This is a genomic window from Halobacillus trueperi (assembly GCF_003386945.1).
GTDB lineage: Bacteria > Bacillota > Bacilli > Bacillales > Halobacillaceae > Halobacillus > Halobacillus aidingensis.
Genome location: NZ_QUAE01000009.1, coordinates 57,672 through 115,342, shown reverse-complemented (window position 1 = coordinate 115,342; position 57,671 = coordinate 57,672). Strand labels below are relative to the sequence as shown.

Annotated in this window: 58 protein-coding genes and 1 pseudogene (2 of these 59 cut by a window edge); 38 read left to right on the top strand and 21 right to left on the bottom strand. The window is 45.1% G+C overall.

Features of this window, described 5'->3' with window-relative positions:
- The 5 genes from hutH to DYE48_RS12565 form a co-directional block, all read left to right on the top strand.
- Positions 1–957: the 3' portion of a histidine ammonia-lyase gene (gene hutH, locus DYE48_RS12585; RefSeq protein WP_115823992.1), read on the top strand. Its footprint begins 585 nt before the window's first position; the window shows 957 of its 1,542 coding nt (coding positions 586–1,542); the start codon falls outside the window, past its left edge; it ends in the stop codon at positions 955–957.
- On the top strand, positions 941–2,605 hold the full coding sequence (gene hutU / locus DYE48_RS12580; protein WP_244199423.1) for a urocanate hydratase: 1,665 nt from the start codon (positions 941–943) through the stop codon (positions 2,603–2,605). The genes hutH and hutU overlap by 17 nt, the downstream gene beginning before the upstream one ends.
- Entirely contained in the window at positions 2,605–3,885 is a 1,281-nt protein-coding gene (gene hutI / locus DYE48_RS12575) for an imidazolonepropionase (RefSeq protein ID WP_115823944.1), read from the top strand. Before hutU ends, hutI begins: the two co-directional genes overlap by 1 nt.
- Positions 3,848–4,786 (top strand): formimidoylglutamase, encoded by a 939-nt coding sequence (gene hutG, locus DYE48_RS12570; RefSeq protein WP_115823943.1) that lies wholly within the window; start codon positions 3,848–3,850, stop codon positions 4,784–4,786. Before hutI ends, hutG begins: the two co-directional genes overlap by 38 nt.
- A 157-nt stretch (positions 4,787–4,943) precedes the next feature.
- Positions 4,944–5,357 carry a hypothetical protein gene (locus tag DYE48_RS12565; RefSeq protein ID WP_115823942.1) on the top strand — a complete coding sequence of 138 codons (414 nt, stop codon included), beginning with the start codon at positions 4,944–4,946 and terminating at the stop codon, positions 5,355–5,357.
- A gap of 59 nt (positions 5,358–5,416) precedes the next feature.
- Here DYE48_RS12565 and DYE48_RS12560 read toward each other — a convergent pair whose 3' ends face one another.
- Positions 5,417–6,352: an LCP family glycopolymer transferase gene (locus DYE48_RS12560; protein ID WP_115823941.1), complete on the bottom strand. Its 936-nt coding sequence runs from the start codon at positions 6,350–6,352 to the stop codon at positions 5,417–5,419.
- A 233-nt stretch (positions 6,353–6,585) separates the two neighbouring features.
- Between DYE48_RS12560 and DYE48_RS12555 the strand changes: the two genes are divergently transcribed.
- Positions 6,586–6,957 (top strand): hypothetical protein, encoded by a 372-nt coding sequence (locus DYE48_RS12555; protein ID WP_115823940.1) that lies wholly within the window; start codon positions 6,586–6,588, stop codon positions 6,955–6,957.
- A 46-nt stretch (positions 6,958–7,003) separates the two neighbouring features.
- Here DYE48_RS12555 and DYE48_RS12550 read toward each other — a convergent pair whose 3' ends face one another.
- Complete coding sequence (locus tag DYE48_RS12550) at positions 7,004–8,215, bottom strand: ROK family transcriptional regulator (protein ID WP_115823939.1); 1,212 nt, start codon at positions 8,213–8,215, stop codon at positions 7,004–7,006.
- A 248-nt stretch (positions 8,216–8,463) separates the two neighbouring features.
- Here DYE48_RS12550 and DYE48_RS12545 point away from each other — a divergent pair, with 248 nt between their 5' ends.
- From DYE48_RS12545 to DYE48_RS12505, 9 genes are all read left to right on the top strand, one after another.
- Positions 8,464–9,777, top strand: coding sequence for an ABC transporter substrate-binding protein (locus tag DYE48_RS12545; RefSeq protein WP_115823938.1), 1,314 nt, complete (start codon positions 8,464–8,466; stop codon positions 9,775–9,777).
- Positions 9,778–10,596: 819 nt separating this feature from the next.
- Positions 10,597–11,562 (top strand): carbohydrate ABC transporter permease, encoded by a 966-nt coding sequence (locus DYE48_RS12540; RefSeq protein WP_244199422.1) that lies wholly within the window; start codon positions 10,597–10,599, stop codon positions 11,560–11,562.
- Complete coding sequence (locus DYE48_RS12535) at positions 11,559–12,389, top strand: carbohydrate ABC transporter permease (protein WP_115823937.1); 831 nt, start codon at positions 11,559–11,561, stop codon at positions 12,387–12,389. The genes DYE48_RS12540 and DYE48_RS12535 overlap by 4 nt, the downstream gene beginning before the upstream one ends.
- Before the next feature lie 15 nt (positions 12,390–12,404).
- A complete protein-coding gene (locus DYE48_RS12530; protein ID WP_244199421.1) occupies positions 12,405–14,621 on the top strand; it encodes an alpha-galactosidase in 2,217 nt (738 codons plus the stop codon).
- A gap of 17 nt (positions 14,622–14,638) precedes the next feature.
- Positions 14,639–15,811: a galactokinase gene (locus tag DYE48_RS12525; protein ID WP_115823936.1), complete on the top strand. Its 1,173-nt coding sequence runs from the start codon at positions 14,639–14,641 to the stop codon at positions 15,809–15,811.
- Positions 15,808–16,797, top strand: coding sequence for a UDP-glucose 4-epimerase GalE (gene galE / locus DYE48_RS12520; protein ID WP_115823935.1), 990 nt, complete (start codon positions 15,808–15,810; stop codon positions 16,795–16,797). The genes DYE48_RS12525 and galE overlap by 4 nt, the downstream gene beginning before the upstream one ends.
- 15 nt (positions 16,798–16,812) lie before the next feature.
- Positions 16,813–18,321 carry a UDP-glucose--hexose-1-phosphate uridylyltransferase gene (gene galT / locus DYE48_RS12515; RefSeq protein ID WP_115823934.1) on the top strand — a complete coding sequence of 503 codons (1,509 nt, stop codon included), beginning with the start codon at positions 16,813–16,815 and terminating at the stop codon, positions 18,319–18,321.
- 14 nt (positions 18,322–18,335) lie between these two features.
- Positions 18,336–19,286: an aldose epimerase family protein gene (locus DYE48_RS12510; protein ID WP_115823933.1), complete on the top strand. Its 951-nt coding sequence runs from the start codon at positions 18,336–18,338 to the stop codon at positions 19,284–19,286.
- The gene (locus tag DYE48_RS12505; RefSeq protein ID WP_115823932.1) at positions 19,287–21,239 is read left to right on the top strand and encodes a beta-galactosidase; all 1,953 of its coding nucleotides are present in this window, start codon (positions 19,287–19,289) and stop codon (positions 21,237–21,239) included. It begins immediately after the preceding gene.
- A gap of 193 nt (positions 21,240–21,432) precedes the next feature.
- Here the strand turns inward: DYE48_RS12505 and DYE48_RS12500 are convergent, their stop codons facing one another.
- Together DYE48_RS12500 and DYE48_RS12495 are read right to left on the bottom strand one after the other, a co-directional pair.
- Positions 21,433–22,803, bottom strand: coding sequence for an LVIVD repeat-containing protein (locus tag DYE48_RS12500; RefSeq protein ID WP_115823931.1), 1,371 nt, complete (start codon positions 22,801–22,803; stop codon positions 21,433–21,435).
- A gap of 247 nt (positions 22,804–23,050) precedes the next feature.
- Entirely contained in the window at positions 23,051–24,472 is a 1,422-nt protein-coding gene (locus tag DYE48_RS12495) for a hypothetical protein (protein WP_115823930.1), read from the bottom strand.
- A gap of 151 nt (positions 24,473–24,623) precedes the next feature.
- Here DYE48_RS12495 and DYE48_RS12490 point away from each other — a divergent pair, with 151 nt between their 5' ends.
- Positions 24,624–25,433: a DUF3100 domain-containing protein gene (locus DYE48_RS12490; protein WP_115823929.1), complete on the top strand. Its 810-nt coding sequence runs from the start codon at positions 24,624–24,626 to the stop codon at positions 25,431–25,433.
- 3 nt (positions 25,434–25,436) lie between these two features.
- The gene (locus tag DYE48_RS12485) at positions 25,437–25,889 is read left to right on the top strand and encodes a hypothetical protein (RefSeq protein WP_115823928.1); all 453 of its coding nucleotides are present in this window, start codon (positions 25,437–25,439) and stop codon (positions 25,887–25,889) included.
- Positions 25,890–26,025: 136 nt separating this feature from the next.
- On the opposite strand, the gene DYE48_RS12480 is transcribed toward DYE48_RS12485, so the two are convergent.
- A complete protein-coding gene (locus DYE48_RS12480) occupies positions 26,026–26,748 on the bottom strand; it encodes a DsbA family oxidoreductase (protein ID WP_115823927.1) in 723 nt (240 codons plus the stop codon).
- Positions 26,749–26,864: 116 nt separating this feature from the next.
- Here DYE48_RS12480 and DYE48_RS12475 point away from each other — a divergent pair, with 116 nt between their 5' ends.
- The 5 genes from DYE48_RS12475 to DYE48_RS12455 all read left to right on the top strand — a co-directional run bounded on the left by DYE48_RS12475 (position 26,865) and on the right by DYE48_RS12455 (position 30,610).
- Positions 26,865–27,236: a cytochrome-c oxidase gene (locus tag DYE48_RS12475; protein WP_115823926.1), complete on the top strand. Its 372-nt coding sequence runs from the start codon at positions 26,865–26,867 to the stop codon at positions 27,234–27,236.
- Positions 27,237–27,283: 47 nt separating this feature from the next.
- Positions 27,284–28,105: a peptidoglycan-binding protein gene (locus DYE48_RS12470; RefSeq protein WP_115823925.1), complete on the top strand. Its 822-nt coding sequence runs from the start codon at positions 27,284–27,286 to the stop codon at positions 28,103–28,105.
- Positions 28,106–28,429: 324 nt separating this feature from the next.
- Positions 28,430–28,615 (top strand): hypothetical protein, encoded by a 186-nt coding sequence (locus tag DYE48_RS12465; RefSeq protein ID WP_089651995.1) that lies wholly within the window; start codon positions 28,430–28,432, stop codon positions 28,613–28,615.
- A 21-nt stretch (positions 28,616–28,636) separates the two neighbouring features.
- Entirely contained in the window at positions 28,637–28,933 is a 297-nt protein-coding gene (locus DYE48_RS12460; RefSeq protein ID WP_115823924.1) for a DUF4212 domain-containing protein, read from the top strand.
- A 15-nt stretch (positions 28,934–28,948) separates the two neighbouring features.
- Positions 28,949–30,610, top strand: coding sequence for a sodium:solute symporter family protein (locus tag DYE48_RS12455; RefSeq protein WP_115823923.1), 1,662 nt, complete (start codon positions 28,949–28,951; stop codon positions 30,608–30,610).
- 69 nt (positions 30,611–30,679) lie between these two features.
- Here DYE48_RS12455 and DYE48_RS12450 read toward each other — a convergent pair.
- Together DYE48_RS12450 and DYE48_RS12445 are read right to left on the bottom strand one after the other, a co-directional pair.
- A pseudogene (locus tag DYE48_RS12450) lies at positions 30,680–32,161 on the bottom strand (gluconokinase).
- Positions 32,162–32,175: 14 nt separating this feature from the next.
- Entirely contained in the window at positions 32,176–33,033 is an 858-nt protein-coding gene (locus tag DYE48_RS12445; protein WP_115823922.1) for a MurR/RpiR family transcriptional regulator, read from the bottom strand.
- 346 nt (positions 33,034–33,379) lie between these two features.
- Between DYE48_RS12445 and DYE48_RS12440 the strand changes: the two genes are divergently transcribed.
- From DYE48_RS12440 to DYE48_RS12420, 5 genes are all read left to right on the top strand, one after another.
- Positions 33,380–34,429: a TRAP transporter substrate-binding protein gene (locus DYE48_RS12440; RefSeq protein ID WP_115823921.1), complete on the top strand. Its 1,050-nt coding sequence runs from the start codon at positions 33,380–33,382 to the stop codon at positions 34,427–34,429.
- A 75-nt stretch (positions 34,430–34,504) separates the two neighbouring features.
- The gene (locus tag DYE48_RS12435; RefSeq protein ID WP_115823920.1) at positions 34,505–35,044 is read left to right on the top strand and encodes a TRAP transporter small permease; all 540 of its coding nucleotides are present in this window, start codon (positions 34,505–34,507) and stop codon (positions 35,042–35,044) included.
- Positions 35,041–36,321 carry a TRAP transporter large permease gene (locus DYE48_RS12430; RefSeq protein WP_115823919.1) on the top strand — a complete coding sequence of 427 codons (1,281 nt, stop codon included), beginning with the start codon at positions 35,041–35,043 and terminating at the stop codon, positions 36,319–36,321. Before DYE48_RS12435 ends, DYE48_RS12430 begins: the two co-directional genes overlap by 4 nt.
- Positions 36,322–37,044: 723 nt before the next feature.
- Positions 37,045–37,941 (top strand): AEC family transporter, encoded by an 897-nt coding sequence (locus DYE48_RS12425; RefSeq protein ID WP_115823988.1) that lies wholly within the window; start codon positions 37,045–37,047, stop codon positions 37,939–37,941.
- Positions 37,942–37,956: 15 nt separating this feature from the next.
- A complete protein-coding gene (locus DYE48_RS12420) occupies positions 37,957–38,220 on the top strand; it encodes an HPr family phosphocarrier protein (RefSeq protein ID WP_115823918.1) in 264 nt (87 codons plus the stop codon).
- Positions 38,221–38,243: 23 nt separating this feature from the next.
- Here DYE48_RS12420 and DYE48_RS12415 read toward each other — a convergent pair whose 3' ends face one another.
- The 4 genes from DYE48_RS12415 to DYE48_RS12400 form a co-directional block, all read right to left on the bottom strand.
- Positions 38,244–38,804: a transposase gene (locus DYE48_RS12415; RefSeq protein ID WP_115823917.1), complete on the bottom strand. Its 561-nt coding sequence runs from the start codon at positions 38,802–38,804 to the stop codon at positions 38,244–38,246.
- 206 nt (positions 38,805–39,010) lie between these two features.
- Positions 39,011–39,208, bottom strand: coding sequence for a hypothetical protein (locus DYE48_RS12410; protein WP_115823916.1), 198 nt, complete (start codon positions 39,206–39,208; stop codon positions 39,011–39,013).
- A gap of 35 nt (positions 39,209–39,243) precedes the next feature.
- A complete protein-coding gene (locus DYE48_RS12405; RefSeq protein ID WP_089652072.1) occupies positions 39,244–39,528 on the bottom strand; it encodes a hypothetical protein in 285 nt (94 codons plus the stop codon).
- Positions 39,529–39,572: 44 nt separating this feature from the next.
- Positions 39,573–40,049 carry a sigma-70 family RNA polymerase sigma factor gene (locus tag DYE48_RS12400; protein WP_115823915.1) on the bottom strand — a complete coding sequence of 159 codons (477 nt, stop codon included), beginning with the start codon at positions 40,047–40,049 and terminating at the stop codon, positions 39,573–39,575.
- Between the two features lie 164 nt (positions 40,050–40,213).
- Between DYE48_RS12400 and DYE48_RS12395 the strand changes: the two genes are divergently transcribed.
- Entirely contained in the window at positions 40,214–40,708 is a 495-nt protein-coding gene (locus DYE48_RS12395) for a sigma-70 family RNA polymerase sigma factor (RefSeq protein ID WP_115823914.1), read from the top strand.
- Positions 40,709–40,740: 32 nt separating this feature from the next.
- Here the strand turns inward: DYE48_RS12395 and DYE48_RS12390 are convergent, their stop codons facing one another.
- Positions 40,741–41,121 carry a hypothetical protein gene (locus tag DYE48_RS12390; RefSeq protein WP_089651982.1) on the bottom strand — a complete coding sequence of 127 codons (381 nt, stop codon included), beginning with the start codon at positions 41,119–41,121 and terminating at the stop codon, positions 40,741–40,743.
- Between the two features lie 200 nt (positions 41,122–41,321).
- Between DYE48_RS12390 and DYE48_RS12385 the strand changes: the two genes are divergently transcribed.
- Positions 41,322–41,774, top strand: coding sequence for a VanZ family protein (locus DYE48_RS12385; RefSeq protein WP_115823913.1), 453 nt, complete (start codon positions 41,322–41,324; stop codon positions 41,772–41,774).
- A gap of 158 nt (positions 41,775–41,932) precedes the next feature.
- Here DYE48_RS12385 and thrB read toward each other — a convergent pair whose 3' ends face one another.
- From thrB to DYE48_RS12370, 3 genes are read right to left on the bottom strand one after another with little or no spacing between them, the layout of a single operon-like run.
- A complete protein-coding gene (thrB, locus tag DYE48_RS12380) occupies positions 41,933–42,844 on the bottom strand; it encodes a homoserine kinase (RefSeq protein WP_115823912.1) in 912 nt (303 codons plus the stop codon).
- A complete protein-coding gene (gene thrC / locus DYE48_RS12375; RefSeq protein WP_115823911.1) occupies positions 42,841–43,896 on the bottom strand; it encodes a threonine synthase in 1,056 nt (351 codons plus the stop codon). Before thrC ends, thrB begins: the two co-directional genes overlap by 4 nt.
- 1 nt (position 43,897) lies before the next feature.
- Positions 43,898–45,190, bottom strand: a complete 1,293-nt coding sequence (locus DYE48_RS12370) for a homoserine dehydrogenase (protein WP_115823910.1) — start codon at positions 45,188–45,190, stop codon at positions 43,898–43,900.
- Between the two features lie 447 nt (positions 45,191–45,637).
- Between DYE48_RS12370 and DYE48_RS12365 the strand changes: the two genes are divergently transcribed.
- From DYE48_RS12365 to DYE48_RS12330, 8 genes are all read left to right on the top strand, one after another.
- Positions 45,638–45,877, top strand: coding sequence for a hypothetical protein (locus tag DYE48_RS12365; protein ID WP_115823909.1), 240 nt, complete (start codon positions 45,638–45,640; stop codon positions 45,875–45,877).
- A gap of 469 nt (positions 45,878–46,346) precedes the next feature.
- Positions 46,347–48,053: a phospho-sugar mutase gene (locus tag DYE48_RS12360; protein WP_115823908.1), complete on the top strand. Its 1,707-nt coding sequence runs from the start codon at positions 46,347–46,349 to the stop codon at positions 48,051–48,053.
- Positions 48,054–48,370: 317 nt separating this feature from the next.
- Entirely contained in the window at positions 48,371–48,826 is a 456-nt protein-coding gene (locus tag DYE48_RS12355; RefSeq protein ID WP_089651975.1) for an IDEAL domain-containing protein, read from the top strand.
- A 270-nt stretch (positions 48,827–49,096) separates the two neighbouring features.
- Positions 49,097–49,234, top strand: coding sequence for an anti-repressor SinI family protein (locus DYE48_RS12350; RefSeq protein ID WP_115823907.1), 138 nt, complete (start codon positions 49,097–49,099; stop codon positions 49,232–49,234).
- Positions 49,235–49,311: 77 nt separating this feature from the next.
- Complete coding sequence (locus tag DYE48_RS12345; RefSeq protein WP_115823906.1) at positions 49,312–50,499, top strand: helix-turn-helix domain-containing protein; 1,188 nt, start codon at positions 49,312–49,314, stop codon at positions 50,497–50,499.
- A 209-nt stretch (positions 50,500–50,708) separates the two neighbouring features.
- Positions 50,709–50,942, top strand: coding sequence for a helix-turn-helix domain-containing protein (locus DYE48_RS12340; protein WP_089651971.1), 234 nt, complete (start codon positions 50,709–50,711; stop codon positions 50,940–50,942).
- Between the two features lie 24 nt (positions 50,943–50,966).
- On the top strand, positions 50,967–51,083 hold the full coding sequence (locus DYE48_RS12335) for an anti-repressor SinI family protein (protein ID WP_115823905.1): 117 nt from the start codon (positions 50,967–50,969) through the stop codon (positions 51,081–51,083).
- Positions 51,084–51,118: 35 nt separating this feature from the next.
- Positions 51,119–51,682, top strand: a complete 564-nt coding sequence (locus tag DYE48_RS12330; RefSeq protein ID WP_115823904.1) for a hypothetical protein — start codon at positions 51,119–51,121, stop codon at positions 51,680–51,682.
- Positions 51,683–52,160: 478 nt separating this feature from the next.
- Here the strand turns inward: DYE48_RS12330 and DYE48_RS12325 are convergent, their stop codons facing one another.
- The 4 genes from DYE48_RS12325 to DYE48_RS12310 are packed head-to-tail and all read right to left on the bottom strand — an operon-like array spanning position 52,161 to position 54,870.
- Positions 52,161–53,423, bottom strand: coding sequence for an ArnT family glycosyltransferase (locus DYE48_RS12325; RefSeq protein WP_115823903.1), 1,263 nt, complete (start codon positions 53,421–53,423; stop codon positions 52,161–52,163).
- Between the two features lie 13 nt (positions 53,424–53,436).
- Positions 53,437–53,808 (bottom strand): EamA family transporter, encoded by a 372-nt coding sequence (locus DYE48_RS12320; protein WP_089651967.1) that lies wholly within the window; start codon positions 53,806–53,808, stop codon positions 53,437–53,439.
- 9 nt (positions 53,809–53,817) lie between these two features.
- On the bottom strand, positions 53,818–54,177 hold the full coding sequence (locus tag DYE48_RS12315; RefSeq protein WP_115823902.1) for a DUF2304 domain-containing protein: 360 nt from the start codon (positions 54,175–54,177) through the stop codon (positions 53,818–53,820).
- A gap of 9 nt (positions 54,178–54,186) precedes the next feature.
- Positions 54,187–54,870, bottom strand: coding sequence for a glycosyltransferase family 2 protein (locus DYE48_RS12310; protein ID WP_089651965.1), 684 nt, complete (start codon positions 54,868–54,870; stop codon positions 54,187–54,189).
- A 217-nt stretch (positions 54,871–55,087) separates the two neighbouring features.
- Between DYE48_RS12310 and DYE48_RS12305 the strand changes: the two genes are divergently transcribed.
- Positions 55,088–56,170 carry a glycosyltransferase family 4 protein gene (locus DYE48_RS12305; RefSeq protein WP_115823901.1) on the top strand — a complete coding sequence of 361 codons (1,083 nt, stop codon included), beginning with the start codon at positions 55,088–55,090 and terminating at the stop codon, positions 56,168–56,170.
- Positions 56,171–56,215: 45 nt separating this feature from the next.
- On the opposite strand, the gene DYE48_RS12300 is transcribed toward DYE48_RS12305, so the two are convergent.
- Entirely contained in the window at positions 56,216–57,232 is a 1,017-nt protein-coding gene (locus DYE48_RS12300; RefSeq protein ID WP_115823900.1) for a GNAT family N-acetyltransferase, read from the bottom strand.
- A gap of 88 nt (positions 57,233–57,320) precedes the next feature.
- Positions 57,321–57,671, bottom strand: the 3' end of a protein-coding gene (locus tag DYE48_RS12295; RefSeq protein ID WP_167449509.1) for an O-antigen ligase family protein. Its footprint extends 1,101 nt past the window's final position; the window shows 351 of its 1,452 coding nt (coding positions 1,102–1,452); its start codon lies beyond the right edge, outside the window; it ends in the stop codon at positions 57,321–57,323.

The window sequence follows — 57,671 nt, the reverse complement described above, 5'->3', positions numbered from 1 at the left end:
ACCCAGGCGATGACGGCGGTCGGAGTCATCAGTTACATCGAAGCGGAAAGGCTGGCTTTGCAGTGTGACTGGGTGGCAAGTCTTACGTTGCAGGCACTGGAAGGCATACGGGATGCTTTTCATCCGAGCATTCATGAAGCGCGTGGCTACCCGGAACAAATGGCTGTTGCTGAAAGGATGCGTCATTTGATCAACGGCAGTCATCTTGTCACTTTTCAAGGAGAAAAAAGAGTGCAGGACGCTTATTCCTTACGATGTATTCCACAAGTGCACGGGGCGACATGGCAGACGCTGCATTACGTAAGGGAGAAATTGGCGATTGAAATGAATGCGGCAACGGACAATCCACTGCTGTTAGAAGGTGGGAAAGTCGTTGTATCAGGTGGTAACTTCCACGGGCAGCCGATCGCTTTTGCGATGGACTTTTTAAAAATAGCAATCAGTGAAATGGCCAATATTTCAGAGCGGAGGATTGAACGTCTCGTTAATCCACAGCTGAATGATTTTCCGCCGTTCCTCAGTGCGAATCCGGGGTTGGAGTCAGGGTTAATGATTGTTCAGTATGTGGCCGCATCGTTAGTTTCTGAAAATAAAACCCTCGCCCATCCCGCAAGTGTCGACTCGATTCCATCGTCTGCGAATCAGGAAGATCATGTGAGCATGGGCACAACGGCTGCCCGGCACGCGGCCATGGTCATTGGCAATGCGACAAAAGTTGTAGCGATCGAGTTAATATGCAGTTTGCAGGCGCTGGAACTGAAGGGGATTGAGCGCGCATCGGTACTTGCTCAGGACCTTTGGAAATCAGCAAGGACTGTCGTGCCAAAAGTGACGCAGGACCGGGTGTTTTCTAAGGATATTGAAAACATGGAGCAATGGTTGAAGGAGAGTGCTTTTGACTGGAAAAAGTGGAAATCCGTTCATGAAGGAGGAGAAACGTATGTCGACAACACGTAAAGTGAAAGCGAGAACAGGAACAACGTTGGAATGCAAAGGATGGGAACAGGAGGCTGTCTTAAGGATGCTCTGCAACAACCTTGATCCAGAGGTCGCAGAAATTCCAGAAGAACTCGTTGTTTACGGGGGCATCGGTAAAGCGGCAAGGAATTGGGAAGCTTTTGATGCGATTGTTGCAACCTTGAAGCGTCTGGAAAAAGATGAAACGATGCTCGTCCAGTCCGGGAAACCTGTGGGTGTTTTTAAAACACATGAGAGAGCTCCAAGGGTGTTGCTTTCAAATTCTGTACTGGTTCCGAAGTGGGCGAATTGGCAGCATTTCCATGAACTTGATCAGAAGGGCCTCATGATGTACGGCCAAATGACCGCAGGAAGCTGGATTTACATCGGATCGCAGGGAATTTTGCAAGGAACATATGAAACGTTCGCATCTCTTGCTGAAAAACATTTCGGAGGATCATTGAAAGGGACAATTACCCTGACGGCAGGCCTTGGCGGTATGGGAGGGGCCCAGCCGCTTGCAGTCACAATGAACGGCGGTGTCGTCATTGCTGTCGAAGTGGATCCTGACCGGATTTCCAAGCGTCTGCAGTCCGGCTACTGCGATGTGAGCACAGAGTCTCTGGAAGAGGCGGTTTTATGGGCGAAGGAAGCGAAGGCGAACGGGGAGGCTCTTTCAATTGCTCTATTAGGAAACGCGGCTGAAACGCATGAACGGCTTTTACAAAATGGGTTGGAAGTGGATATCGTCACAGACCAAACATCTGCCCATGACCCGTTGAATGGCTATGTACCTGTTGGATATACGCTGCAGGAAGCGGCCGTTTTGAGGAAAAAGGATCCGGGTGAGTATGTACGCCTTTCATCAAAATCCATGGCCAAACACGTTGAGCTCATGCTCCAGTTCCAAAGGAAAGGCAGCATCGTTTTCGATTATGGTAACAATATTCGTCAGGTCGCACTAGAAGAAGGCGTCGAGGATGCCTTCGACTTTCCAGGTTTCGTTCCAGCCTACATCCGGCCGTTGTTTTGTGAAGGGAATGGGCCGTTCCGCTGGGCAGCTTTGTCAGGTGATCCGAAAGATATCTACCGCACCGACCAGCTTATTAAAGAACTTTTCCCTGAGAATGAGAAGCTGTTGAGATGGATTGATATGGCACAGGAAAAAGTGCAGTTTCAAGGGCTTCCATCTAGGATATGCTGGCTCGGATATGGAGAGCGGAAGAAGATGGGCATGGCAATTAATGAGCTTGTGAAAAAAGGCGAGTTGAGTGCTCCTGTGGTGATCGGAAGGGATCACCTTGATTGTGGATCGGTCGCTTCACCAAATAGAGAGACAGAATCGATGCTGGATGGCAGTGATGCAGTAGGTGACTGGGCGGTGCTGAATGCGCTGATTAATACAGCGGCCGGTGGATCATGGATTTCGTTCCATCACGGTGGTGGTGTCGGTATGGGGTACTCACTTCATGCGGGAATGGTCGTCGTGGCTGACGGCACCGACCTCGCCGAAGAAAGACTGGAGCGTGTCCTCACGACAGACCCTGGCATGGGCATACTTCGTCATGCTGATGCGGGTTACGATAAAGCGATGAAAGAAGCGGATAAGCATGACATTGATATACCGATGAAGAGGAGGGGGCAGTAATGTACGATACGCTCATTGAAAATATCGGGCAGTTGATTTTACCTGCAGAAGGTCCGTTAAAAGGGAATGCGATGAAACAGTTGGAAGTAAAAGAAAACATGGCGATCGCTTTTGAAGATGGTAAGGTCGCCTGGATCGGCACAAATGAAGAAGGACGGAAACTAAAATCCAGCGAGCGGATTGATTCAATGGAAAAAACTGTAACACCTGGTCTCGTTGATCCGCATACTCACCTCGTTTTCGGAGGGTCGCGGGAAAATGAGCTGGCGCTGAAGCAGGCTGGGGTCCCTTATTTGGAAATTCTACAAAAAGGGGGCGGGATTTTATCAACGGTCGAAGCGACCCGGGCGGAAAGTGAAACCCAGCTTTACGAAAAAGCGAAACAGACGTTAGAGCAGATGGCTGCCCATGGAGTGACGACCCTTGAAGCGAAAAGCGGCTACGGACTTGAACGGGAGGCAGAACTGAAGCAGCTTCGTGTCGTCAAACGATTGAACGAAGAAAGCATACTCGATTTGGTTTCGACTTTTCTAGGTCCTCATGCGATCCCACCGGAGTATAAGGGGGAGGAGGAAGCGTTTCTTGATGAAATGATCCGCCTGCTTCCTGAAATCAGTGATGAAGGGTTGGCGGAGTTCACGGATATTTTTTGTGAGACGGGTGTCTTTACCATCGAACTGTCCCGGCGTTTTATGAAAGCTTCCCAGGAACTCGGCTTTCAAACGAAAATCCATGCCGATGAAATCGATCCGCTCGGAGGAACGGAACTCGCCGTTTCCATGGGAGCGGCATCGGCGGATCATCTTGTTGCGGCTTCTGACGCGGGGATCGACAGCCTTGTCGAGGGTGACACGGTGGCTGTGCTGCTTCCGGGAACGACCTTTTACTTAGGAAAAGACCATTATGCGAATGCTAGAAAAATGATTGATAATGGAGCGGCCGTCGCCCTGGCCACCGATTTCAACCCCGGCAGCTGTGTGACATACAACCTGCAGATGATTATGTCGCTTGCCGCGTTAAAAATGAAAATGACACCGGAGGAGATATGGAATAGTGTGACGGTGAATGCCGCACATGCGATTGGAAGAGGAGACGTTGCCGGGTGTTTGAGCATAGGGAGAAAAGCGGATGTCGTTTTGTGGGATGTCCCGAATTATAAGTACATTCCGTATCACTATGCAGCAAATCATGCGAAGGCTGTATGGAAGAATGGAATAAAGGTGTGGGAGAGGAGGGGCGCTCGTGTCTTTTCAGTACCTCAACCCGGGCAAGGATGCTAGATTCAAAGATCGTCATACGACAAAGGTGGATGAAACGCTCTCGTATTACGAGCTTGGTAAAATGGGAGATATAGGGCTCATCGGGCTTCCTTTATCTAAAACTTCGATTTCTTTGTCAGGGGCATCGGAAGCACCTGCCACAATAAGAAGGGCACTTGGATCCTACAGTACGTATTCAGGGGAGAAAGACAAAAGTTATGAGGATGTGCAGGTGTTGGATTTTGGGGACGTTCCGGTGCATCCGACGGATAACGAGGAAACACGGAAACGGTTGAAGATGAGTGTGAAAGAAATGATCGACACCGAAGCTTGTTCCAAGTATGTAATGCTTGGCGGGGATCATGGGGTTAGTTTTCCTAGTATTTCTGCCTTTCAGGAGAAATACGGGAGAGTCGGGGTCATTCAATGGGATGCTCACCATGATCTTCGAAACGTGGAAGATGGCGGACGGACAAACGGTACTCCCTTTCGAAGTTTAATCGAAGAAGGAGTCATCCATGGCGAAGATCTGGTCCAAATCGGCATCCGAGACTTCTCCAACGCCAAAGCCTACGCCGACTATGCTAGAAAACACAACATCCACACCTACACCATGGCCGACGTCGAAGAGAAAGGTATCCATATTCTAACAGACCAGGTCATACAGTTATTGGAAAATAAATGCGACTGCATTTACTTTTCTGTCGATATGGATGCGGTTGATCAGGCGTATGCACCTGGTTGTCCAGCCATTGGGCCAGGAGGTTTGACGGCAAGGGAGCTGTTAAGAAGTGTGTCCCTTGCGGCCGCGCATCCTCTTGTCAAAGGCATGGATATCGTAGAAGTTGATCCCACCAAAGATTTCAGGGATATGACGAGCAGGCTTGCCGCTCACGTTATGATGCGGTACATGTATGTTTGATATGGAAATAACTGTCAGACCTGGTCATCCATTTCATGGATGACCAGGTCTAACAGTATTTGTAAGAAAGCATATACAAGCGTTTCTCCTTATGGTATTTTTAGTGTAATCTTGTGATTTGTTTTAGCTTTTGAGATGGGAGAATGAGAGACTAGCAATGAGAGAAGTTATTTTATTGTTGGCTGATGTAGTCAATGTTTGGCATGACGTCATTTTGAAATTCACGCAGATGATGGGGTGGAATCTGACAGATAAGGACCTCCATTTCTGGGTCATTGGTATCCTTGGAATTATCGGTCTTATTTTCGTTGATATTCTTTTCCATGCCATAGCAAAATGGAGCATAACGGCCATTTCGTTTTTATTTACATTTGCCATGGTGCTTGTCTTTGTTTTTGCCGTGGAGATTCAGCAGAAAATAACCGGCAGTGGAAACATGGAGTTTGCAGATGCATTGGTCAGTGTGCTGGGCTTCTTTCTGTTTTCCGGCATTTATTTTGTTTTCATTGGGATTATCCGTGCCATAAAAAAATATACAGCAAATAAAAAGGAAGACCAGGATGCGGCTTAATTAGAGCGTTCTGTCTTCAAATGAAAAGCCCCCTTCTCAGGCGAGAAGGGGGCTTTGTATTATTCAGAACCAAAATTAACAATCATGTCATGTGTTTTTTGAATCTCTTCTTCAGGCATGTCGATCAAATACATGCCGTTCGCCCGGAAGTTTTCTCCCTCCATTTGATAGGTGGTCGAATTTTTACGAGCACTGCTGTAATTCGTGACGAGTCTGCGCATATCCGCAAACTGCATGTTTGTACTCACATTGTCACCGAGCACATCCATAACGTCACCGACTTTGTTCACAGCGTCAAGACGCGCTCCTTTATCGATGATGCCCTGGATGACCTGACGTTGCCGTTCATTACGGCCTAAGTCTCCGTTTGGATCATTCTTACGCATGCGGACGAAAGCAAGCGCTTCACGACCATCCAGTTTAATTTCGCCTTCTTTGAAATCAAATGGACCTGAGCTGAAGGCACGATCGTTATTGACTGTGATTCCATTCACAGCATCGACAACTTGAGATAATCCTTCCATATTGACCCGGATGTAATAATCCAACTCAATATCAAGGAAGTTTTCGACTGTATTCACGGCCATGTCACTACCCCCATAGGCGTAGGCATGGTTGATTCGTGTCTTACGTCCGTCGCCGGCAATTTCTGCATACGTATCCCGCGGGATACTGACCATCTGCATTTGGTCGTTATTCGGATCAAGAGTCATGACAATCATCGTATCGGAACGGCCGACATCATTCTCCCGTTCATCAACACCGAGAAGGAGGATGTTCAACGGTTCCTTGTTATCTACTTTTTCTTTAGTCTGATCTGTATCTATTGAAGTTACATCTTCGTGTAAATCCTGGTTCACCGTCGTACGAACTTCATTATAGATGGTATATAAATAAACGCCTCCGATTAAAAATATGAGTGCGACTACAAATAGGAGGACTTTCCAACGTCTGCGTTTACGCCTTTTCTTTTTCTTCAGTTCCCTGCGTTCCATTCACCCACCTCTTTCTATAAACTACTATCTTATTATACGATTTTTGTAGATACATGTAAAAACTCTCCCATAAAGAAAGGGAGATATGGAATATAATTGTTAAATATTGGTGTACCAGGTCATCCAGAATATGGATGACCTGGTACGTTATTTTCGTTATTTTATGGAAGGTGTGGTACGAGGGGAGGGTTCGGCATATAGTGGTATAAGCTATTCTTTTGGAGGAATGTAAATTGAGAAAGTGGTTGGGACTGGTGCTCGTTTTGGGTATTTTAGTGGGATGTGCACAGAATGCGACAGAGAGGTCGATCCAACAGTTTACATCCTCTACGGAGAATGAACTGCATTTTGTTTATTTTTATGATCAAGAGCCGCCCGATAAAAAAATCCGTTCGCAATTGAACGGAATGAAGGTGTATCTGGCTCGAAAAAATATCATCGCAACCATCAGCTATCAAAAAATCGTGTCCGAAAAAAATTATGAGGAACTCCTCAATGTGAAAGATAGCCAGATTCTTGTTTTTGATTACAAAGGGATCCGGTACAATGCAAGGAACATCCATGTGTTAGAAGGAATGGTCCTGCAAATGCAAATGAATCCATAAAAAAAGATCCTGCCGTATGCTTCAAATTGCCGGCAGGATCTTTTTCTTATCTCGAGAAAAATTCTTCTAATATCAATACGCATGCCCCGATCGCTGATGCGTGCTCTTCTAATTTGGATAAAACGATATGCGTTTCCTTCGCTTTACTTGTCAGTCCTCGGGAGTGGATCGTTTCTTTGATCCCATCCATTAGGAAGTCCCCGGCCTTCGAAACGCCTCCACCAATAATAATTCGTTTCGGGTTCAATGTATGAATTAAGTTGGTCAAGCCGATGCCGAGAAATCTTCCTGTCTGATTCAACAGTTCAATGCTGAACTCGTCCCCTTCGCAGGCTGCTTCATAAACTAGCTTCCCGTCCACTTTTTCAAAATCGTGATCTACAAGGTCACGAATCATGGAGGGCTTCCCTGTTTTCAATTCTTTGCGAGCTCTCTCTGCAATGGCTGGACCAGCAGCAAGCGTCTGCAGGCAGCCGTAATTGCCACACGTACATTTCGGTCCCGATAGATCAATCGTAATGTGACCGATCTCTCCTGCGATATTGTTTTCTCCGTGAAAAAGTTGTCCTTTGATCATCATCCCAGCGCCGATCCCGTTCCCGACGTTGACACCGACCATGTTATCCGCATCGTTTCCGTTGCCGAACCAATATTCGCCTAGCGTCATCGCTTTCGCGTCGTTCTCAACTTTGACAATCATATCAAACTCATTTTCAAGTTCCGCTTTTATGGGGATATCGTAAAGCTGGAATGATGGAGCGAAACGAGAGACTCCTTCAATCGGATCCACGATCCCGTGCATCCCGATGCCGATGCCGAGAAACTTTTCTGGATCGCATTTACCTGACGTGAAAAATTCACGAATACCGCTCTTCATCGTATCTAGAATATCCTCTTTTGACGGGTAAGAAGGAATGTTTTTTTTCGCGGTATCTTTCAGTTCTCCATATAAGTTCGTAACGACAAAGTTCATATGGAAGGTGCCTACATCGACGCCGATGATGTAAAAATGATCCGCGTTGATCTCTAGTAATGTCGGTTTACGTCCACCTTTGGACTGCCCCTGTGTCGTTTCAATAACAAATTGTGTTTGGATAAGTTCTTTCACGATATTGCTCACTGTGGGTGGAGTCAATCTCGATTGCTTCGCGATATCCGCGCGGGAAATAGGCCCATGCTCGCGAATCATATTCAAAATAATCGAGCGGTTCATCGATTTCATCAACTGAAAACTGCCTCTAGTATAGTGCGTGCTCATACGATTCCTCCAACTATGTTGTACTGCTTCCATTTTACCATAAAATGAAACTTATTAAATTTATTTTATTAAGTTACTGCCATGAATGCTGTCCCTATGGCATCTATTATAGAACAGCTCTCTCTTTAAAAGAGTTAATTTTGAAAAAACTCTTTTCATTTGCAAGGTTCTGTGCTACCTTATAACTAGTTAGTTAATTTATTTTATTAAGTTTTGAAAACGCTATCAAATATGGGGAGGAAGACAGAATGAAAAATTGGTTGAAAAGTTTTCTTTTGGTAGGCCTTGTGTCTGGTGGACTGGCTGCTTGTTCCGGTGAAACAGGGGGAGAATCCTCTGGCGAGAGTGGCGAAAGTGGAGAACCATCCGGCGAAATTACCGTTTGGGGCTGGAACGTAGCTGCTGAATCGATGGAACTTGCTGTTGACGGGTTCAAAGAACAATACCCAGATGTTGAAGTGAATGTGGAAGATATCGGACGTTTAGATGTTTATGAAAAGTTAACCGTAGGACTAGCTTCCGGCGGAAATGGACTTCCGGACGTAGTGATGGTCGAGTCTGATCGTCTAGCGAACTATCATGATCAATTCCCAGATGCAATCGCTAACCTCTCTGAGCTCGGTTACGATGAGCACGCAGATAAATTCGGAGAATATAAAAAGTCTGTCACACAAAATGAAGACGGTGAATTTTTCGCAGCTCCTTGGGATGTAGGACCTGCAGGTGTCTTCTATCGAACAGATATTTTTGAAGAAGCAGGCGTCAACCCGGATGATATCAAAACTTGGGATGACTATATTGAAGCAGGGAAAACGATTCAAGAAGCGACAGGAACAAAAATGGTTCCGATTGACATCGCAGCCGACGATGCACTTTACCGTATGATGATGAACCAACAAGGTGCTTTCTACTATGATGAGGAAGGCAACATTGATGTAGCTTCTGAAGAATCACAAAAAGCCTTTGATGTGATCCAGCGTTTGCATGAGGAAGACCTTGTCCTGAACAACAACGGTTGGGACGGCGTCGTTTCTGCAACGGTTAATGGCGAAGTCGCAACTGTTCCATTCGGTGTATGGTATTCAGGTACGATCATGGACCAGGCTCCTGACCAAAGCGGCAACTGGGATGTCTTCTACTTGCCGGCATTCGAGGAAGGCGGCAACCGCGCAGCCAACCTTGGTGGGTCTGACCTGGTGATTCCATCTTCTACGGACAACGAAAGTGCAGCTTATGCATTCGTTGAGTACTTCACAACAGAAGTAGATCCACAGATGAAGGCGCTTCAAGAAAAAGGCATTTTCCCATCTTTAGAAACAACGTATGAAGAAGATTACTTCAGCCAGGAATCCGAATACTTTAACAACCAACCTGTTTTCCAACTGTTTGCGGATGAAGTATCCGATATCCCTGTAGCGAATTACACGTCGGATTATGCACGTGCGTTCGATACGATGTCTGATACACAAGCATCCATCCTGCTTGACGGCACGCCGATTGAAGAAGCACTTCAAAACGCAGCGGACAAGCTTGAAAGTGAGACAGGACGCAGCGCCAACTAATCCGTTTCATTGATCTCCCTATATCAAATAGAATGAAAAAAAGGTCGATCTCCCAACATGGAGATCGACCTTTTTGTTTCAAGCCCTTATTAAAGTATATGGCAGGATTGTGTAAGACTCAGTTTCGAGACTTTTGTGGGAATTTAGGGGCTCCGGGAAAAGGTTCGCTTTCCGTGGGCGAGTGATGAGACTCCTCGAGCTCACGCTCTGCGGGGTCTCATCTACCACGCACTTCCCACAGGAGTCTCACCGTTTCCCTCCGCCCCTTTACCATATGAGTTTCTCGAAATCGCTCTAGTAGTAACCTGCCGTGTTCTGTAATGAAGACCTGCTCACCAACGCCGTTATAGAGTCGCTTTAACCATAGATCCTGCACGAATAAGGCGTGGGAACAGGGTCTGGGAAACGTCCGCATGAAAAGCGAATGGAAACACGAACGTGTGTGTTTTTCTACTGACTGATCCAAAACACTGCAAATCGTCGTTTCCCTGACCCCGTATCCATGGCCAGAAATGGTTATTCATTATTTCAACTAGGCAAGGCTGCCTTTAAGGCCGCGCGGAATGTGCTCACCGCGCTCCCACGGAAAGCGAGCTATTCCACGCAGCCCCATCCACTCAACAAAAGTCTCGAAACTGAGTCTTCCAGAAAAGGGAGCTTTATTGAAGTGAAAATGAATGTAATTTTTCTGAAAATGGAGCAGACAAACGGAGGAGGCTATGTTACTATTAAGTAAATTAAATTAATTAACAAAGTCTGAATAGCCAATTTTGAAAGCGCTTTTAGTACTAACCAATATCTTTGAGGGGGTAGAACATTGTGAGTCAACCGAATGCTGAACAGATGGCAAATACCAACCACGAAAAGAACAAGCAGCCATCTAAGAAACCGGGTCCGTCAAGCCAAAAACCGAAATCCCGTAAGAAATGGATTACACCGAAAACAGTGCCGTACTTATTTATTCTTCCAGCCGTTACATTCTTCTTAATCTTTACCGTTTATCCAGTCATTTCGTCTTTATTATTGAGTTTTCAAACGCGTGCAGGATCAGGGTATGAATTCGTTGGACTAGATAACTACATTCGTTTGTTCCAGGACACATTATTTTACAAAGCCCTCGGGAATACGTTCCTCATTTTGCTCATTCAAGTACCGATCCAGTTGTTCTTAGCTGTTGTCATCGCAGTGGCGCTTAATTCACAACTGGTGAAAATGAAGAGCTTTTTCCGGATTGCTTTCTTCATGCCGGCGATTACGGCATTGGTCGCATCCTCAATCATCTTCATGATCATTCTTGATGAAAACTATGGCCTTGCGAACTATGTACTTTCACTGTTTGGTATTGAGGCGATCGCTTGGTTGTCCGATCCATTCTGGGCAAAAGTTGCACTGATGGCAGCGATCACGTGGCGCTGGACCGGTTACAACATGGTTATTTTCCTTGCAGGCCTTCAAAACATCCCTGGTTCGCTTTATGAAGCAGCAGAGATGGACGGGGCAGGAAAGTTCCGTCAGTTCTTTTACATTACTGTGCCACAGTTGAAGCCGATTTTCTTGTTCACTTTCGTCTTATCAACGATCGGTACGCTGCAGTTGTTCGATGAGCCTTACATTCTTACGCAGGGTGGTCCAAACAATGCCACACTGACCATCACCCTTTATTTGTATCAAAATGGCTTCCGTTACTTTGATTTCGGTTACGCATCAGCCATTGCTTACGTTCTTGTATTAATCATCGGGGTCCTTTCCTGGGCACAAATGAAATGGGCAGGTGAAGATAAATGAAGCAACAGATCAGTCCACTTAAAAAGACGTTTCTATACGCTTTCTTATTCATAGGGGTTATCATTTCCGTCTTCCCGTTCTATTGGATGTTTGTCGGGGCGACGAACCCGTCAGGAGAAATTTTCAAGGTTCCGCCGAACTTCCTTCCTGGTGATTATGGATGGGAGAACTTTAAAAATCTGAATGAAAACATTGGCATCATCCGTGTCATGGGGAACTCCTTGTTCATTACACTGACCTTTACTGCCATTTCCGCCATCGTTTGTACGGCGGCAGGCTACGCGTTTGCGAAGTTCCAATTCAAAGGACGTAACGCGATTTTCTTCATGCTGCTTGTCGCGATCATGATTCCTTATCACGTAACGTTGATTCCTTTATTCGAAATCTTCGGAAGTGTCGGCTGGCTGAACACGTTCCAGGCGGTCATCCTTCCACAGGTCGCTTATCCATTCGCGATTTTCCTAATGAGACAGAACATGCAGTCCATTCCGGATTCATTGCTTGAAGCGGCGCGAGTCGACGGGGCTGGGGAATTCCATATCTTCTTCCGCATCGTGCTTCCAGTCATGCGCCCGGCGCTTGCCGCTGTTGCGATTTTCTTGTTCATGTTCCAGTGGAACAACTTTATTTGGCCGCTCGTTGTCCTGCAATCACAGGAGATGTACACCTTGCCGGTTGCCCTCTCCAGTCTTGTCGGGATGTCCCGGATTGACTACGGGCAAGTCATGATGGGAACGACACTGTCTACCTTGCCGATCATGATTTTCTTCTTGTTGCTGCAAAAGCAGTTCATTTCCGGTATTCTCGGCGGATCTGTCAAAGAGTAGAAGGAGGAGCAGCCATTGATCTTTATTAATGAAGAAACACAACAATTTCATCTAACCAATGGTCTAATCAGCTACATTTTCCACGTCATGAAAAACGGCCAGCTCGGTCATCTCTACTATGGCAAAGCACTCCGTGATCGGGACTTCCGCCACTTTCAAGACTATGAAAATACCAACCCTTCAACGACACATTCGTTCGAAGGGGATCCTGGTTTTTCATTAGAAACCGTCAGGCAGGAAGCGCCTGTTTATGGAAAAGGAGATTTCCGTACGCCAGCGCTCATTTTAGAAGAAAAGAAGGGCGCGTCTGTCGCTGATTTTCGTTATAAACATCACCACACAATAAAAGGGAAGCCCAAGCTGGAAGGTCTTCCAGCAACTTTTGCTGAAGAGTCTGAAGCAGAAACGCTTGTGGTTACGCTCGAAGATGACCAAGCGCAGGTGGATTGGGAGCTCATGTACACGATTTTCCGTGACCTGCCTGTCCTCACAAGAAGCAACCGCCTCACCAACCATGGTGAAGAGTCGGTGACCTTGAAGCATTCCATGTCTTCATCCATCGACCTACCTGACGCTGATTATGAAATGGTTCATCTATCAGGCGCATGGGCCCGGGAACGTCACATTGAAACGAGAAAACTAACGCCCGGCGTTTCATCAATAGGAAGTGTGCGTGGGGCGAGCTCTCATCAGCACAATCCTTTTCTCGCTTTGAAAAGGGAAGAGACGACCGAAGACAGCGGAGAGGCGATTGCGATGCAGTTCGTCTACAGTGGGAACTTTATCGCTCAGGCTGAGGTCGATCATTATGATACAACACGCTTGTCGATGGGCATCCATCCACAGGCTTTTCAATGGAAGTTAGCACAGAATGAAAGCTTCCAAAACCCGGAAGTGATTTTGACTTATACAGAAAACGGCTTGAACGAAATGAGCCAGACGTTCCATGACTTACACCGCAAGCATTTGATTGCACCACGGTGGATGAAAAAAGAACGTCCGATTTTAATCAACAACTGGGAAGCGACGTATTTTGATTTTAATGAAGAAAAGTTGGATCGGTTCACAGATGAAGCGCGGGATCTCGGAGTCGAACTATTCGTCCTTGATGACGGCTGGTTTGGAAAACGCAATGATGACACGACTTCGCTTGGGGACTGGTTTGTCGATGATACAAAACTTCCAAATGGAATCGGAACGTTAGCGAAAAAAGTAAAAGCGAAAGGACTTCAGTTCGGTCTCTGGTTTGAACCGGAAATGATTAGTCCTGAAAGTGAACTGATGAAACAGCACCCGGAATGGGTCGTCGGTCCACCGCACAGACATCAGACGTTGGAGCGGAATCAAAAGGTGCTCGATTTTGCCAACCCTCAGGTGGTGGATTACTTGTTCGAACGGATGAGTTCTCTCATTGAAGAGACTGGACTTGACTACATTAAATGGGATATGAACCGCAATATCACAGAACCACATTCCCAATATCTGTATGACCAGGTCAACTTTTTTCATCAGTACATCCTGGGAGTTTATGAATTGTATGAGCGTTTGACGATGAAGTACCCGGATGTATTGTTCGAATCGTGTGCGGGTGGAGGCGGACGTTTTGATGCCGGGCTTCTTTATTATGCTCCACAGGCATGGACGAGCGACGATACGGATTCGGTCGAACGGTTGAAGATCCAATACGGCACATCCCTTGCTTATCCATTGTGCAGCATGGGATCGCACGTATCCGCTGTACCGAATCATCAGACCTACCGCAACACACCATTAAAGTTCCGTGCCGACGTGGCCTACTTCGGGACGTTCGGCTATGAATTCGATCCCAGCCAATTGACGGAGGAAGAAAAGGCCATCGTAAAAGAACAAATCACCGAATTTCAATCGCTTCGTCGTTTGATTCATTCCGGCACGTTTTATCGGTTGGCCGATCCATTTAAAAATCAGGATACGGCCTGGATGGTCGTCTCAGAAGAAAAATGCCAGGCGGTCGTGGGCTGGTACCGTGCCCAGTACTTCCCTAATTCGAAGAACGACCAGATAGTAAAACTGCGCGGTTTGGATCCTGAGAAGCGGTATGAACTAGAGGGAACATCCGCTACGTTTTATGGTGACGAACTGATGTTTCGCGGACTCCCCCTTGGTGTGGAGTTCAATGGAGCGAATCATGCAAAAGCAGAACGCAGCGGGGATCACCAATCTCAGCTTTTTGTTATTAAAGAGAAAAAATGATGAAGGAGGGAATAGAAATGGAAGATTTACTTTCCGTTTTTTATGAGAAATTCAACGGAGAAAAGGAAGCGCAGACGTTTTTTGCACCGGGTCGTGTGAATTTGATCGGAGAGCATACGGACTACAACGGGGGACACGTTTTCCCGTGTGCGCTGAGTGTAGGAACGTATGTCGCTGCGAGAAAAAGAGACGATCAGAAACTTCGGTTTTATTCGATGAATTTTCCAGACAAAGGAATTGTCGAATCTCATCTAGAAGGACTTGTATATGAGGAAGTTCATGACTGGGCCAACTACCCGAAAGGCGTCATCGATGTTTTTCGAAAAGCTGGCTACGACATCGATACAGGACTTGATCTTGCTTTTTATGGAAACATTCCGAATGGTGCTGGGCTCTCGTCTTCCGCATCCATTGAACTTGTCACAGGGGTTGTGCTGGAAGAACTGTTTGGTTTATCGATCGACCGCGTCAAAATGGTCCAGCTTGCTCAACAAGCAGAAAACGAATTTGTCGGAGTCAACTGCGGCATCATGGATCAGTTCGCCATCGGATTGGGAAAAAGGGATCACGCCATGCTTTTGAACTGTGACACGCTGGACTATCAGTACACGCCTGCCCAACTCAACAATCATGCGTTGATCATTGCGAATACGAATAAGCGCCGCGGCCTTGCTGATTCCAAGTACAACGAGCGGAGAGAGGAATGCGAACAGGCGCTGAAGCAGTTGAAACAAGTCGCTTCTATAAATAGTTTAGGAGATTTGAGTGTCGAAGATTTCGAAACTCACAAATCAACGATAGAAGATGCAACTGTTCGGAAGCGCGCGAAACATGCTGTCTATGAAAACGAGCGCACGATTGAAGCGGTCCATCAATTGAATGCAGGTGACATTGAAGGGTTCGGGAAGTTGATGAACGCCTCCCACGAATCACTGCGCGATGATTATGAAGTGACAGGAAAAGAGCTGGATGCCCTCGTTGAAGCGGCTTGGAACGAAGGGGCTGTCGGGTCCCGCATGACAGGGGCTGGATTCGGTGGATGCACAATCAGTATCGTCAAACGAACGCATGTGGATGGTTTCATCGAAGCGGTCGGACGACGGTATAAAGAACAAACAGGCTTAGAAGCTGATTTTTATGTCGTAGAAATCGGAGATGGAGCGAAACGTTTGGAGGAGGAGAAAATATGACCGTACTTGTATGTGGCGGAGCGGGTTATATCGGAAGTCATGCCGTAGCACAGCTTCTGGATCAGGGCGAAAACGTCATCGTCGTGGATAACCTCCAGACAGGTCATCATCCCGCAGTGCTGGATGGAGCGAAATTCTATGATGGAGACTTGCGTAATGAGACGTTCCTGAACACCGTATTCAATGAGAATGATATCGATTCTGTGCTCCATTTTGCTGCCGATTCTCTTGTTGGAGAAAGTGTAGAAAAGCCGCTTCAATATTATGATAACAACGTCGGGGGAGCCACATCGCTTTTGAAAGCCATGGCAGCCCATGACGTCAAACGAATTGTCTTTTCTTCAACGGCCGCTGTCTACGGAGAGCCGGAACAGATCCCTATTCAGGAAAACGATCCAACACAGCCAACGAACCCTTACGGAGAGACGAAGCTTGCGATTGAAAAAATGTTGAAGTGGGCCGAACAGGCTTACAGCATTCAGTACACCGTCCTACGTTATTTCAATGTAGCGGGAGCGGATGTGAAAGGACGGATCGGAGAAGATCACCGACCGGAGACGCATCTCATACCGATTGTATTACAAGTAGCTCTCGGTAAAAGGGAGAAAATCATGATCTTCGGTGATGATTATCCGACCGCTGACGGCACGTGTATCCGCGATTACATTCACGTGGAAGATTTGGCGGCTGCCCATCTGCAGGCGATCGAACGTCTGGAAAAAGGAGGCACAAGTGCCACTTACAACCTCGGTAACGGGCAAGGTTTCAGTGTGAAAGAAATCATCGAAGCGGTTCGCAAAGTGACAGGACACCCGGTCCCTGCGGAAGTAGCTCCGAAACGCGCGGGAGATCCGGCCCAGCTTGTTGCCTCATCTGAAAAAGCGAGGAAAGAGCTCGGGTGGGAACCTCAATATCCAGAAGTCGAAACAATGATAGAATCCGCATGGAAGTGGTTTCAAGAACATCCACATGGGTACGAAGATTAAAAGGGTGGTGAGGATATGACGATTTATCAAGACATTGAACATCTCATTCACTATGGGCTGCACAAAAAAATAATCTCGGTATGGGATGTCGATTACGTCCGGAACCGTTTATTTCATTTGTTCAAACTTGAAGGCGCTTCCGTGGAAGTTTCTCATGAAGACGAAGACTACACTACTCCTGTCGCCATCCTTGAACGAATGCTTTCTTATGCGGTTGAAAAAAGAATCATCGAGGAAGATACCGTCACGGACCGGGATCTCTTTGACGCGAAAATCATGGATATCCTCGTCCCGCGCCCATCGGAGGTGAACCGGGACTTCTACTACAAATTTGAAAAAGAAGGACCGGAAGCAGCGACGGATTATTTTTATCAACTATCCAAGAACTCCCATTACATCCGTACCGACCGCATCGCTAAAAACAAGCACTGGTACAGCCCAACGGAATATGGAGATTTAGAGATTACGATCAATCTATCAAAGCCTGAAAAAGATCCAAAAGCAATCGCAGCTGCGAAAGCGAAAAAGCAAGCGTCTTATCCGGATTGTCTGCTATGTAAAGAGAATGTCGGGTACGCCGGCAGGCTCGACCACCCGGCGAGAGACAATCATAGGATTATCCCGGTCGATCTCGAAGGCGAGCACTGGTTCCTGCAGTATTCCCCGTATGTGTACTACAACGAGCATGCGATCGTTTTATCACGGGAACACCGTCCGATGAAAATCTCCAAGGAAGGCTTTGATCGTCTCCTTGATTTCACGGATCAGCTGCCTCACTATTTTGTCGGCTCGAACGCAGATCTACCTATTGTCGGAGGATCGATTTTAAGTCATGATCATTTTCAGGGCGGTCACCATGAATTTCCGATGGCGAAAGCACCCGTGGAAGAAACGTTCGATTTTCCAAGATTCAAAGATGTCGAGGCTGGCATTGTTCGCTGGCCGATGTCTGTCATTCGACTGAGAGGGGAAGATCGTCACCGGGTATCGGAACTCGGAGACGTGATCTTACAGTCATGGCGGAATTATTCGGATGGAAAGGTAGAAGTTTTCGCAGAAACAGAGGGCGAACCTCATAACACGGTGACCCCGATCGCCCGCTACAGAGAGGGGCAGTATGAGCTCGACCTAGTCCTCAGAAACAACCGGACGAACGAAACTCATCCGATGGGGATCTTCCACCCTCATGAAGAAGTGCATCATATTAAAAAAGAAAATATCGGTCTGATCGAAGTCATGGGTCTCGCCGTGCTTCCAGGACGATTGGTCGATGAAATGGAGCAGTTGAGCCGTTTCATCAAAGAAGATAATTTAGACGCTGCGGCGAATGATGGAGCTGTCGCGAAACACGTGCCGTGGGCGAAAGAGATCAATTGGAACACAACATCAGAACAAGCGGTTTGGGAACAAATGCAGAAAGAAATCGGCAAACGATTTTCTACAGTTTTGGAACATGCAGGGGTGTTCAAACGTACAGAAGAAGGGAAGGAAGCATTCCAGCGTTTCATGAAACAATTAGGTTAAGGAGGCGGTGACCAATGGTCGATGTTTGTACGTACCAGAAGACAAAATTCAAGAGTCTGGATGCCGTTGTACTGGAAAATGAGAGTGTAAGAGCGGTAATCCTGCCGGGATACGGAGGGAAGATGGTCAGCTTTTTTGATAAAGAAGCCGATTATGAATGGCTGTATCAGACGGATCGTCCGAATCTCGAAATCCCGCCGTACGGAGCGGATTTCTCCAACTATGATTCCAGCGGTTTTGACGAAATGTTTCCTGGAATCGACAAGGGCCCTCATCCGATAGACTGGAAGGAGATTCCCGATCATGGTGAAGTATGGACGCTTCCATGGGAATATAAAGCGACCTATGATGGAGTTTCGCTTGAGGTCCACAGTCCAGAATTTCCTTATGCATTGAAAAAGAAAATCTGCCTGCATGGCGATGGAGTCACGATCAAGTATGAAGCGATCAACAAAAGTGATGAGCCTTTTCCATTCATTTGGACCCCGCATGCGTTGCTCAATCTTGATGAACACACAGCCATCGAAGTACCGGAAGACTTGAAGCAAGTCATGAACGTGGAAAAAGGATCCCAGCACCTCGGCGACTGGGGAACGACACACGACTATCCGGAAACGAAGTCAGAGAAAACAGGAAACACGATCAACCTCAGCGAGCTTGAGCCGATGGAAGAAGGGACGGCAGAGAAATTTTATTTCACAGAGCCACTTTCTAAAGGATGGTGCTCGCTCGTCCAGCCCAACTTGAACAGAAAACTGACGTATCGTTTTCCAGAAAATAAAGTGCCGTATCTCGGCGTTTGGAAAACGCGCGGCGGCTACCGTGGAGAGCATAATATCGCCTTGGAACCTTGCACAGGCGTATACGACGATGTGTATCTTGCTGAAAAAATCGGCAAAGTATCTTACATCCCGGCCCACGGTTCTTACATGTGGACATTGAACATCGAGACAGGAGGCTTATAAATGACGTATTTAGGTGTCGATTACTATCCGGAACATTGGCCGGAACAAATGATAGATGAAGATTTACAAGGCATCAAAGACATGGGCGCAAACATCATCCGGATCGGAGAATTTGCGTGGCATCTTATGGAAAAAGAGGAAGGAGCCTTTGACTTTTCCTACTTTGACCGTGTGATTGATAAAGCGAAACAGCACGGCCTGGATGTCATGTTCGGGACACCGACAGCGACATTTCCAGCCTGGCTCGCTCAAAAACACCCTTCCATTTTGTCTGAAAATGAAAACGGTAACACGAGGGTGTTCGGCGGTCGCCGTCAATACTGTTTCAACTCAGACAAATACCGTCAGTATGCGGCAGGGATTACGGAAAAACTCGTCCAGCACTATAAAAATGAAGAAGCCATCGTCTCCTGGCAGATCGACAATGAGTTCGGTCATGAAGGAAGTGACATGTGCTACTGCGACCAGTGTCATGGCGATTTCCATCAATATTTGGAAAACAAATACGAAAGCGTGGATCAGCTGAATGACGAATGGGGAACAATTTTCTGGGGCCAGACGTACAACGATTTTTCTGAAATCCCGATTCCGAAGCCGACGGTAACGACCCACAACCCGACATTGAAACTGGAGTGGGCGCGCTTCCGTTCCGCCTCTGTCAACGGCTTCACCCATCAAATGACGGCGATTGTGAACGAACATAAAGGAAGCCATCAGACGGTGACGACGAACGTATCCGGCGGGTTTTTCGATAAATGGTTCGACCACGAGGAAAATGTGAAGCCGATGGACTTCGTATCCTATGATAACTACCCGGTGTGGGGCGGTCTCGAAAAACCGATCCCTCCAGAAGCGATCGCCATGACACATGATTTCAACCGAGGCTTGCTGGATCAAAACTATTGGATCGTCGAAGAACTGATGGGAGCCCAAGGCCACGATGTCATCGGCTACCTGCCACGACCGAATCAGGCGAAAATGTGGTCGTATCAAGCATTTGCCCACGGCTGCTCCAACATGCTCTATTTCCGCTGGCGTGGCATGACGAAAGGCGCGGAGCAGTTTTGTTACGGTGTCGTCGACCATGACAACGTATATGGACGCAAATATAAAGAGGTACAGTCTCTTTTCAGTGAAATCAAAGAGTATGACGAGTTGTTGAACGCGGAAATCAAGTCTGACGTTGCGGTTCTCTATGACTATGACAACATCTGGTCCTGGCGTTCACAAATCCAGAGCAAAGACTTCGACTTCAACGAAGAATTGCTTCGTTTGTACCGCCCGTTTTACCGTAAAAATACGAACATCGACGTCATCCCGGCCAGCCGTGATCTCAGTACATACAAAGTCGTACTGGTCCCAGTCATGCAGCTAATGGACGATGCACTCGCCAGTCGCCTCCGTACCTTCGCTGAAGAAGGCGGAACCGTCATCTTTTCCTATCGTGCCGGATTGAAAGGCAAGGACAACAACATCCGGCTTGGTGAAGTCCTGCCAGGTCCAGTCCGCGATCTGATCGGTGCTCGCGTGGAGGAAATCGAATCTTTAACAGCCGCGCACCAGCTTGAACTGCAAGGGGAAGGAGCGTTTGCTGAAGTTCCCGCTCACATTTCAGTGTGGCGCGACCTCCTCGTTCCTGAACAAGCAGAAACGCTTTACTCGTATCAGGATCAATTTTACAAAGAGTACGCAGCCGTCACGAAGAACACGTTTGGAAAAGGAAACGTCTACTACGTCGGTGGGGGCTTGAGTGAAGAGGCCTTAGAGAAGATTGCTGCTGATGTCACGAGTGACTGCGGCATTGAAACGATCGAATCGGAGCGCGATGTGGAAGTGTACCGCCGTCATATCGGTGGAGATTCCTACCTATTTTTAATGAATCACAGCGATAAGGAAAAGTCGTATGGTAATGAAAAGCTGGGTCCATTTGAAAGTAGAATTGTGAAGGGATAGAGAAAGTGCAGGAGAGAGCTCCTGCACTTTTTTTAGTTTTAAGGATATGTAGAGAAGTTTGAGTGATATCAGGTGGAGTTTGATTGATATGTTCAAGGTTTTGATTGATAAGTTTAAGACTTTGAGTGATAATCCCGAATTTTTGATCGATATCAAAAGGAAAACCTCCCGAACGAACGGGAGGTTTCAAATTTTATTTGCTGCTGTTATTCTTCTGCAAAACTTTCAAACCTTGGTTCATGTCAGAGCCAAGCACGTAGTTCCGATCAACGAACGTCCCCCAGAAATAACCGCCTGCTGGATTATAAACACCAACCTGCTCCGGGTTGCCAGGATCTGTGATATCCACCGCGCGGATTCCTCCCGCATAGTGGGACAGATACAAAGTGTTACCATGAACTTTAGGATCATGGACGGTGTTAGCGAATGTTACGCCATCTTCCACGTCATCGACAAGCTCTGTCTTAAACGTGCTCAAAAGCTTAGGATTCTGCTTATCTTTAATATCAAAAATTCTAGTGTAGCCGTAGGATTCTTCATAGCCTTCTTTCGTAGGGTTGTACACTTCGCGTGTCTCAATCAGCACATTCCCACCTTTCGCAAGCGCAGCGGAGTGTGCAGAACCCTGGACGTCCGGGGCATAGTCTGTCCGACCTTCAAACTTCACGTTGTAAGGATCAGAGATATCGAGAATGATCGTACCGAGATCCCAGAAGGAAAGAAGGGCGGTATCTCCATTGTTATCCGTCATCGTACTGTGGTTGAAGACGGGGCGTGTTTTTCCATCAGGAGAATTCCAGTTGTATCCATCAAAGTCTTCATCGACTTCAGGAAGAATACGCGGATCAAATTCATAAATCGTTTGCGGAGCAGAAGGATCACTGACATCAACTAAAGCAAAATCCTTTTCTTCTCCGTGTGTTAAGAGATCCGCATACGGATTTGCCGCTAACACGAAAGGTTTTCCTTCTTTCACTGTCAGATAAAGTTCATGGGTACCCGGCACACGCTTGTCCATTTCCCAGAAACCAAGTTTTTCAGGGGACTCAGGATTGGATACATCATACAAAAGAAAGCCGCCCTTGGATTCAGGGTTGCTGCGGTTAAGCTGTTGGACACTTACAACAGCAAGATCTCCTTTGAATTCTTTCGTGTTCACTTTTTTAACGATGACCTTCTCCTGCCATGTGCCCGGAATGTCATCGGCAAACTTGGCGATCTCAACAGGATTGGATGGGTCTTTCAAATCAAAGATACGAACGCCACCTTCGCCGCCGTTCTTTGTATGTGTACCAACATAAGCATAGCCGTCATAAGCATATACGTCAGCGGTATTATTTTGTACTCCGTCATATTTTTTCAACTGCGCAGAACCGACTTCGTTCCAGTTCCCCACGTTTTTCGTCCCTTCCAAAACAGGAATCTCATTAAGCGCTTGAGATCCCTCCTGCCCTTTCTCTACAAAGGCATCATCAAACATATCATGGGCAAACGTCGTCGGTGTAGCAGAAAAGACAAGTAACCCAGCCATAGCCGAACTGAGAACGATGTGTTTTTTATTCATCAAATTTCCCCCTCTAATAGAAATACTTACCAAAATATAACATGTAAGGAAATCGGTTTCATTAATATTCAGAAAAATGAATCATATGAACAGGTAGTCTATAGGATATCTATCCTGATTCCCAAAACTTTCGTGTGTCTAAAGAAATACAAACCAAGAGCATAATTAAGGAGAAAGATTGATTGACAAAATTTGGTGTACCAGGTCATCCAGAATATGGATGACCTGGTACACCATAAAAAGGAAACTAAAACAGCAGCAAAGCTACGATGGTGGAGGCGATCAAACCGAGCATGACGGGGATGAAGTTCTTTCGGACGAGTTCCATGACGGGGACGCCGCAGAATCCGGCGATCGCGATCAAGGACGACCAGGCGATGATGGTCCCGCCTCCTGTCCAGATCGATCCCATCTGTCCGATAGCAGCGAGGGTCGAAGCGTCGATCGTGCCGTTTGCGAGTGATGCCGATAAAGCACCGGTGAGCGGAAGTCCTGAGAAACCGGAGCCATCCAATCCGGTAATGATTCCGATGATCAAAATACTAAATGCGGTCAAAAAGGCACTCTGTGGCAAATAATCCTGGCTTGACTGTACAAGGTCGAACAAGAAGGAAGGGGTGGATTCAGCAGGAAGGACAAGAATATCTTTGGCAAAATCCCCACTGCCGAGGAAAAAGAAACCGGCAATCGGAATGACTGGTCCCATCGCTTTAAAAGCAAAAACAAACCCTTCAGTAATATGCTCACTCACATCATCGAGCGCTTTCTGCTTTCCGAACGCGACACTGGAAAGCAACAATAAAACAACGGCGACGCCGCCGATGAAGGCCGCTCCGTTACCGCCTTCAAATCCACCCATCCGTCCTGAACCAAGCTTGGTCGAAACCATATAAATCATTACGGCAAGCATGGAAAGCGGGACGAGAACGGCAAAAACCTTACTCCAGACATGAACGCGTGAGCTTGTCGTCTCTTCTGTTTCTTTGAGTCCTTGCATTTGAACAATTTCCTGTTGGTTCTGAGGGTCATCTTTGGTACGGAAACTTTTCCTATTGAAAAGGTAGGCGAGGCCGATGGCTACAAAACCTGTAACCAATGACAAAAGCAGTGCCTGGTCCATAACGCTGCCCGTATCGATCCCTGCTGATTTTGCGGATAGTTCAGGTGCGACTTGGATGATGTAGTCCGAAGATAACGCCATTCCCTGTCCGGCAAGGGCCACAGCCATCGCCGCCACCATCGCAGGCAGTCCTGTACGGATAGCGGCAGGTACCAGCAGCGCGCAGATGAGCGGAACGGCAGGAGTCGGCCAGAAGAAAAGCGAGACGACATAAGTGACCCCAACGAGAATGAAAAACGATACATGACTGTTGATCATCACTTTTTGAATCGGCTGGATCATCCTTGTATCGGCCCCGAGATCTTTCAATGAACGCAGCAGGGCGACCATAAAGGTGATGATCAAAAAGATATTGAACAATTCTTTTGCCGCCACAAGGTTGGCATTGAAAACACCAACAAACCCGCTGATCAAACTTCCATTAAACATCCATGCGACCAAAAAAGTACCGAGTAAAGTGGGGAGCACGACCCCTTTACGGAAAATCATCGTCAATATGATGAGAAGTGTGAATAACCCGTAAATCCAATGAGACATTGTCAATTCCATAAAAATGCCTCCTCTTTTTACATAGGCTATTCAATCAGTTCCGGAGGGGTGAAGCGGGAGGCCTCTCTTTTTGTCAAATATTGACTTTGAAATAAATTTTCTGAACATTATAATGATTAGTATTATTTATTTTTTTTAGGGGGGATCATCGATGAAACAACAACTGACGAACATTTGGAAAGATTGGAGGCTGCATGCCATAGTACTTGCCATCGTTTTACTAACGGAAACGATCGGTACACACTCCTTCAATGTCGGACCTGGTGTCGTACTTTTATTACCGATGCTTTATGCCATCATTATTGGTCTTGCTTTATTTTTCACACCAGTGATCAGAGAGAAACAGTCGAAAAATGCGGAACCGCTCATCGTGCTTGGTGTCACGGTCCTCATTGCGAAAATCGGTGTCATCATCGGTCCGTCGCTTCCGCAGATCATTGAAGCGGGTCCTGCTTTACTCTTACAGGAATTCGGAAACCTCGGGACGATTTTAATTGCCTTACCTGTAGCCGTCTGGCTGGGGCTGAAACGCGAAAGCATCGGGATGGCCCACTCGGTCGCGCGTGAGCCGAATGTAGGATTGATTATGGACAAGTATGGATTCAATTCACCTGAAGGGCGCGGAGTCATGGCGATTTACATATTCGGAACCGTGTTCGGAGCTGTATTTATGGGGCTGATCTCCGGTTTTCTTGCTACGTGGACACCGCTCCATCCGTTATCTTTCGCAATGGCTTCTGGAATCGGAAGCGGAAGCATGATGGCAGCCGCCAGTGGCTCTCTCGTTGCGGCCTTTCCGGGAATGGAAAATGATATTCTCGCCTTTGCAGGGGCCAGTAACCTTTTATCCTTATCGACAGGGTTGTATATGAGCATCTTTATCGGCCTGCCGCTTACGGAACGTTTGTATCAACTCATGACAAAGAAGAAAAACAACACAAGTGTAAGGAAAGGGGCGTAAACGATGCTGAAAAATATACAAGAATGGGTTTTGCTGCTGGGGATTTTCGGAGTGGTTGCGCTTGCTGGAAACTGGATTGGCTATGAAATCCTTCCAACAAGCGCTGTACCTGGAATGCTTATTCTCATTGGTATTTGCCTCGTTGGATTAATCTTAGGGGACGTCCTTCCAGGTTCGCTGCCAAGTATCGCTTACGTGGCGCTTGTCGGCGTGCTCCTTTCTATGCCGTGGATGCCGGGATCTGAATATATCGTTTCCGCAACAAGTGAGGTGGAACTTCTTGCACTCACGACACCGATCCTCGCTTATGCAGGAATCGCGATCGGCCGCTCCTGGACTGACTTTGTCAAACTCGGATGGCGCAGCATTGTGGTCGCGGTTTGTGTCATGCTTGGCACATTTTTAGGTTCTGCTCTCATCGCTGAAGCCATCTTAACGTTCCAGGGAATCATCTAACGCCCTAAAGGGCAGGGATAACGACTTAACGCTAACGAGTAACGTCCTAACGAATAAGAATAACGCCCTAACTCAGGCAAGTAACGACTTAACCTCATACATCAAAAAAGCCGCGGGGCACCCCGCGGCTTTCTTCTTATTTATTTTCTTCCCCAGACACTTCACAGCCATCTTCCGTACAAGCCGCTCCGTTCTCACTGGATAAATCCTCAAAAGCAGGCGTCTGTTCTTCCTCTGCAAAAGCTTTCTCAAGACCCTGAACGAACACTTCCGTCGGCTGAGCTCCAGAGACCGCATACTTCCGGTTGATGACGAAAAACGGTACACCTTGCACACCGATTTGCTGTGCTTCTGCTTCTTCACGACGAACCGCTTCCGAATAATCCGCCCCTTCAAGGACAGAAGCCACGACATCACGGTCGAGTCCTACTTCTACCGCGAGCGTTGTAATCGTTTCATGATCGCCGATATCTTTGCCATCCGTTAAAACTCCCTTGAAAAAGCGTTCAGCAAAAGCTTTGCCCACCCCTTTTTCATTGGCGAGCTGGGAGACTCGATGGGCATCAAATGTGTTCGTCGGCACGACGGAATCAAAGCGGAAATCAAGGCCGACCATCTTTGCCTGCTCGGTCATGTTCTGCGTCATCTCACGAGCTTCTTCCATCGAACGACCGTATTTAGCAGCAAGTTTCTCATGCATGTTTCTTCCCGTGTTGCGCTCGGCATTCGGATCAAGTTCAAAGCTTTTATAGACGATATCTACCTGTTTGCCTGGAAAATGTTCCAATGCCTCTTCTAACCTGCGTTTCCCGATATAACAAAAAGGACAGACGAAATCTGACCAAATTTCTATTTTCATTGACGTTCACCTCTTCATTAGATTCCCTTCCATTTTACGATGACCACCGACGGAATTCCATGATTCTGTTTGAGACCAATTCAGCGTATATATGGGAAAAAAGGAGGTTGGACTTTATGGGGATTACGTTGATTAAAATTTCAGTCGTCTATTTTGCCATTGGAGTCGCAATTGGTTATTACATGTCGAGTGCGCATGACTATGCGCTCACACCGGTTCATGTCCACATCAATTTACTCGGATGGACCGCCCTCACGCTTGCAGGTATTTTATATCATACTTTTCCTATCCTTGCGAAATCGTTATCGGGAAAAATTCATTTCTGGCTTCATAACATCGGTCTTCCGTTAATGATGCTCGGCTTATTTTTCGTCGTCGTTTTTGAAAATGAAGCCTTGCTGCCGCTTGTGGCAACCGGAGCAACGGTGACATCCCTCGGTATTTTTTCCTTCGTCTTCAATGTGTTGAAAAACTTGAAAGCTTCCTGACACCAAATCCCTCTCCGTTTCGATTATAGAAGCAGGGAGGGATTTTAATGATTACTGTGGACACATTGAAACAACGCAGCCTGAACAAAATGGGAAACGTTCAACCGATTGTGAAAGAAAACGCTTGGAAAATGATCGAACAAGCTTATAAGGATGGGATTTTTGTTCAAATCTCCTCCGGTCATCGCACGTATGAAGAACAGGCTCACCTGTATGGACAAGGACGTCCGGACTATTATTGGAACGGGAAAAGGTATGGACATAGCGGCAACATCGTTACTTATTCCAAACCCGGAAAAAGCAATCATCACAGCGGTCGGGCGGTCGACTTTTTCCTTGTCAGTTCAGATGGAAAAAAAGCGTTCTGGACGGTGAATCAGGATTGGCGCCACGTAGCTGATATCGCTAAGTCTCTCGGTTTTCAGTGGGGTGGGGACTGGTCGAGCTTCAAAGATTATGCCCATCTCGAATGGCCGGAAAAATCCCAGAATGTCCGTGATCTTCAAACAAAGCTTCAGAAATTAGGCTACCAACCCGGACCGATTGATGGCATTTATGGACCGCGAACAAAACAAGCGATCATCGCTTTTCAACATCAGGAAGGGTTGGAAGTAGACGGGAGCGCAGGCCCGTTGACGACAAACAGACTCCACGCACGCACCTATCCCGGCTATCCCGTTCACTTCGGCTCCAAAGGGTCCGTGGTCCAACGAATCCAACGAGTAGTTGGCACAAAGGATGACGGCCACTTCGGCCCATTAACAGAAGCTGCCGTCTGTGCCTTCCAACAACAGCACAGTCTTAAAGTGGACGGCGTCGTCGGACCAAACACATGGCGGAAGATGTTTGGTAACCAGCATCCCTCGTAGGATGCTGGTCTTTTTAATAGAATCGCTCAGATAAGTGTGGAAATCGATCAAACTCAAGCGAAAATCGCTCAAAGTAGCGTAGAAATCGATCAACCTCGAGAAAAAATCATTCAAAGTAGCTTAGAAATCAATCAAACTCGCGGAGACATCACATAAATGGTGGATAACCACGCAAATCCTCGAAACTTGTCTAGTCATATCGTACCTGTTGACAAATAATGAGAAATTTAGAATAATACAAGTTGTAATATTCAGTTAAATCTAAATATTCTCAAAAATTTTTACACACTTATGTTAACGCTTACATAAAGGAGGGTAGAGTCGTTGCTGATTCCGATTATTCTTTCTGTCATAACCGTACTTTCTGTTGTTTTCGCACTGAAAAAGAAGCGGCCTTTCTTACTGGCGGTTCCGTTCATTGCGCTCTTTGGTGTCGCTCTTGCCAAGATTATTATGGTTCCGATGCCGTTCTGGGAAACAGTACAATTCATTTTTAACTTAAGGGGATAATCCGAAGGGAGGTGAACCGTTGTGAAAAAGATGGATCCACAGAAGGCGAAAGCGTATTTCCGTTTACGTACGACTTTGATTGTTATCTATCTCGCCATTGGGGCAATCGTATCTTTCGGTGTTGTTCTTTTCGCCGAAAGTCTTCAGTCCTTTACAGTGATGGGCATTCCCCTTCCTTATTACATGGGAGCCCAAGGAGCCATTGTTACCTTTATTGCACTCCTTTTCTTCAATGCCATCATCAGTGATGTCGTCGATAAAAAATTCGGTTTAATTCCAAAAGAAGATTCCGGTCAAAATCAAGCAGTTAACCAATAAGATAGGGGGAGAAATATGGACGTACAGTTTATAGTCTCCCTTGCTTTAATTGTCGCTACTTTTGCTCTGTACATAGGTATCGCTGTCTACAATAAAGCAAGGGCTACATCAGATTTCTACGTTGCCGGCCGCGGGGTACCGCCCGTTTACAATGGGATGGCCATTGGAGCGGACTGGATGAGTGCGGCTTCATTCATTGGACTCGCCGGTACGGTCATGATTCTTGGATATGATGGACTCGCATACATTATGGGATGGACAGGCGGTTATTTGCTGCTTACGTTCCTTTTAGCTCCACAGTTAAGAAAATATGGACGGTACACCGTGCCGGAATTCATCGGAGACCGTTACCGCAGCAACACCGCTCGATTGATTGCGGCTGTTGCAACGATCATCATAAGCTTCACCTACTCGGTTGGACAATTATCTGGGTCAGGGGTTGTTATTGGACGTCTGTTTGAAATAAACACGGTCACTGGGACGTTGATCGGTGTCGTCTTGATTGCTTTTTACTCCGCCATGGGTGGTATGAAAGGGATCACCTGGACACAGGTCGCACAATACTTGGTATTGATCATCGCGTATTTGATTCCGGTCATCTTCATGTCGCTGCAGCTGACGCAGAACCCTGTACCTTGGATTTCTTACGGGGACGTCGTTTCGGAAATGCGTACGATCGATCAGGAGTTGGGCATTTCTGAATACATCGTTCCATTTACAGAAGGATCGAAATGGCAGTTCATCGCCCTGATGTTCACACTGACGGCGGGAACAGCTGGTTTGCCACACGTCATCGTCCGTTTCTATACGGTAGCGACGATGAAAGCCGCTCGCTGGAGTGGAGCCTGGGCTTTGCTATTCATTGGATTACTCTATTTGTCCGCTCCTGCTTACGCCGCTTTTTCCCGTTTCATCTTGATGACCGAAGTGGCTGGTTCACAATTGAATAATCTTCCTGCATGGACACAGGCCTGGGTGGATACCGGCCGGCTTTCCCTTGCGGATAATAATAGTGACGGCGTCCTTCAGTGGTCGGAACTTGTCATCAGTAATGATATCGTCGTCATGGCTACACCAGAGATTGCGAATCTAGGAATATTCGTCATCGGTTTGATGGCTGCCGGTGCGATGGCGGCTGCCTTATCGACGGCCGGTGGTTTGATGATTGCGATTTCCGCAGCCTTGTCCCACGACATTTATTTCCGCTCCATCAATCCGAATGCGAGTGAGAAAAAACGTCTCGCTGTCGGACGCTGGTCGATCGTCCTTGCTACTGTAGCAGCAGGTCTGATCGCTTTGAACCCGCCAGGTGCTATCACGCAAATCGTTGCATGGGCTTTCGCCTTAGCATCCGGATCGTTCTTCCCGGCCCTGCTTCTCGGGGTATGGTGGAAGCGGGCTAATGGACCTGGGGTTATTGCCGGTTTGATTGTCGGACTTTCCGTAACGCTTGGATACATTTTTGCAGCGAAATACGGCGGCTTCACGATTCTTGGAATCATCGATACAGGTGCCGGAGTTTTCGGAGCGACAGCCGCTATTTTAGCGAACGTCATTGTCTCTCTCATGACAGCACCACCATCCAAACAAACCCAGGATGAAGTCACAGACCTCCGCTACCCAGAACAAATCGAATACAAAGACGGTGAATACTGGCTCAAAGAAAACGTCAAATAAATAATGGAAAAAATAGGTGTACCAGGTCATCCAAATATTGGATGACCTGGTACACCATTTATTTACATATTACATACGGTGAAGTTTTTCGAAGTCGGTTTGCAGTTTGCCTGAAAGAGACTCGTACACTTCAAAGAGGGCTTTGTATTTCTCATGATTTTCAGCGTTCGGTTCATAATGTTCCTTCATTGGAATGGAGGACTTAATGGATGCTAAGCTGTCCACGTGACCGAGGCTGTACAACGCAACCCAGGCAGCGCCCCAGGCGGAACTTTGGTGACTCACTGGGATATCGATCCGCTTGTTGAAAATGTCTGCGAGCATCTGAACCCACATTTCTGAACGGGCAAATCCGCCGCTTGCGTAAATTTTGTCATGCTTGTTGCCGAGGCGCTCCAGGGCACTTCCAATATGTAAAATGGAAAATAGTACGCCTTCCATCGCTGCTCTCGTCATATGACCCTTGCCGTGAGCAGGCGTCAGTCCGATAAAAGATCCTTTCGCTTCCGCGTTTCAGAACGGTGCGCGCTCCCCGTTCAAGTAGGGAAGAAAAATCAAATTCCCTGCACCAGCTTCCACTTCACTCGCAAGCTTCGTCAGTTCTTCTACTGGAATTTCATCCTCATTCGAGAACAGTTGCTGGATCCATTTCAGCACAAGGCCGCCATTATTGGACGGTCCGCCGGTAATCCACAAATCATTGGTGAAGCTGTAAGAGAACACTTCCTGTTGATCATCAAGCAGCGGTTCACTGGAAAATTGACGAATCGCTCCACTCGTACCAATGGTTATCGCTGTCTCGCCAGGTTGAATCGCACCGATTCCAAGGTTCGCCAAAGGTCCATCACTTCCACCGATGACAAAAGGAGTTCCGGCATCCAGGCCAGACTTTTCAGCGGGCTCCGCATTCATGCCTTTCATTACATATGTAGGTTCGACTGGTTGGAAAAGCTGCTCGCTGCGAATGCCTGCAAGGGCCAGTGTTTCTTCATCCCACTCGTGTTCGTGAATGTTGAAAAGACCAGTGGCTGCAGCAATCGAGTAGTCGACCACTTTTTCTCCGAACCAGCGATACAACAAAAATTCTTTCACAGAAACAAAGTAATCCGCTTTCTGCAGTGGTTCGTAGTGTTTGTTTTCCATCCATAGTAGTTTTGATAATGGAGACATCGGATGAAGCGACGTCCCTGTGCGCCTATACACATCGGGATGGTTTTCCTTCAACGTGGATGCTTCACCAGCGCTGCGCGCATCCGCCCATATCATTGACGGCGATAGAGGCGCTCCTTTTTCATCCATACAAATGAGAGAATGCATGGCAGCGGAGATTCCCACACCGACAATGTCCTCCCGTTCGATGGATCGTGTACTCAAACTCAACGCTTCAAGTGCGGCTTGTTCCATTTGAAGCGGGTCCTGTTCGGCATGCCCGACGACAGGGTGGGAGAGAGGATAGGCCACTTCATATTCAGCAGCAACCTCACCATTTTTATGAAAGACGACGGATTTCGCGCTCGTCGTTCCAAGATCTAATCCAATCACATAACTCATCTTAAACTTCCTTTCTACACACGCTTCCTTGAGATCGCATCACGCATGCGCTGCGTAGCGGTTTGCGCTTGTTCTTTCATTTTTACACTATAATTGACAAAAAGGGAGTCGATCAGCGAGAGGCCGGCGATCCTTGAAGCGAGGGCTTCCGAACGGAATTCCGTTTCCTCTGCGACGGTGTATAAAGACAAATCGACCACTTTTGTCAGTGGAGATTTAGCGAAGTTCGTAATGGCGATAATCTTCACATTGTTTTCCTTCGCAACATCCACTATATCGAGAATATCCTGGTTCGATCCGGTATGGGAAATGACGACCGCCACATCCGTTTCTCTCATTTGAGAGGCAGACATCAGCTGCAAGTGCGTGTCTGGGTATGCATACGCTTCCATACCTGTCCGCATAAACTTGTGCTGAGCATCCATAGCAAGGATGTTCGAACCACCACTTCCGAAAAAGAACACTCGATCGGCTTCAACCAAATATTCCATCGCTTTTTTTAATGAAAGCGGGTTTTGGACATCACGCGATGTTTCGAGCGCCCGGATGTTCGCTTGAAAAACTTTTTCAGTAATTTCAAAGTCCGTGTCTTCTTCAGATATCTTTTCATGGATATCCTGAATCGGATTGACGATTTCTGATGCTAAAGCAATCTTCATCGCCTGATAACCTTTAAAACCTAAGCGCTTACAAAATCTGAAAACGGTTGCATCAGCGACCATAAGATCATCCGCGACCTGGTTAATGGTAGAGTGAACAATTTCTTCTGTATTTTCTAAAATGTAATCAGCGATCAGCTTTTCTTTTTCACTGAACTGTGAATAAGAAGAACGGATTCTGCTAATGACGTGTTTCGTGGGAGCTTCAATCATAGGGATTCCTCCTTCGAATTTCCACTTTCTCTTATTGTATATGAAATTTATTTCAAAAGAAATATTGGGGTCGGTGAAATTTTTTTCTAAAAAACTATTGAACTAAAAAAGATTTATTGTATAATCAGAATTACAGAAAATAATTTTCAGAGTTTTCCACAGCTTTTTTTTAGGTAATCTTTGAAAGCGCTTCTATGTAGAGGCGGGTGGAACTTGAACAAATGAAAGTTATTTTCTATGGAATCGATTCCTGTTTTTTGGCTTTTTGTTGAAAGCGGTTACTAGGAAGACGGGATGCACGCAAGCTTTGTGAAAAAAATTTTATATACAAGGGGAGAGGTAGAACATGAAGAAATTATTTGGTTTATTGTCGATGGTCCTTTTGATTACAGTATTAGCTGCTTGTGGTAACGGCGGAGCAGAGTCGAGCAGTGGTGAAGGTGAAAGCGCTTCAGGTGACAGCGGCGAAACAAAAACGATTAAAGCCGGTATCGGTCTGAACAGTGATCACCCTCAGTACAAAGGTCTATTGAAGTTTAAGGAAATTGTTGAAGAGAAAACAGACGGCGCGATCAAAGTAGATACATATCACAGTGGTCAGCTAGGTGACGACCGTTCCATGACGGAAGCGCTTCAGCTTGGTACACAGGAAGTAGTTGTTCCATCTACAGCACCACTAGCGAACTTTGTACCAGAATTCAGCGTATTCGACATTCCGTTCCTTTTCCCTAACGAACAAGTAGCGGACGAAGTATTAGATGGTGAAGTTGGACAAGAATTGCTTGGAAAACTGGAAGAACAGAACCTTGTCGGGCTGGCATATTGGGAAAATGGTTTCCGTGACCTTACAAACAGTGAGCGTGCGGTAGCATCCGTTGATGACTTTGATGGTTTGAAAATCCGTACAATGGAAAACGATCTGCACTTGGATGCCTTCAAGGCACTAGGAGCGAACCCTACACCAATGGCATTCACAGAATTGTTCACAGCGATGCAGCAAGGTACGGTTGACGGTCAGGAAAACCCTTATGCAACAATCTATCTTCAAAAGTTCTATGAAGTTCAAGATCACGTATCAAACACGCACCACATTTACAGCCCATTCGTATTCTTGATGAGCAAATCTTTCTATGATGGTTTGACAGAAGATCAGCAGAAGATCATGAAAGATGCAGCGGTAGAAGCAGGTAAGCATGAGCGTAAGTTGAACCGTGAAGCGAACGAAAAGTATTTGAAACAGCTTCAAGAAGAAGGCATGGAGTACACAGAAATCTCAGATGAAGCTCGCCAGGAAATGGTCGATGCCGTAGCTCCTGTTATTGAAGATTACAAGAGCAAGATCGGTGAAGAAACAGTAGACAAAGTTTACAAAGCAATTGAAGAAGCGCAAAAATAATAGAATGACAGAGGGTACGCTGTAGCGGGACTGCAGCGTATTCTTCTCCATTCAGGGTCAGTTGAGGTGAAGAAAATGAACATCATTCGAGCGATCGACCGCAGATTTGAAGAAGTATTGCTCGTCATTTTCTCGACCATCATGGTCAGTGTCATTTTCCTGCAAGTCGCAATGCGTGTGTCAGGAAATTCATTGTCCTGGTCAGAGGAACTTGGACGGTATTGCTTTATTTGGTTAGTGTATATCGGAATCAGTTACGGAGTGAAGAAGCAGCGTCACATCAAAGTGGACGTCATGCTGCTTTTACTTAAAGGAAAAGCAAAATTATTGCTAGCTATCATTGCGAATCTACTATTCTTAGTTTTCAGTTTGTATGTTGTCGTCAATGGCTACAGCATTGCTTCCCAGTTACTATCGTTCGGCCAGCAGTCACCGGCCTTACATATACCGATGGGACTTGTTTACATGGCGACACCAGTCGGATTTGCCCTTACAGCGATCCGTCTGGTACAAAACCTAATCGTCCAGATTAAAATGTTGATTGGAAAAAAAGAACTCGATGTCGCAGATGAACGCGATCGTATGCAGCAACAGGAAGGAGAGGATGAATCATGACAACAATCGTATTATTCGGGACATTCGCCCTCTTCCTTTTGCTTAGTGTACCGATTGGAATCGCTCTCGGATTATCGACACTTGCGACCATCTTCTATACTGGCGCCATTCCGGTCCAGTTCTTAATGAAGGAACTCGTCACATCTGTCGACTCATTCCCATTAATGGCCGTTCCCTTTTTCATCTTAGCAGGTGAAATCATGGGGAAAGGCGGCATATCCGAAAGACTGTTCAACTTCGCGAACGCGCTTGTTGGTAACAAAACGGGTGGATTTGCGATGGCGACCATCGTTACATGTATGTTCTTTGCGGCGATTTCCGGTTCCGGACCGGCTACCGTTGCAGCCATCGGTGGAATCATGATTCCTGCCATGGTAAGACAAGGATATGATAAAAAGTTCGCGACAGCTACTGTAGCTGCAGCGGGTTCCATTGGTGTCATCATCCCACCAAGTATTCCGATGGTCATCTACGGAGTTGTGGGTGGAGCTTCCATCGGAGACATGTTCATCGCAGGGATCATCCCAGGATTCATCGTCGGTGGAGCACTTCTTGCTTGGGCGTACATTTATTCAAGACAACAAGGGTATAAAGGTCTGGCAGAGAAAACGTCCCTCGCAAACATCGGAAAAACATTCTGGGAAGCCAAATGGGCACTTGTCATCCCGGTCATCATCCTGGGTGGAATCTACGGCGGAATTTTCACACCGACAGAAGCAGCTGTTATTGCTGTTGTGTACGGTATGATTGCAGGATTGTTCCTATACGGTGAACTCAGTATCAAAGACATGCCGAAAATTTTCGCAGATTCTGCTTTGACGACAGCGACTGTCCTCATCATTGTTGGATCCGCAACAGCCTTCGGTCGTCTGTTGACGATCGAGCAGATCCCGACACAAGTAGCCAACTTCATGTTGTCCATTTCGGAGAATGAGATCATTCTTATTCTGTTGATCACATTGCTTCTGCTCATTGTCGGATGTTTCATGGATACGCTGGCAGCAATCATCATTTTGACGCCGATCTTGCTTCCGATTGCCGTAAACCTTGGTTACGATCCGATCCACTTCGGAATCATCATGGTCGTGAACCTGGCGATTGGTTTCATTACACCACCACTTGGCGTAAACTTGTTCGTCGGATCCGGAATCTCCGGGCTCTCGATCGAGCAGCTGTCACGAGCGATCATCCCATACTTTTTCGCGATGATCTTCTCGTTACTGATGATTACGTTTATTCCAGAGTTATCTCTATGGTTGATCAGCTTCGCTGAATGATGAAAAAAGGACTGACCCTCCTTGTACGTCACCCGAGATCCCTTGCTTTTAGGCAAGGGGTTTTTCGGTTTATGGCTGGATTGTTATAAGACTTGAGTTTGAGGTGTTTTGGGGTTCGTTGCTGAGTTGAGCGTCAAGGGTGGCTGGGAAGCTACTCGCTTTCCTGTGGGGGAGTGGTGGCGAGCTTCCTCGGGCTAAAGCCCTGCGGGATCTCGCCAATCTCCTTCTCCCGCGGGAGTCTCGCAGCTTCCCAACCACCCCATTCGCTATACAGGAGAAACGAACCCTTTTGCCCAGGATGAGTGTCTTCCACCATCTGTATCCTTAAGTAATAAAGCGCTTTGTAGCAGGCTTTCAAAGTAGAATGTTCTCTCTTTGTATCTACAGTCTATTATTAGAATTTTCGCTATTGGTTGAAGTGGTTTCGAGATACATATATGGCAAGGGGCGGTGGGGGATGGGGAGACTCCTGTGGGAAAAGAGTGCTTGGTGAGACCCCGCAGGACGGTAGTCCGAGGAGGCTCAACGCGCTCCCGCGGAAAGCGAGTCATCCCCCGCCGCCCCGATCCCCCCACACAAACATCTCGAAACTGATTCTTCCACAATCAGGAGCTATAGTGGAAGAATGAAAAGTTAGTATAATGAAATCAATCAGTTAAAAAAGAAAGGCGGTGCGGACGCTGTCTAATGGATGGCGGGACGCAGCCGAACGGTAATTTTGTTATGAGTGTATTCATCCAAGTCGTATTGCCGGTTATTCTGATCTTCGGAGCCGGCTTTACCATACAAAAAATCGCTAAATTAGATGTGAAATCCGTATCGACGATCGCTCTGTACGTAATGCTGCCGTGCTTAGTATTCCAGACATTTTACGAAGCGGATTTGAATGGAGAATATTTGATGATGCTCGTCTTCTCCGGGCTGTTGCTTTTCAGCATTCTTGGGATCAACAAGATTGTCAGTAAAGTGAAAAACTACGACCAGAGCATGGAGAGCGGGTTGATTTTATCAACGGCGTTCATGAATTCCGGGAACTACGGCGTACCGATCATTCTGTTTGCTTTCGGTGAAGAAGGGTTTGTTTACTCTGTTTCCTTCATGGTCCTACAGGCGATCATTATGAACTTTTTCGGGGTGTACTATGCGGCTAAAGGCACCTCAGGCCTGAAAATGGCACTGCTTTCTGTTTTGAAAATGCCGCCGACGTATGCGGTACTTGTTGCGCTTCCGATGAATCTTGGGGGAGTGCCCGTACCTGAGAACCTCATGAACAGCATCGACTTGCTTGCAGCGGCAACGGTTCCGATGGTGATGGTCGTACTCGGCATGCAGCTTGCAGGAATTCCATTGAGAAACCTGGAGTGGCCGAAAGTTTCTTATGCGACGACCCTTCGTTTGATAGGTTCACCCCTCATCGCTTTCGTTCTGACATTAGTATTGCCGATGAGTGACATGATGGCCGCTGTGCTGATTGTTTCTGCTGCGATGCCATCGGCTGCAACGACGACGATTTATGCCGTCCAGTTCAACTCGAAGCCGGACCTTGTTTCAAGCATCACTTTAGTGACGACGTTATTCAGTATCGTCACCATACCTATACTATTGAACCTATTCATTTAAAGGAGGAGTAAAGAAATGAGCGAAAAAGTATCCAAAGATGTGAAAGTACACATGAAAGAAACTCAAACAATAATGGAGCTGTCTCAGATCATCCAACGCTATGATTCAGAAATCATTCTGAAGAAAGTTGTCCAGGGAAGCGTGCACGAAGCTAACTTGAAAAGCTTCTTAGGACTGATCAACTTGAGGCTGCAAGAAGGCGACGAAATCGAAGTCACCTGCATCGGTCCCGACGCCGCCCAAGCCCTAGAAGAAGTTGAAACCTTCCTTCAGCCTTAATTGGTATTTTGTGTAAGACCTGGTCACCCATTTCTTGGGTGACCAGGTCTTGCTTTATTTTCCAGTTGCACAAAAACTTCATACTGCTTCACGTCTTTGAAGTAAGAGAGAATGGTAGAGGTTGTAACGAACTCGGAGTAATAAGGAGTGGGGGATAAGTAGTGGGCGTAACTGCTCCACTTGTAGTCTTCAGGCTGAAAGGTGATGAGGGCCCGGCAAGGGTTCAAGTGAATGTAGCGGCTGACTTGAAGTACGGCATTCACATCATTCTCAAGCTTCGCTTTATAGGGGCCTTCGAAAAGATGACCAACATAGCCATATTTCTTGTTGAAATACATCGAGTATTGGGAGTGGAGATCTTTCATGAAGGTACCTGGTGGAAGTTCGATCGTTTCGATGAGAAGGTGTACGTGGTTGGACATGAGGCAAAAAGAGTGGAGGTGGAACGGATGGGAAAGCTTAGCTTCCTGTAACAGTGTTAAATACTTATACCTGTCTTTCTCATCATAAAAAATATCTGCTTTTCGGTTTCCTCTGGCCGTAATATGGTACCAGGCTTTTGGAAACCATCGACGCTTACGCATAACATCAATCCTTCCTCATTCAAATTCACACCTCTCCTTTATTCGACAAAAGCACTCAAACTCCTGCATCATTTCCAAATATTGTTGTACCAGGTCTTACAATTTCTGGTGTACCAGGTCATACAAATAATTCCATTTATAATTCCGAGATGATTCCGAATTTAAATTTGCAACAAAAAAGATCCGTCGTTTTAGACGGATCTTTTTTATGTGGAGCTTTGTTTTTTCTTTTCTTTCCAGAACATGTAGAGGTTCAGACATAGAAACGCGACACTGAAGATGGCGCTGAACGTCGACATTTCGATGGCGTTCGTGAACCATCCCAGAATTAAATAAATGAGAAAAAATCCGGCAAAACCGAGATAAAGCATCGTCTCTTCCTTTCCATAAAACGTCGCTTTCATTATAACATTCTATGGAACGTGGAGGAAAATCACGATCATTCCGGTGGATACATGTGAAAACGGTAGACGGTGAATTCATTGCCAGCTTCGATGCTGTAGGACTGAATGGGGAGGTGGGCAAATAGTGTGCCGTCGGTTTGTTCGATGGAGATGTCGAGTACAAGTTCTCGATCTTCTAACAGGGGCAGGGGAAAAGGGTTGACGATTTCAACCATCCATTCATAAGCCAAACGCTCGAGGAAGGCATGGGTGAATGTTGTAGGCGCATCATCGAGCCAAATATTCGCAAGAGGAAACAAGGATCGGGACGTTTGTTCCAAAGAGGATTCCTCCGTTTTTCTTAGGATAATAGTACTTTCCCTTTTTATTCCGCTAATAAACCGCTGGATACTTTCCTTTTAATTTGTTTCCGGGCTCTTTTAATAGTAGAAGGACTTTTACCAGACAAGCGAGCAATTTCTGCCACGGTATAACCGATATAGGTTTGTTCAAAAATGATTTGTTCATTAAGGGTGAGAGATGAGTAATGCTGGATGTCAAAAAGGAGAAGAGGCTCTTTCAGAGGATCTTTCTCTAGTGGTTTTTGTTGGATGGAGAAGAAATGGACGGCTTCCCTGTCGCGACGGTTTTTTCGGTTCTCCGTTTGGAAATGTCTGTAGAGGGTTTGAAAGAAAAAGGTGGAGAATTTGCTTCGTTCGGGGTCATACCTTTCCACACATCGCGCGTAAATGAGGTAGCTTTCCTGCTGGCAGTCTTCATAGGGCTCAGGGAGTTTCCAACGACGCAGGCAGGAATGGATAAGACGTTGATATTCATGGAATTCGAGGATAGAATCTTTCATGACACACTCCTTTCTATATATCTATTATCCTGTATTTCCCAATGAATGGGAAGCGAAAATCAATTTTCCCCTAGAGAAAATTGAAAAATTTGCAAAATCATGACACCAAAATCCTTTTTTCTATCGATTATAGTATGAAGGATTATTTAGTAGGAGGTTGTGTCATGGTCACAGATGAAATGTTTGAAAGACTAGTATTAGAAAGTGAAGATTTGATCCATTACCATATTCATAAGCTGAACATCTGGGACAGAAATGGAGACTTCTATGCCGAAGGTCTTTTTGCCTTATGGAATGCCTACCGTACATACGACCCAGAAGCGGGAACATTGAAGTCATACATGCACTGGAAAGTCCGCAACGCCTTGATTGATAAAATTCGCAAAGACTCAAGAACGTATGAACAGGAAGAAGAGATCGCCGAGCAGATGGTGCAGGAAGGGCGCGATACATGGGAAGACGAGATTACGGATGAACTTCTATGGAAACAGGTGAAGGCGAGCCTCACACCTAACCAGTGGAAGTGGGTGTATCACTATATCATCATGGACCGTTCCATTGCGCAAATTGCCCATTTGGAAAAAGTAACCCCGGACGCCGTGAAAAACTGGGGCAGACACGCAAGAAAAAAACTGAAGGAACTTGGAACGAACATGTAAAAAGCCCCGGAGAAGACCCCGAGACTTTGCGCTTATCTATTAATAGTTATGTTAATTTTGCTCAGTCCCAAGGCGCGTGCCGCTTTAATCATTCGAGCAGCTTCTTGCTCTGCATCCTGGATATGGACGTCATTTCTGGAAATGCTCAGCGTCGTCCCGCCAGACAACATAGTCGCATCCTCTGATGTATTTTGATCTTCTTTAATAGACAAAAACGATTGTGGTTGTTCTTCAATCATATCTTCCTGACGCATACGATTGACGCGTCCGCGAATCTTACGACCGTGATACACGACGCTCGCATACGGGCATCCTGTCTCAGCAGCGATTTCTCGGTAGTTTTTATCTGTCTCGCCGATCAGACGCTTTACTTCGCTGAGGTCATAGTCGTACTGCTTACTCTTCTTCGCCATTTCGAATCCCCCTTTTTATTTTCTAGTAACATTGTATACAAATTTCACTCATAATAATAGTAGGAGTTAGTAATTCTTTAAATCTTTTAAATTTACTTACAGTTGTTGTAAACTATTAGGTATGTCAAAAGAAATGATAATAGAAAGTGTGACTTATTTTGTTTAAGAGAATTATTTATAGTTTATTACCCCTGGGTGTAATGGGGTTGATTTTTTTCTTTTCTTCCCAACCTTATGAACAACAAGACCTACGTCCAACAATGAATTTTTATATGAATTTGGACCTATTAAAACCATTTCTGTCTCTGATTGAATTTACCTATTACGGGGAGACGATCAATATAGAAAACCGTGGAGTCGATGGAATGCTTGAGTTTCTCATTCGGAAAGCCGCCCACTTGGCCGTATTTTTCCTCCTCATGGTCACAACATTTCTCGCTCTTCATCACAACACTAATTGGAGTTTTAATAGAAAGGTGATCGTTTCTTACATAATCACCGTTCTCTATGCTTGTTTTGACGAGTATCACCAGTCGCTCACGCCAAACCGCACACCCTATGTTGGGGATGTGGTGTTGGATAGTGTAGGTGGTTTGATCGGGGTCTGCTTGCTTTTTTTCTTTTTCTTAAGAAAAAGGATTCTTAAACGTTAATGCTGGATGTTCGTTCTGATATATAGCGCGCCAAAGGAAGGCCAGGTCGCGCCAAAGGGAGCGCAGGTCGCACCAAAAAGCACGATCCACAGAAATGGGAAACTTTTAAAAAGAAAGCAAAAAAGAGAACCAGCGGATGATCCAGCTGGTTCTCTTTGCTATTTTTCAGGAGCTAATACGAATGTTTCGGCACCACTCAGATTCACTTGGAGCGGTTCGACTTGGTAATCATCCAGAGCCAAATCAAGCCGTTTCCGTTTACCATCATCCCATTCATCAAAAAGGGCGACGGTGGTCGGTCCTGCCCCGCTGATGTAGTGGCCGAGCGATTGTTCTTTTTCCAGGATGTTTTTAAAAGAAGAAAAGCCGGGAATGAGAACCTGCCGGTAAGGCTGATGCCAGCGGTCGCTCTGCATCATTTTGCCGGCAAGTGGCCAATTTTTCGTAGCTAATGCGGCGACGAGGACATTGGCACTCCCGCTATTGTTGACCGCCTGTTTGTAGTCCATTTCCACAGGCAGCAACCCACGTGCTTTTTCTGTTTCCAAATGATAGTCCGGAATGATCGCGAGCCAGGTCAAATCATCCATTCCTTCTGTAAAATGGACATAATCCAAATGCTCGCCATCGTAATTGGACACCATGATACCGCCAAAGATCGCAGGCCCTACATTGTCGGGGTGGCCCTCGATTTCGCAGGCGATTTTGAACTTCTCATAACGGCTCAAGCCGAGCCCGAGGAGATGATCGGCCAGTTCGATTCCACCGACGACGGCGGTCGATGAGCTCCCGAGTCCGCGGGCGATCGGCACATCATTCGTCAGTTCCACATGGGTCGCCGGAAGCTCTTCATAACCCATGGCTTCTGCAGTAAATAACGCTGTTTTATAAATCAGGTTGCTTTTACCCGAAGGAATATAGGGCTGGTCTTCTTCAGGAACGGAAAAAAACCACTCATCGGCCGGCTGACAGTCAAGCGTCACGTATTTTGATAGGGCAATGCCGACGGAATCAAATCCCGGGCCAAGGTTTGCGGATGTTGCAGGCACTCGGATTTGAAACCGGCTCATGATTGGACACCTGTCACAGCAGAAGCGAAAATATTGTAGTCATTTTCAATGAGCGTCGGTTTGACCGGACTCTGTTCCATCGCTGTGGTTGGATCCTTCAACCCATTCCCTGTTAACACATGAACAATTTTCGAACCTTGTGGAATCGTGCCGTCTTTCACTTTTTTGATCATACCTGCGATGGAAGCACAGGAGGCTGGTTCAGCGAAGACGCCTTCTTTTTCCGCTAAATATTGATACGCTTCAACGATTTCTTCGTCCGTCACTTCATCAATCAGACCATTCGATTCATCGCGTGCGCTCAATGCTTTATCCCAGCTTGCCGGGTTACCGATCCGGATCGCTGTCGCCAGTGTTTCCGGATCTTCGATGATCTGGTTACGTACAATTGCGGCAGAACCACTCGCCTCAAAGCCCATCATCTGTGGCAGACCTGAACCATGTCGCTCATTGTATTCTTTGAACCCTCTCCAGTACGCCGTAATGTTTCCGGCATTACCGACAGGGATACTTAAAATATCCGGTGCAGAGCCAAGGGCATCACAGACTTCGAATGCGGCCGTTTTCTGACCTTCGATGCGGTAAGGGTTCACAGAGTTCACGAGTGTGACAGGCTCATTTTCCGCCATTTTCCGGACCATACGAAGAGCGTCATCAAAGTTCCCTTTGATTGCAAAAATTTCCGCGCCGTACATGACCGCCTGCGCCAATTTTCCTTCTGCGATTTTCCCATCAGGAATGACGACGATGCAGCGCAGCCCTGCCCGTGCGGCAAACGCAGCAGCCGAAGCGGAAGTGTTCCCTGTTGAAGCACAAATGACAGCCTCTGAACCTTCCTCGATCGCTTTTGCCATCGCCATCACCATACCGCGGTCCTTGAAGGAGCCTGTCGGGTTCGCTCCTTCAATTTTTACATAGCCTTCAATTCCAAGGTCCTGCGAGATGGACGGAATCGGAAGGAGAGGAGTATTCCCCTCATGCAACGTCAGCTTTGGTGTTTTTTCGGAAACGGGTAAAAACTCTCCATACTCATGAATCAATCCACGCCACATGTCAGTTTCCTCCTTCTACACGGAATATGCTGTCGATACTTCTTACAGAATCGAGCGACTCAATGTCCTGAATCGCTTTTTCAAAATCTTCCTCACTCACCTGATGAGTCACCATCATCAATTCACGTTCACCTTCCTGGTCGGTGGAACGCTGGGTGAACTGATCGAAGGAGAGGTCGTATTGAGCGAAAATGTTCGTCAGGTCGTTCAGCATTCCAGCTTTGTCATCGACGTGAAGACGGATATACTTCTTCGTCAGCTGATCTTTTTTCGCTTTAACCTGCTTCGGAAATTGCGGCTGTACATACGCCGTACCTGTCGTACCAAGGCGGATGTTTTTCAATACGGCGATTAAGTCCGCGACAACGGCAGTTGCTGTCGGAAGTTTACCGGCACCTGGTCCGTAGAACATTGTTTCTCCAACAGCATCCCCATACACATAAACCGCATTGAATTCATCATTAACAGAAGAAAGCGGGTGTTGAATTGGAAGCAATGTCGGCTCGACACTGACAGAAACTCCATTATGGTTATTTTCCGCAATGCCGATAAGCTTGATGCGATACCCCAGCTCTTCCGCGTAGGTAATATCATCAGAAGAAATACCGCGAATCCCTTTGATATCCACATCTTCTAAACTATAAGGCATAGAAAAACCTAAGATTGATAGAATCGTCATCTTTCTAGCCGCATCCAGACCGTCCACATCAGCCGTCGGGTCCGCTTCCGCGAAACCAAGATCCTGCGCTTCCTTCAGGACGCTGTCAAAATCAACGCCGTCCTGGGCCATCTTCGTCATAATGTAGTTTGTCGTCCCGTTGACGATTCCCATCATCTTTGTAATACGATCGGAGGACAAGCCATCCATGATCGAGCGGATGATTGGAATACCGCCTGCCACACTCGCTTCATAATACAAGTCACAGTTATGCTTTTGGCATGCTTCGAAAAGCTGTTCCCCGTGCTGAGCGACAAGGTCCTTGTTCGCTGTCACGATGTGTTTTCCGTGTTCAATCGCTTCTAATAATATAGTAAGCGTGTGATCGATCCCACCCATCACCTCTACGATGACATCAATCTCCGGATCTCTCGTAATATCCTGGTACTGATCCGTCAACTGGGTCTCAGCCGGAACCTCGCGGGGCTTAGACATGTCACTGACAAGCACAGACTTAATCGTGACATCACACCCTGTCTTATGTTCAATGCGTTCTTTATGATCGCGGAGGATCTCAATCACTCCACTTCCGACCGTACCAAGTCCTAGTAGTCCTACGGTAATGGCTTTATTCATCGTTCACACTCCTTGTCTACTTGAAATAAACATTATTCTTTGTATAAAGGACATTGTAACGGAAAGGAAATTGAAGCACAAGACCGAATTATCCGACGATTCAATTATCCAAATATTGTATGACCTGGTACACCAATAAATGGAAGTCAAACTTCCCATTATAGACGCTTTTTATAGTGACCTGGTTATACATATTATGGAAGATAGATTAAACGAATTTACGGAACATTTACAATTGGTTAATGAAAAGCTGAAAAAAGAGTTTTATGCCCGCTTTTATGCAAAGAAACTAAATTCTTAATATATATTAAGGAGAAAATACATTTTTTTAGAATAATTTATTGTAAAGTTTGTAAGGTCGAATAAAGAAGAAGATTAGGAGATATTGACTATTTTCGGCAGGTACTTTATAACTAATATGAAAATATATTCCAGGAGGTGGAAAGTATGAAATATGGGGAACCCCCGATGCTGCCGATTTCATTAATGCTTTACGATCGTTACATTAATGATCTTGTACAGAAATGGGGTGTATATACGAGAAAAGATGAATTTATTCGAGAAGGCATGAGGACGGCCTATCGAGTGCACAGAGAAAAGGAATATAGTTGTAATCAAGATACGATGCATATGGAAGTTTGTGGTGAAATCCACAAATCCCTACTTAATTTTTTCCCCTCAGATTAAAATCACACATGGAGCAGGAAAGGAAGAAGGCCGCTAGCCTACCACAGCGGCCTTCTTTTCTTTATGTAAATGATAAGGTGACCAGGTCATACAAATATTACCATCAACAATTCGTATAATAGAACCCCATAAACAGGCCTTAGTCTATTGATGGTAATAAAAGGTGTACCAGGTCATACAGATATTTCCATAAGAGCCCCCTCCTACTTAAATGTTACAATAATAGGAGCGGTTACATAGTTTATTAGCTCTCGGTGTAAAAGGTTAAGAAAATGAAAAGATTTCTATCTAAATGCGCCGAAAAAACAGGAATTCCACCAAATAGTGGCGAATGAAAAGAACTAGAGAAGAACGAGTAGGAATCCTATGTCGGGGTGGGCTGACTCCCCTGTTACTAATCAAAATTCCGCTCTTAGAAAATGACTTCCCTAAATAGTTAAAGAAAAATAATCACGAAGGAGTGTTGTGCATGTGGAAAAATGATTACAACCGTTGGAAAGAATTTACCGAACTTGATGCCGATCTTGCATCAAATCTAGAAGAACTAACATCAGATGAGCAATCTTTGGAAGATGCTTTCTACAAGAACCTGGAATTCGGGACAGGTGGAATGCGCGGAAAGCTCGGACCAGGAACAAACCGCATGAACATCTACACGGTGAGAAAAGCAGCCGAGGGTCTGGCTACGTATGTCAATGACCAGGGCTTGTCCAACAGGGGCGTAGCGATCGCTTATGACTCTCGATATATGTCCAAGGAGTTTGCTGTTGAAACCGCTCGTGTCCTTGGTCACCACGGCATTCCTTCTTACGTATTCACGTCCTTAAGACCGACACCGGAATTATCGTTTGCTGTCCGTCATTTGAACGCGGCTGCAGGCGTTGTCGTAACGGCAAGCCACAACCCTCCGGAATACAATGGTTTCAAAGCCTACAACGAGGACGGCGGTCAACTTCCTCCTGAGCAGGCGGAAATCATGATCGATTTTGTGAACAAAGTGGAAAACGAATTGAAAGTCGAAGCGGCTGATCAGCAGGAACTTGAAGAAAAAGGACTGCTTCGCTGGATTGATGATGAGGTAGATGCTGCCTATCTTGAAGCACTCAAAGGTGTTACGGTCCAACCGGATATCAAAAAGGACCTATCCGTAGTGTTCACACCACTGCACGGAACGGCCCGTGATCTTGTGGAAAAAGGACTGGAGCAAAGTGGGTTCACTTCCATCCATATCGTAGAGGAGCAAGCGAAGCCGGATCCTGAATTTTCTACTGTCGCATCTCCGAACCCTGAGGAACACCAGGCCTTCGAAATGGCGATTGAACAAGGGAAAGCCATCGGTGCTGACTTATTGATGGCGACAGATCCTGATGCCGACCGCCTTGGAATTGCTGTTCCGAACGAAAAAGGCGAATATGTCGTCCTTACAGGAAACCAGACTGGAGCGCTTTTACTGGATTATATTCTCGGGCAATCCGAACAATTGCCGAAAAACGGTCTCCTGATCAAAACGATCGTAACGTCTGAATTCGGTCGGGTCATCGCAAACTCCTACGGCATCCGTTCCCTTGATACGCTGACAGGTTTCAAGTTCATCGGTGAAAAAATTCGTGAATATGAACAAAGTGGGGAGCACACGTTCATGTTCGGTTATGAGGAAAGCTACGGGTATCTAGTTAAAGACTTTGCCCGTGACAAAGATGCCGTCCAGGCCGCTGTCCTTGCAGCAGAAGTTGGTGCACACTGGAAGAATCAAGGCAAAACGCTGCTGGACGCTCTTGATGAGTTGTATGAAAAACACGGCTACTTCTTGGAAGACCTTCAGTCCATGAAGCTCGAAGGGAAATCAGGGACTGAACAAATCCAAGCTATCATGGATGACTTCCGTAACGCGGAAATCAAAGAAGCGGGTGGAAAGAAAGTCGTTGCTATCGAAGATTACGCGACGACCATTCGTAAACATGTCCAGAACGGAACCGAAGAGGAAATTGATCTTCCTACATCCAATGTCGTCAAATTCATCCTTGAAGACGATTGCTGGTTCTGCTTACGCCCATCAGGCACAGAGCCGAAGATCAAGTTTTATTACGGTGTGAAGTCCGGGACTAGAAAAGAAAGTGAAGAACTACTGGCCGCAGTGAAAGCAACCGTTAACGAACGCTTGCATGCGCTCATCTAAATCATTAAACCTCGATTCCGTTTCCCGCGGCATCGAGGTTTTTTTATTATGGATTTACGTTAAGTCGTTATGAACCTACGTTAGGGCGCTATTGTGCTTCGTTAGGTCGTTATCCACCAGCGTTAAGTCGCTATGCTGCTCAGTTAGGTCGTTATCCATCATCCTTAGGTCACTATGCACCCACCCGCCGACACCATCTTCAAAACAAACGATCAGCCACAGCCCATTCCGTATTAATCGCTTTCATTTTGTTGACAAATACGCGATAATAGAATAAAATACTGAAAATTCAGATTTAATGAAAAAGGGGTGGGCCCATGTTGAACATAAAAATGCTTAAACCATACTATGTTAAAGAAGACAAACGCTTCATTCGAGTCGTTCTAGCCTACCAGTACTTTTCGCTATTTATTGACAACGAGTTGTATCAGTTCATCCCAATGGAATCAAGAGAAATTATAATCGACCGCAATCGTCAACGGGTGCATAACGTTTTCGATATATTCGTCTTTCAACGGGGCAAGAAAATGGTTTATGTTTCTGTCTCCGATTTACTCCAACTGCCTGAGTTTATCAAGCACCTTCATTCGATTGTGTCGCCGTATTATGAAGAGGGGATCGAAATCAGTCAGCAATCATCTAAAGAAGTGAAGGAAATCATCCGTGAATTAGAAAAAAACAACCTTCGACGCCTCATCGACAAGGCGATCGATCAAAATGATGAAGACGCCTTCCGTCTTCTCACTGAAAAATGGAATAACATGTACACGTAAAAGTACCCAGGTATGACAGCTCTCATACCTGGGCATTTTTACAGAAACTCTATTCTACATAATACTACAATAAATTTATAGAAAAATCAGAAAACTATCTGAAATTTGTGATAAAAAAGTGAATAATGTTAAATTTCCATCTATACCCATCTATTATAATAGTAATTAATAAACGATTAGCCGAGAGCACGGAGCTCATGTGAATAAAGATTACGATCGTTCATGAAGCTCACCTCATCAGATCTAACCAGTATAGGGGAGGTTGTCCGGATGGAGACGATGCGTAGAGAGAGTAAGTTGGATGACGAGTGGGTTACACTTTTAAAGGAAGCGAAAGCGCTGGGATTAAGTACGGAAGAGGTCAAACGCTTTTTACAAAAGAATCAAAAACAAAAAAAGACGGTTTGACACCCTTTACTTGAAAGGGTGTTCTTTTTTTGACATGATAGAAGTAATGAGTATTATGACGCAGTGAGGGGTCTATCATGACGAAATATGAAATTATAAATTTATTAAAGGATTGTTCCATCGCTCTAAACACCCCGGTTTTGTTAATTAACGACCGTAACAAATTGTCCTACCATTTTCCTGACAGCTTTCAAAAACCACCATCCGTGCTAAGAGACTTACATAGAAGTTATATCAATGAGAGCAGAAAACGTCCATACACCATTCAGATGTTTACAGACCCTTATGATCAACATCTTTTTCTATATTCCATGGAGGTGGAAGGAAAAGAATATGTGTTAGGTGTAGGTCCATTTTTGCAACAGGATGTATCAAGAAAACATGTGAAGATGAGTCTTGTCATGAATGATCTTGATGCGACTTACGAAGAACAGTTCGTTCAATATTACCAACAGCTTCCTATATTGAATCAAGTTCAGATACAGTCGGTTAAACGGTTGCTTAACCAACTATTTCCGAAAAAAGAAAAGAAAGTAAGATATGCACTCGATGAAGAAAAAATCCGCAGCCAATATCAAACTTTTACACAGTCGCTTCACGCATACCCTGAAATCATCGCTTCGAAACAACATTTTATTGATCTCTTTAAAAAAGGGGATGCACGAGCTTTGGAAGAGTATCAAGCGCACAGAGAAAAAGCTCTCATCAACCCTGACGTGCGAACATTGAAGAATTATATCATCCGTCTTGTATCGGAGTTAGGTTACATATGCATTGAAAAAGGAGCTCAACAGGATGAAGTCAATTCCCTTTGTGACTTCTATATCAATTTCATAGAGTCAAAGATTACAGTGGAAGATCTAAAATCTCTCGAACTGAACATTCTGCAATCCTTTTTAGATCGGATTAAAAAGGTCGATGAACAGCCTTCCCATTCGCCACTTGTCGAACGAGCCCAGAAATATATTTTTCAGAATTTGACGAAGGAGCTCACACTGAAGAGCATCGCAGAAACGTTGAAAGTAAATCCCAACTACTTGTCAGGGTTGTTTACAAAAGAGAAAGGGGTTTCCATCACTCATTTCATTAACCAGCAACGCATTAAGGAAGCGAAAGAGCTTCTTTTGATCACCCAGCACTCGTTGATGGATATCAGTACGTTGCTCGGATACAACAGCCAAAGCTACTTCACGAGAGTTTTTAAAAGTATGGAGGGCATCGGTCCCAAAGAGTTCAGACGAAAATATCAAATGGAAAAGGGTTGAACAGCCAGGGAAAGTTATCCTGGCTGTTTTTTTGTTCTCAAAAAAGAAATGAAAATAGAGGATATCCATGATATCAGTAGTATTTTGTTTATAAAACGTAGATAGTAAACAAATTCCAGTGTTTCTTTTTAAGAACCGAAATATTATAATATTCTTTATAGAGAACACGAGAATGGAAGGTCAATTTCAAAGAAGGTGAGGGAAAATGGATGATGTCTATTGGGGAGAAAATCCGTGTGCTGCGTGTAGGAAAAGGGCTGTCTGTCAACGAATTTGCGAAAAAGTCCGGAGTTTCTAAGTCGTACATTAGTAATATTGAGCGAGACGTACAAAAAAATCCATCATTGATTATCATGGGAAAGCTGGCAAAGACACTAGATGTTCCATTAGAAGAATTACTGACACATAAGTACGGTGAAGACGACAAAACGAAAGTGAAATGAGGCTTGAATGAAAGGAGAAAAAGCTTGGGGAATGATGAAAATCGAATAGATAACGAGTGGCTGGATTTAATTAAAGAAGCCAAAGAACTGGGGCTCTCCATAAATGACATCAAAGGTTTTCTGCAAAACAAAAAATACTAAGAGCTTCTTGAAAAGGTACGGGAGGAGGAGCATGTGTGAAAAGTAAAACGATATTTAAGCGTGAAGCCACCTTTAAAAATAGGATTAATCTTCCCATTCCTCCCATCCCACTAAAAACGGGAGAAAGCATCCGTTTAGATGGTGTGGTCGATCAGTATTCCCAACTATACCTGAAACATGGATGGTCTTTATTGTGTTCAAACAATGATGTTTTTGCGAATCACCATGAACGAGGCATTGAGAATGAATTTATGTTAAGCATTGCAGGAGACGAGTCTCCCTTATCTTATGTACAAGCAACGATTTGTTACCATCACCTGTTAGAGGATAGTCATAAAAGAACGGATGTCATATCACAGGCGATCATTGATGATGATTATGTTCGTCAATTGGATTTACTAGGAAAGTGGAAGTTAAAAAAGGTGAATAGAAGTTTCAATCCCATCTTCTTTTATGATTCCTTCATGCACCCTGCGGTCATCTTCTTCACTTACCATGTAGAAGGCTTGGAGGTCATCCAAAAACATGTGCACAGGTTTGACGTTGGAGGGAGTTATAAGCTCAGGACACTCCGGAGAACATGGGCTACCGTTTCTTAAATAGAGCGTCGAACGTCTCCTGTAAAATGTTATGAATGTTGGAAGCTTAGTTCAACCAGATTATTTTGGGCTAGGCTTTTTAATTGTTTCATTCACGGGAGGTTGGAATTTTCATAAATTAATAATAAAATGCTTTTAATTATCTAAAAATTAAGCTATTATTATATGAGCGTTTGTTATTTAGACATATTTCCCAGGAAATAAATAGATTTTTGAAACCTTTTAACAGATGGAGTCGTCTAATACCGTAAATACATAGACAGCCGTCAGAAAAAGTCGTTTAAAGACGAAGGTTTAAGTAAATATAAGAGATTAAGAGAAAAGAAAAGGTGGGTAGCATGGATAATTTACAAGAAGTGTTACAGAACATTATTCAAAGAACAGAAAATGCTGAATTGCTATCGTCTAGAGAAGTTATTGATCAATTAATAGAGCAGCTTCAAGAATAAAAAAAGACGCCCTTCGTGGACGTCTTTTTTTATTGCGGCTTTACGGGAAATGCTTTTTCCTTAAGCAATTGAATGGATGTGGTCAGAAAACCTGCAATGAATAAGAATATTATGAACATGAAAGGTTGGTTGTACCGGTCATAGGAAAAGAAAATATTGTTTAAGGTTGTCGTGTAGAGAATGAGCAATAGCAAAAACATGTATTCCCTTTTCCCTTCTCGCAGCATGAAGAAGACCGTTAAGGAAGCTAATCCTAAGTACATGATCCAAACTTGGATTTTATCGATCAGTTCCTTGCTTATGTTGAAAATTTCAATCCAGTAAAATTGAGTTTCCCATTGATGAATGGTTTTAAATTCGATATAAGACTTTAAAAACAGCCTTGGGTCCTCTTCCCACCATGTTTTAATTCTTTTTATGGCTGCTTCTTTTTGCAGACTTAATCTTTCGTAGGCATGTTCAGTGTCCATATCTTTAATCTCTTGTTTGACTTTTTCATAAGGTTCGCCAATATTATATCCATGTCCCTGGTAGGTTCCTAGAAGAAGAGGGTTCCCAGAACCACCTGTGAGTGGGATGAACTCATCATAATGGATATAATTCCTGACCCACCATGGGCCGAGAGTGATGAGTAAAATACCAATCGCGATCAGCGCTTGTTTTACCGCTAGTTTGAATGGGTACTTTTTAGTGATGAGATAGATGAGCAGTACAAATGGATATAAAGCGATCGTAGCTTTAAACATGATTGCACTCACGTAAAAAAGCATAACAAGAAAGAATTGAGACATTTTCTTTTCATTGGCTAATTTAATGGAAAAATAGATGAGACCGAGCAAGCAGGTCATAAATGGTGTTTCCGTCAACAATAAATTATCCGTCAAAACTTGGGGTACAAAAATGGCTAAGAAAAAGGCGGCTAAAAGTCCGACCTTGATATTGGTTATGTACTTGCCAAGGCAATAAACGAGATACACATTCAATGTACCTAATAGGATGAATAAGGTTTTAGCAGCATATATGCCTACATCTCCATGGCCAAGGAAAAAGAAGACGCCTGCTAACAAGACTGTCTGGCCGGGCATGATGTGGACGGTCGGATGTGTAGGGTCATGATAGGTAAGCATACCCGTTTCAAGAAATGTAACAGCACTAGAGATATATCCAGCATCGTCACTGTTTAAAAAAAGAGACAATCCGTAATTGAACAGAGCAGTTAACCTTATGGCCAATGCTAGTCCCACAATTACCCAGATGAAGTGGTTTTGATATCGTTTAAAAAAAGAAATCATTATGTCGTGCTCCTTACATGCTGTTACTGGAGAAACCGATCAGTGAAACCCCGATCATGATTAATAGGACACCGGCGATTTTAGTCGTAGAAAGAGGTTCATTAAAGATAAAATAAGCGCCAAATACAGCAAGAATATAGGCGATGCTTTGAATAGGGTAAGCTACACTGAGTGGGACTCTTGTTAAGATAAACAACCAAAGGACGGTTGCAAATCCGTATAGAGTCAGTCCTCCAATGATAAAAGGTGATAAAAATAATGAAATGATTTCACTGATATTTTGAAAGTTGACTTCTTTCTGCATGAGGCCATACTTCCATAAGAATTGTCCGGAAACTAATACAAGGGTGTTCAAAAAGATTAAACCAAAGTTCACGATTCCCATTTAAAACATCTATCCTTTGAGTTGATTTTTCTTTATTTCTCTTATTTCTTTATTTAAATAAGCTAATTCCTGAGTTAAATTTTTAACTTTGTTTTGTTGTCTCGTAAGACTGATGGTGTGAAAGATTAATAGATTCAAGATGATTAAGAACGCGAGTACGAAAATAAGGGATGGCATATAAGCAATCCCGATGGAACCAGCGAGCTGATTAATTTTATCCAAAAATAATGCCAGTAAGACACCGATGCTTGCAAACATCAACCATATAAACGCTTGTTGATCTTGTAATTTATTTTTGGAAGTGAAGTACATCACTTGTGCGAAAAAGAATAAAGCTGAGACAATAACGATGATTTGTACGATGCTCATATGTCCTCCTTAAAATATCGACCTGATTAAAGAGAAGTATGTGACTTTTGTCATATAATAAATAGACTTGACGGGAGTAATGGAAGATTGCCCTCCCTGTCGGTTGTTCATTTCAACTTTAATTTCTTTGATTTTGAAATTCTTTTTCGTCAAATGAACCAACACTTCCACTTCTGGATAATCAATAGGATAATGATTGGCAAATTCCGCAATGACTCTTCGGTTAGCTACTCGATAACCAGAGGTCGGATCGGTAATTCTGATTCTAGCAAGTAGTTTAAGCATGGCATAAAAGTAATAGATTCCAATTCTTCTTGTGACGCTGCCTTTATAACCACTGCGCTCCACAAATCGGGAACCTATGATCATGTCATACCCTGTATTTTCAATTTCATCTATCAAGTTTCTCAAATCTACAGGGTTATGCTGGCCATCGGCATCCAGTTGAATCGCGTAATCATAACCGTTCCTTAACGCATACTTGTACCCGGTTTGCATGGCTCCCCCGATTCCTAAGTTATTAGGAAGGGTCAGGTGATGGATGCCATTTTCTTCGAGAATATATGGGGTACGGTCTTTTGAACCGTCATTAATAACGATATAGTCGTAGTTCGTCGATGCTTTTACACTTTGAACGGTATCATAAATCGAATCTTCTTCATTATAAGCTGGTATAATGATAAGAACCTTCATAAGTTCTTTTTTCTCCTTTCCATAATGGAAAATAATGTTTCAAATATTTCTGCACAAAGAATATTGTAACATACAGTAGGAAGAGGTACATGCTCAAATTCTCCTGTGAAATTGGAAAATAGATAATTTTTTACAATAAACGACATGATGGTTGCATCCGTATGATATAATGTAACCGCCAAAATCACGTAAATATTAAAAATAAGTGAGGATTTTTATGAACATATATGTAGAAATGACAATAGCGATTTTACTTTCCATGACCGTCAGTTATCTGCTCGTCTTCCCGGTTATGAAGCTAGCGGTGAAATGGAAGATGATGGACTATCCAGAACTACGGAAAATACATAAAGAAGTGACTCCTCGGATGGGGGGGCTTGCCATATTTGGAGGGGCTGCAGCGGGGATTCTTTTCATACGTCCGGATCTGCCTTACATCATTCCCATCTGCATCGGGGCCATCATCATCGTGTTGACAGGGCTTTTTGATGATCGTTTTCAAATACGCCCGATCATGAAACTTGGGGGACAAGTTTTAGCTGCGGCTATTCTCATCTTTGCGGGTTTGAAAATAGATGTATTGAGCATCCCTTTTATTGGAATGGTGACATTAAACGAGCCCATCAGTATCCTGTTCACATTCTTCTGGATCATTGGAATTACGAATGCGATCAACTTAATTGATGGACTCGATGGCCTTGCGGCTGGTGTGTCGACCATTTCTTTAATCAGCATTGCTGTTATGGCGCTGGCCATTGAACCGCAAGTGGCTATTGTTTACCTATGTATTGTCTTAATCGGAAGCAATATTGGCTTCCTTTTCCATAACTTTTATCCAGCACGCATTTACATGGGGGATACCGGCTCTCTTTTCTTAGGGTATTCGATGGCTGTCATTTCAATGGTTGGCTTATTTAAAAACGTTACCCTGTTCAGCTTTGTGATTCCGATTATCGTTCTGGCCATTCCAGTATTCGATACACTCTTTTCCATATTAAGAAGGCTCATCAACAAACAGAAAATCATGATGCCGGATAATAAACACATCCACTATCAAATTTTAGCTGCGGGCTTTAGTCATCGAGCCACTGTGCTTATCATTTATGCCTTCAGTGCATTATTCGGGTTTTTAGCTCTATTATTCTCCTTAACGTCTTTCGGTATCTCTTTGATCATCACGTTCGTTTTGCTATTATTGCTTCACTTATTTGCGGAAATGACTGGGGTCGTGTATCGAGGGAAGCGCCCGCTTATTGACCTCTTTACGAAAAATGAAAAAAAGAAAGAGAAAGACCATTAAAAAAAGTCTTGCTGACAGAAGTCAGCAAGACTTTTTTAGGTTCGTTTAAAAGGAGTCCACATCTCCAGGAGTAATAAACCACTTCTCTGGATTTTCCAACCCGACGGTATGGGCGGAAATTTCTTTACCAACAAGGGGCATAGGACTGTCTTTATGGACAAATCCTTGTTTCTTCAACGCCTTAACCGGTGGGGAGTGTTCTAAACACCAGGTCTGGATGATATCGGCATCGTGAAGATTGAGAAAAGCCTGTTGCAGAAGCAATGGCCAGACATCATCATGAAGGGCAAGCCAATCCACGATGAATCCGTTTGTGAATTTCCCTTCTTCCTTCGTCGTTACCACATATCCTTTTAACTCTTCGCCTTCATATAAACCGTACATGTCATAGGTGTTTTCCGGGTGGTCATGATACCTCCAATTCAAGTAGGCGGAATCTCTTACTACCACAACGTGTGAATGGTCTCTTACTTGATCGGCAAGGCGGTCAAAGGAGTGATCGCACTTGTTGATTTTCTTGAACGTATAATCACTGTCTATTCTTTTAGGCCCTCTGAATTTTTTATAGATCTTATCGAAGGGTTTAAAAACACTCAAAGGACTTACTTTTGTTGATAAAAGCGAAAAAGGCTGCTGGATAAACAACCAGCGAGGCATGTCAGTCATATGATGAGCTCCAGTATAACGTAGGAACAACTCTTTGGCTTTTGGGGCAGGGAAACCATAGAGATAGTCTATGCCCACACGTTCAGCCTCGACGAGCAAAGAATCGTTTAATTTCTTATAAATGCCTTTGCCTCTGGCTTCAGGATCCACCATCGTATCGGCTCGCAGCCCAACCTTTGATTTCTTTCCGCCGATATAGGCTTCAGTTATCCATAAACTAATGTGGCCGAGAATTTTGCCACCTTCATCGTACAAGAGAATAAACGGCTCCGTTTGTTTTGGGTTATCTATAAATTTCCAACTCCAAGACTGGAGGGAGCGATCTTGACGAAATGTTTTCTTGAAAAGTTCCTGAATCTGATTTTCATCTCCAGGCTGATAATGTCTGACAGTCATAGTTTTCTTTCCTTTCAAGGTGTATTGCTTTCACATTATAACAGATGAAAGAAAGTGAGGACTCCTGAAATAGGAGTCCTCACACTCGTTAAGCTTTGCGCAAGCGATTATTAAGTTGAAGCATATTCGTCAATAACAATACGATACTAATGGCAAGATAGATACTTACCGCGGGGGCGTAGAGCACGTGCCCTGCTAAAAACGCGATTCCCGTACCAAATCCGATGGACAGTAAGATCAAAATGTTTTGTGGATGTAACATTTCTCCCGGTGCTTTAAAGAGCAGCTTCAAGAACAGGCCAGCGATAATTAAGAATGGTGCAAGGATTAAAAGAATTCCTAGAATACCGAAAGAGAAAAAGAGGTCAAAGAAATCCATTTCTATCAACTTTCGAATGTCCTCATAATTTCCCGCGTACCCCATTCCGAAGGTCTTCTG

Bases quoted from the DNA above. Each gene is read 5' to 3' on its own strand.
- DYE48_RS12525 (WP_115823936.1), top strand. From the start codon at position 14,639: ATGGAAGATTTACTTTCCGTTTTTTATGAGAAATTCAACGGAGAAAAG.
- DYE48_RS12305 (WP_115823901.1), top strand. From the start codon at position 55,088: ATGAACATATATGTAGAAATGACAATAGCGATTTTACTTTCCATGACC.
- DYE48_RS12445 (WP_115823922.1), bottom strand. From the start codon at position 33,033: ATGATTGAAGCTCCCACGAAACACGTCATTAGCAGAATCCGTTCTTCT.
- DYE48_RS12490 (WP_115823929.1), top strand. From the start codon at position 24,624: ATGAAACAACAACTGACGAACATTTGGAAAGATTGGAGGCTGCATGCC.
- DYE48_RS12455 (WP_115823923.1), top strand. From the start codon at position 28,949: ATGGACGTACAGTTTATAGTCTCCCTTGCTTTAATTGTCGCTACTTTT.
- DYE48_RS12420 (WP_115823918.1), top strand. From the start codon at position 37,957: ATGAGCGAAAAAGTATCCAAAGATGTGAAAGTACACATGAAAGAAACT.
- galT (WP_115823934.1), top strand. From the start codon at position 16,813: ATGACGATTTATCAAGACATTGAACATCTCATTCACTATGGGCTGCAC.
- DYE48_RS12300 (WP_115823900.1), bottom strand. From the start codon at position 57,232: ATGACTGTCAGACATTATCAGCCTGGAGATGAAAATCAGATTCAGGAA.
- DYE48_RS12365 (WP_115823909.1), top strand. From the start codon at position 45,638: ATGAAATATGGGGAACCCCCGATGCTGCCGATTTCATTAATGCTTTAC.
- DYE48_RS12485 (WP_115823928.1), top strand. From the start codon at position 25,437: ATGCTGAAAAATATACAAGAATGGGTTTTGCTGCTGGGGATTTTCGGA.
- DYE48_RS12500 (WP_115823931.1), bottom strand. From the start codon at position 22,803: ATGAATAAAAAACACATCGTTCTCAGTTCGGCTATGGCTGGGTTACTT.
- DYE48_RS12390 (WP_089651982.1), bottom strand. From the start codon at position 41,121: ATGGCGAAGAAGAGTAAGCAGTACGACTATGACCTCAGCGAAGTAAAG.
- DYE48_RS12410 (WP_115823916.1), bottom strand. From the start codon at position 39,208: ATGAAAGCGACGTTTTATGGAAAGGAAGAGACGATGCTTTATCTCGGT.
- DYE48_RS12395 (WP_115823914.1), top strand. From the start codon at position 40,214: ATGGTCACAGATGAAATGTTTGAAAGACTAGTATTAGAAAGTGAAGAT.
- thrB (WP_115823912.1), bottom strand. From the start codon at position 42,844: ATGAGCCGGTTTCAAATCCGAGTGCCTGCAACATCCGCAAACCTTGGC.
- DYE48_RS12370 (WP_115823910.1), bottom strand. From the start codon at position 45,190: ATGAATAAAGCCATTACCGTAGGACTACTAGGACTTGGTACGGTCGGA.
- DYE48_RS12385 (WP_115823913.1), top strand. From the start codon at position 41,322: ATGGGGTTGATTTTTTTCTTTTCTTCCCAACCTTATGAACAACAAGAC.
- DYE48_RS12320 (WP_089651967.1), bottom strand. From the start codon at position 53,808: ATGGGAATCGTGAACTTTGGTTTAATCTTTTTGAACACCCTTGTATTA.
- galE (WP_115823935.1), top strand. From the start codon at position 15,808: ATGACCGTACTTGTATGTGGCGGAGCGGGTTATATCGGAAGTCATGCC.
- DYE48_RS12550 (WP_115823939.1), bottom strand. From the start codon at position 8,215: ATGAGCACGCACTATACTAGAGGCAGTTTTCAGTTGATGAAATCGATG.
- DYE48_RS12470 (WP_115823925.1), top strand. From the start codon at position 27,284: ATGATTACTGTGGACACATTGAAACAACGCAGCCTGAACAAAATGGGA.
- DYE48_RS12535 (WP_115823937.1), top strand. From the start codon at position 11,559: ATGAAGCAACAGATCAGTCCACTTAAAAAGACGTTTCTATACGCTTTC.
- DYE48_RS12475 (WP_115823926.1), top strand. From the start codon at position 26,865: ATGGGGATTACGTTGATTAAAATTTCAGTCGTCTATTTTGCCATTGGA.
- DYE48_RS12315 (WP_115823902.1), bottom strand. From the start codon at position 54,177: ATGAGCATCGTACAAATCATCGTTATTGTCTCAGCTTTATTCTTTTTC.
- DYE48_RS12350 (WP_115823907.1), top strand. From the start codon at position 49,097: ATGGAGACGATGCGTAGAGAGAGTAAGTTGGATGACGAGTGGGTTACA.
- DYE48_RS12345 (WP_115823906.1), top strand. From the start codon at position 49,312: ATGACGAAATATGAAATTATAAATTTATTAAAGGATTGTTCCATCGCT.
- DYE48_RS12480 (WP_115823927.1), bottom strand. From the start codon at position 26,748: ATGAAAATAGAAATTTGGTCAGATTTCGTCTGTCCTTTTTGTTATATC.
- DYE48_RS12355 (WP_089651975.1), top strand. From the start codon at position 48,371: ATGTTGAACATAAAAATGCTTAAACCATACTATGTTAAAGAAGACAAA.
- DYE48_RS12325 (WP_115823903.1), bottom strand. From the start codon at position 53,423: ATGATTTCTTTTTTTAAACGATATCAAAACCACTTCATCTGGGTAATT.
- DYE48_RS12430 (WP_115823919.1), top strand. From the start codon at position 35,041: ATGACAACAATCGTATTATTCGGGACATTCGCCCTCTTCCTTTTGCTT.
- thrC (WP_115823911.1), bottom strand. From the start codon at position 43,896: ATGTGGCGTGGATTGATTCATGAGTATGGAGAGTTTTTACCCGTTTCC.
- DYE48_RS12565 (WP_115823942.1), top strand. From the start codon at position 4,944: ATGAGAGAAGTTATTTTATTGTTGGCTGATGTAGTCAATGTTTGGCAT.
- hutU (WP_244199423.1), top strand. From the start codon at position 941: ATGTCGACAACACGTAAAGTGAAAGCGAGAACAGGAACAACGTTGGAA.
- DYE48_RS12495 (WP_115823930.1), bottom strand. From the start codon at position 24,472: ATGGAATTGACAATGTCTCATTGGATTTACGGGTTATTCACACTTCTC.
- DYE48_RS12415 (WP_115823917.1), bottom strand. From the start codon at position 38,804: ATGCGTAAGCGTCGATGGTTTCCAAAAGCCTGGTACCATATTACGGCC.
- DYE48_RS12310 (WP_089651965.1), bottom strand. From the start codon at position 54,870: ATGAAGGTTCTTATCATTATACCAGCTTATAATGAAGAAGATTCGATT.
- DYE48_RS12510 (WP_115823933.1), top strand. From the start codon at position 18,336: ATGGTCGATGTTTGTACGTACCAGAAGACAAAATTCAAGAGTCTGGAT.
- DYE48_RS12360 (WP_115823908.1), top strand. From the start codon at position 46,347: ATGTGGAAAAATGATTACAACCGTTGGAAAGAATTTACCGAACTTGAT.
- DYE48_RS12505 (WP_115823932.1), top strand. From the start codon at position 19,287: ATGACGTATTTAGGTGTCGATTACTATCCGGAACATTGGCCGGAACAA.
- DYE48_RS12545 (WP_115823938.1), top strand. From the start codon at position 8,464: ATGAAAAATTGGTTGAAAAGTTTTCTTTTGGTAGGCCTTGTGTCTGGT.
- DYE48_RS12560 (WP_115823941.1), bottom strand. From the start codon at position 6,352: ATGGAACGCAGGGAACTGAAGAAAAAGAAAAGGCGTAAACGCAGACGT.
- DYE48_RS12340 (WP_089651971.1), top strand. From the start codon at position 50,709: ATGATGTCTATTGGGGAGAAAATCCGTGTGCTGCGTGTAGGAAAAGGG.
- DYE48_RS12435 (WP_115823920.1), top strand. From the start codon at position 34,505: ATGAACATCATTCGAGCGATCGACCGCAGATTTGAAGAAGTATTGCTC.
- DYE48_RS12400 (WP_115823915.1), bottom strand. From the start codon at position 40,049: ATGAAAGATTCTATCCTCGAATTCCATGAATATCAACGTCTTATCCAT.
- DYE48_RS12425 (WP_115823988.1), top strand. From the start codon at position 37,045: ATGAGTGTATTCATCCAAGTCGTATTGCCGGTTATTCTGATCTTCGGA.
- hutI (WP_115823944.1), top strand. From the start codon at position 2,605: ATGTACGATACGCTCATTGAAAATATCGGGCAGTTGATTTTACCTGCA.
- DYE48_RS12440 (WP_115823921.1), top strand. From the start codon at position 33,380: ATGAAGAAATTATTTGGTTTATTGTCGATGGTCCTTTTGATTACAGTA.